This is a genomic window from uncultured Slackia sp. (genome assembly GCF_959608125.1).
Lineage (GTDB): Bacteria > Actinomycetota > Coriobacteriia > Coriobacteriales > Eggerthellaceae > Slackia.
In genome coordinates this window covers 1-43297 of record NZ_CAUHPG010000019.1, presented here as the reverse complement: position 1 = coordinate 43297, position 43297 = coordinate 1, and the positions used below count along the sequence as shown (strand labels likewise).

38 protein-coding genes and 1 tRNA gene are annotated in these 43297 nt (G+C 61.4%); 16 read left to right on the top strand and 23 right to left on the bottom strand.

Features of this window, described 5'->3' with window-relative positions:
- From larC to Q6E04_RS06930, 6 genes are all read right to left on the bottom strand, one after another.
- Positions 1–309, bottom strand: a 309-nt coding sequence (larC, locus tag Q6E04_RS06955) for a nickel insertion protein (RefSeq protein WP_303250066.1), incomplete at its 3' end; no start/stop codon positions are given.
- A 46-nt stretch (positions 310–355) separates the two neighbouring features.
- Positions 356–1132, bottom strand: coding sequence for a nickel pincer cofactor biosynthesis protein LarB (gene larB, locus Q6E04_RS06950; protein ID WP_303250065.1), 777 nt, complete (start codon positions 1130–1132; stop codon positions 356–358).
- Between the two features lie 9 nt (positions 1133–1141).
- Entirely contained in the window at positions 1142–1807 is a 666-nt protein-coding gene (locus tag Q6E04_RS06945; protein WP_303250064.1) for an ExsB family transcriptional regulator, read from the bottom strand.
- Positions 1804–2181 carry a MerR family transcriptional regulator gene (locus tag Q6E04_RS06940; protein WP_303250063.1) on the bottom strand — a complete coding sequence of 126 codons (378 nt, stop codon included), beginning with the start codon at positions 2179–2181 and terminating at the stop codon, positions 1804–1806. Before Q6E04_RS06940 ends, Q6E04_RS06945 begins: the two co-directional genes overlap by 4 nt.
- 210 nt (positions 2182–2391) lie before the next feature.
- Positions 2392–3384, bottom strand: coding sequence for a ferrochelatase (hemH, locus tag Q6E04_RS06935; protein ID WP_303250062.1), 993 nt, complete (start codon positions 3382–3384; stop codon positions 2392–2394).
- Positions 3385–3677: 293 nt separating this feature from the next.
- Positions 3678–5450, bottom strand: coding sequence for an FAD-dependent oxidoreductase (locus Q6E04_RS06930; protein WP_303250061.1), 1773 nt, complete (start codon positions 5448–5450; stop codon positions 3678–3680).
- A gap of 217 nt (positions 5451–5667) precedes the next feature.
- Between Q6E04_RS06930 and Q6E04_RS06925 the strand changes: the two genes are divergently transcribed.
- The 3 genes from Q6E04_RS06925 to Q6E04_RS06915 all read left to right on the top strand — a co-directional run bounded on the left by Q6E04_RS06925 (position 5668) and on the right by Q6E04_RS06915 (position 7853).
- Positions 5668–6051, top strand: coding sequence for a LysR family transcriptional regulator (locus Q6E04_RS06925; RefSeq protein WP_303250060.1), 384 nt, complete (start codon positions 5668–5670; stop codon positions 6049–6051).
- Positions 5973–6575 (top strand): LysR family transcriptional regulator substrate-binding protein, encoded by a 603-nt coding sequence (locus Q6E04_RS06920; RefSeq protein WP_303250059.1) that lies wholly within the window; start codon positions 5973–5975, stop codon positions 6573–6575. The genes Q6E04_RS06925 and Q6E04_RS06920 overlap by 79 nt, the downstream gene beginning before the upstream one ends.
- A gap of 135 nt (positions 6576–6710) precedes the next feature.
- Positions 6711–7853, top strand: a complete 1143-nt coding sequence (locus Q6E04_RS06915; protein WP_303250058.1) for an aldo/keto reductase — start codon at positions 6711–6713, stop codon at positions 7851–7853.
- Between the two features lie 70 nt (positions 7854–7923).
- Here Q6E04_RS06915 and Q6E04_RS06910 read toward each other — a convergent pair whose 3' ends face one another.
- Together Q6E04_RS06910 and Q6E04_RS06905 are read right to left on the bottom strand one after the other, a co-directional pair.
- Positions 7924–8715, bottom strand: coding sequence for a rhomboid family intramembrane serine protease (locus tag Q6E04_RS06910; protein WP_303250057.1), 792 nt, complete (start codon positions 8713–8715; stop codon positions 7924–7926).
- A gap of 90 nt (positions 8716–8805) precedes the next feature.
- A complete protein-coding gene (locus tag Q6E04_RS06905; protein ID WP_303250056.1) occupies positions 8806–10704 on the bottom strand; it encodes a serine/threonine-protein kinase in 1899 nt (632 codons plus the stop codon).
- Between the two features lie 86 nt (positions 10705–10790).
- On the opposite strand from Q6E04_RS06905, the gene Q6E04_RS06900 reads away from it, so the two are divergent.
- From Q6E04_RS06900 to Q6E04_RS06875, 6 genes are all read left to right on the top strand, one after another.
- The gene (locus Q6E04_RS06900) at positions 10791–12215 is read left to right on the top strand and encodes an FhaA domain-containing protein (protein ID WP_303250055.1); all 1425 of its coding nucleotides are present in this window, start codon (positions 10791–10793) and stop codon (positions 12213–12215) included.
- Positions 12216–12224: 9 nt separating this feature from the next.
- Positions 12225–12638, top strand: a complete 414-nt coding sequence (locus Q6E04_RS06895; RefSeq protein ID WP_123198452.1) for an FHA domain-containing protein — start codon at positions 12225–12227, stop codon at positions 12636–12638.
- A 50-nt stretch (positions 12639–12688) separates the two neighbouring features.
- Entirely contained in the window at positions 12689–13882 is a 1194-nt protein-coding gene (locus Q6E04_RS06890; RefSeq protein WP_303250054.1) for a Stp1/IreP family PP2C-type Ser/Thr phosphatase, read from the top strand.
- On the top strand, positions 13879–16698 hold the full coding sequence (locus tag Q6E04_RS06885; protein ID WP_303250053.1) for an FtsW/RodA/SpoVE family cell cycle protein: 2820 nt from the start codon (positions 13879–13881) through the stop codon (positions 16696–16698). Before Q6E04_RS06890 ends, Q6E04_RS06885 begins: the two co-directional genes overlap by 4 nt.
- A gap of 96 nt (positions 16699–16794) precedes the next feature.
- The gene (gene pknB / locus Q6E04_RS06880) at positions 16795–18774 is read left to right on the top strand and encodes a Stk1 family PASTA domain-containing Ser/Thr kinase (protein WP_303250052.1); all 1980 of its coding nucleotides are present in this window, start codon (positions 16795–16797) and stop codon (positions 18772–18774) included.
- 171 nt (positions 18775–18945) lie between these two features.
- Positions 18946–19944 (top strand): DMT family transporter, encoded by a 999-nt coding sequence (locus Q6E04_RS06875; RefSeq protein ID WP_303250051.1) that lies wholly within the window; start codon positions 18946–18948, stop codon positions 19942–19944.
- A gap of 6 nt (positions 19945–19950) precedes the next feature.
- On the opposite strand, the gene folB is transcribed toward Q6E04_RS06875, so the two are convergent.
- The 3 genes from folB to folE all read right to left on the bottom strand — a co-directional run bounded on the left by folB (position 19951) and on the right by folE (position 21548).
- Positions 19951–20319, bottom strand: a complete 369-nt coding sequence (folB, locus tag Q6E04_RS06870; RefSeq protein ID WP_303250050.1) for a dihydroneopterin aldolase — start codon at positions 20317–20319, stop codon at positions 19951–19953.
- A 129-nt stretch (positions 20320–20448) separates the two neighbouring features.
- Positions 20449–20946, bottom strand: coding sequence for an HD domain-containing protein (locus Q6E04_RS06865; protein ID WP_303250049.1), 498 nt, complete (start codon positions 20944–20946; stop codon positions 20449–20451).
- A gap of 47 nt (positions 20947–20993) precedes the next feature.
- A complete protein-coding gene (gene folE, locus Q6E04_RS06860) occupies positions 20994–21548 on the bottom strand; it encodes a GTP cyclohydrolase I FolE (protein ID WP_123198457.1) in 555 nt (184 codons plus the stop codon).
- 500 nt (positions 21549–22048) lie between these two features.
- On the opposite strand from folE, the gene Q6E04_RS06855 reads away from it, so the two are divergent.
- A complete protein-coding gene (locus Q6E04_RS06855; RefSeq protein WP_303250048.1) occupies positions 22049–23278 on the top strand; it encodes a deoxyguanosinetriphosphate triphosphohydrolase family protein in 1230 nt (409 codons plus the stop codon).
- Here Q6E04_RS06855 and Q6E04_RS06850 read toward each other — a convergent pair.
- The 6 genes from Q6E04_RS06850 to Q6E04_RS06825 all read right to left on the bottom strand — a co-directional run bounded on the left by Q6E04_RS06850 (position 23275) and on the right by Q6E04_RS06825 (position 30882).
- Positions 23275–24837 (bottom strand): Na+/H+ antiporter NhaC family protein, encoded by a 1563-nt coding sequence (locus Q6E04_RS06850; protein ID WP_303250047.1) that lies wholly within the window; start codon positions 24835–24837, stop codon positions 23275–23277. The genes Q6E04_RS06855 and Q6E04_RS06850 overlap by 4 nt on opposite strands.
- 340 nt (positions 24838–25177) lie before the next feature.
- Positions 25178–26053 (bottom strand): DmsC/YnfH family molybdoenzyme membrane anchor subunit, encoded by an 876-nt coding sequence (locus Q6E04_RS06845; protein ID WP_303250046.1) that lies wholly within the window; start codon positions 26051–26053, stop codon positions 25178–25180.
- Between the two features lie 100 nt (positions 26054–26153).
- Positions 26154–26783, bottom strand: a complete 630-nt coding sequence (dmsD, locus tag Q6E04_RS06840; RefSeq protein ID WP_303250045.1) for a Tat proofreading chaperone DmsD — start codon at positions 26781–26783, stop codon at positions 26154–26156.
- A gap of 164 nt (positions 26784–26947) precedes the next feature.
- Positions 26948–27805: a DmsC/YnfH family molybdoenzyme membrane anchor subunit gene (locus tag Q6E04_RS06835; protein WP_303250044.1), complete on the bottom strand. Its 858-nt coding sequence runs from the start codon at positions 27803–27805 to the stop codon at positions 26948–26950.
- Position 27806: 1 nt separating this feature from the next.
- Positions 27807–28427 carry a 4Fe-4S dicluster domain-containing protein gene (locus Q6E04_RS06830; protein WP_123198463.1) on the bottom strand — a complete coding sequence of 207 codons (621 nt, stop codon included), beginning with the start codon at positions 28425–28427 and terminating at the stop codon, positions 27807–27809.
- Positions 28428–28458: 31 nt separating this feature from the next.
- A complete protein-coding gene (locus Q6E04_RS06825) occupies positions 28459–30882 on the bottom strand; it encodes a DMSO/selenate family reductase complex A subunit (protein ID WP_303250043.1) in 2424 nt (807 codons plus the stop codon).
- A 238-nt stretch (positions 30883–31120) separates the two neighbouring features.
- On the opposite strand from Q6E04_RS06825, the gene Q6E04_RS06820 reads away from it, so the two are divergent.
- Positions 31121–32656: a LuxR family transcriptional regulator gene (locus Q6E04_RS06820; protein WP_303250042.1), complete on the top strand. Its 1536-nt coding sequence runs from the start codon at positions 31121–31123 to the stop codon at positions 32654–32656.
- 133 nt (positions 32657–32789) lie between these two features.
- Here Q6E04_RS06820 and purE read toward each other — a convergent pair whose 3' ends face one another.
- Together purE and Q6E04_RS06810 are read right to left on the bottom strand one after the other, a co-directional pair.
- Positions 32790–33257, bottom strand: coding sequence for a 5-(carboxyamino)imidazole ribonucleotide mutase (gene purE, locus Q6E04_RS06815; protein ID WP_303250041.1), 468 nt, complete (start codon positions 33255–33257; stop codon positions 32790–32792).
- Positions 33258–33323: 66 nt separating this feature from the next.
- Complete coding sequence (locus tag Q6E04_RS06810; RefSeq protein ID WP_303250040.1) at positions 33324–35234, bottom strand: DUF2207 domain-containing protein; 1911 nt, start codon at positions 35232–35234, stop codon at positions 33324–33326.
- 262 nt (positions 35235–35496) lie between these two features.
- Between Q6E04_RS06810 and Q6E04_RS06805 the strand changes: the two genes are divergently transcribed.
- Positions 35497–35587 (top strand) — tRNA-Ser (locus Q6E04_RS06805).
- Positions 35588–35738: 151 nt separating this feature from the next.
- Here Q6E04_RS06805 and Q6E04_RS06800 read toward each other — a convergent pair.
- The 4 genes from Q6E04_RS06800 to Q6E04_RS06785 form a co-directional block, all read right to left on the bottom strand.
- A complete protein-coding gene (locus Q6E04_RS06800) occupies positions 35739–36287 on the bottom strand; it encodes a LemA family protein (RefSeq protein ID WP_303250039.1) in 549 nt (182 codons plus the stop codon).
- Between the two features lie 93 nt (positions 36288–36380).
- Positions 36381–37364 carry a 4-(cytidine 5'-diphospho)-2-C-methyl-D-erythritol kinase gene (gene ispE, locus Q6E04_RS06795; RefSeq protein WP_303250038.1) on the bottom strand — a complete coding sequence of 328 codons (984 nt, stop codon included), beginning with the start codon at positions 37362–37364 and terminating at the stop codon, positions 36381–36383.
- Positions 37361–37840: a tRNA adenosine(34) deaminase TadA gene (gene tadA / locus Q6E04_RS06790; protein ID WP_368656405.1), complete on the bottom strand. Its 480-nt coding sequence runs from the start codon at positions 37838–37840 to the stop codon at positions 37361–37363. Before tadA ends, ispE begins: the two co-directional genes overlap by 4 nt.
- A gap of 305 nt (positions 37841–38145) precedes the next feature.
- Positions 38146–39291, bottom strand: a complete 1146-nt coding sequence (locus Q6E04_RS06785) for an ABC transporter substrate-binding protein (protein ID WP_303250036.1) — start codon at positions 39289–39291, stop codon at positions 38146–38148.
- Between the two features lie 235 nt (positions 39292–39526).
- Here Q6E04_RS06785 and Q6E04_RS06780 point away from each other — a divergent pair, with 235 nt between their 5' ends.
- The 4 genes from Q6E04_RS06780 (at position 39527) to Q6E04_RS06765 (ending at position 43043) form a co-directional block, all read left to right on the top strand.
- Entirely contained in the window at positions 39527–40627 is a 1101-nt protein-coding gene (locus tag Q6E04_RS06780; RefSeq protein ID WP_303250035.1) for an iron ABC transporter permease, read from the top strand.
- 3 nt (positions 40628–40630) lie between these two features.
- Positions 40631–41476 carry an ABC transporter ATP-binding protein gene (locus Q6E04_RS06775; protein ID WP_303250034.1) on the top strand — a complete coding sequence of 282 codons (846 nt, stop codon included), beginning with the start codon at positions 40631–40633 and terminating at the stop codon, positions 41474–41476.
- A gap of 71 nt (positions 41477–41547) precedes the next feature.
- Positions 41548–42357, top strand: coding sequence for a Rossmann-like domain-containing protein (locus Q6E04_RS06770; protein ID WP_303250033.1), 810 nt, complete (start codon positions 41548–41550; stop codon positions 42355–42357).
- 65 nt (positions 42358–42422) lie between these two features.
- Positions 42423–43043: a hypothetical protein gene (locus Q6E04_RS06765; RefSeq protein WP_303250032.1), complete on the top strand. Its 621-nt coding sequence runs from the start codon at positions 42423–42425 to the stop codon at positions 43041–43043.
- Positions 43044–43297 lie beyond the last annotated feature (254 nt).

The following is a 43297-nucleotide window of genomic DNA, read 5'->3' as shown; positions in this document are numbered from 1 at the left end:
GTCGTGGTCGTGGTCGTGGTCGTGGTCGTGGTCGTGGTCGTGGTCGTGGTCGTGGTCGTGGAAATCGTCGCATGCGCCGTGCAGGTATTCCATATCGTGATCGCGATTCTCATGGGCATCGTCCAACAACACTGCAAAATCGCATGCATCCAGACCCGCCTTCTTCACGCGCGACACACGCGTGGAAAATCCTTCCACGGGCAGGCTCGCCAGCGCCCTATTCAGCACCTCTTCGCGCGCCCCCAGGTCGAGCAGCGCAGCCACCGTCATATCGCCGCTTATTCCCGCCGCGCACTCCAGATACAGCATAGTTCCCACGAACAGACCTCCGTTTCTTCCTTCCCCGCCGCCGCGCCTATGCGCGGATGCGCGCATGATCGATAAGCGCCGCCTGGTACCCGCCGCCGAAGCCGTTGTCGATGTTGACCACCGAAACGCCGCTCGCGCACGAATTGAGCATCGCCAAAAGCGCGGTGACCCCGCCGAACGATGCGCCGTAGCCCACGCTGGTCGGTACCGCTATCACCGGGCACGACGCCATGCCGCCGATAACGCTCGGCAACGCGCCTTCCATTCCGGCCACCGCAACCACGGCCTGGGCGCGAGCAATGTCATCGGCATGGGCCAAAAGCCGATGGATGCCCGCCACGCCCACGTCGTAGAGGCGCATCACGCGACTGCCCAGCATTTCGGCCGTAAGAGCGGCCTCTTCGGCCACGGGCAGGTCGCTCGTTCCCGCCGCCGCCACGACGACGTATCCATTGCCGTCCGGTTCGGGCACGCCGCCCACGACAACCATGCGCGCCTCATCGCGATATGCGAATTGCGCGCGATCTTGCGCGCCGAGCAGCGATTCGACGCGCCCGGCCTTGGCAGCGTCCACCCGCGTGGCCATCACGCGGCCCTGGCCCGCCGAACGCAATGCGGCGATGATCCCTGCGATCTGGTCGGCCGTCTTCCCGGCGCCGTAAACCACCTCCGACACGCCTTGACGCAGGCCGCGCTGCATGTCGGGCTTCGCATATCCCAAATCGAGAAACGGCTCGGTCTGAACGCGCGCCGCCGCCTCCGCCGCATCGACCTTTCCTGCCGCAACCGCCTCGAACAACGCCTCGAGTTCTTTTTTCTCCATTGCCACCCCTTACGCCAGACCCGCCGAACGCGCCGCCTCATCGAGCGCCGCCCTGGTCAAACGGACGCCTGCAGGAACTTTCGTGGCGAAACACGAAAAGCTCGGCTTGTCGGCCGTCGAAACCCCTATGTCCCTCGACGCCGCCCTTACCCGGTCTTTCGTGAACCCCGCCTCGCGCAACGGCGAGACCACGCCCAATTCGGCCAACGCGCGAAACCCGGGACGACGAGCGGGATCGTCGGAGGCATTGGTGCCGTCGAGCAAGATATCGCGGCCGTCGCGGGCCATGGCCTCGAGAACCGTCGAAAAAATAAACCTCTTACAGTGGTAGCAGCGATCGTCGGGATTGGAGCAAACGGCATCTTCCGAAAGAATGTCGGCTTCGATGACCTCGAAATCAACCGATGCCTCTCGCGCCACGCGCCGGGCGTCGGCAAGCTCGAACGACGCCTGGAACGCCGTCATGACCATATACGCCTTCACGTCGAAACCCTCGCGAACAAGGGCCGTCAGCAAGAACGACGAATCGCACCCGCCCGAAAACGCCAGGCCGTAACGCTTCGACGGATCGAGCAGGCGCACCGCATCGCGCCAGTTCGAATCGGCGCCTTCGACGGCTTCTCGAATACGACCCTTTTGCACGCTTGCTGCGTGCAGCGCATCGACGGCCATCATGCGCGCATCCCCTTTTCGGCTTCGAGTATGACGCTTTCATAGTGGGCGATCTTGTAGTCCAGGCGATCGAGTCCCTGCTGCAGATCGGCAATGCGGCCGCGCACCAAGTCACGCTGCTCCTCGAGCAGGGTCTTGCGAGCGGCGGCCGTATGCTCGCCCTCGTCGAAAAGACCCATGTATTCGATCAACGCCTCGATCGACACGCCCGCAGAACGCATGCATTTGAGGAATTCGACCGTCCTGCAGTTCGTTTCGTTGTAATCGCGAACGCCCGACGCATTGCGCGGCACGTGACGCAGCAAGCCGACGCGTTCGTAGTACCGCAACGTATCGGCCGATATGTCGTAACGTTTGCTCACCTCGGCGATTTTCATGGCACACCTTCCGCAAAACCGTTCGAAAAGACCTCGAAGCGCGAACGGACCGCCCGCCGCCTCGAGCATCGCATTGAATCACTTTAAGCGAACTCCAAGTCAAGCGACTGGGAAGAAATGCCGACCGAAGAAAAACCGGGGGACGAAAGCGTCGAAAGCCTTGCGGTGTCCCGACGCAGACCGAAGAGGCCGGACATAGGAATATCGAGGCTAAATCGCCCGCCCTGTCCGAACGGCCAGGGCGGCTATCGCATCCATGCACGCGTCGTCGGCGCCGAGCGCAGGCACATAGGTAAAGCGTGCGCCGTCGAGCCCTGCGGCTTGCGCCGCATCGCGATACGCCTGGGCGGCCTCGATTGCCACTTCGTACGAGGTTTCGATGCAATCAACCGAAAAACCAGGACACACCACGGCCACGTCGCGCACCCCTTCGCCCGCAAGGCGCTCGAGTTCGGGCACCAGCATCGGCCCCTGCCATTTGCGGCTGTCGAAACGCGACTGATACGTCGTCAGCACGTCCATCGGCGACATCCCGAGCGCTTCGCCCAACATACGAGCCGTCTCCTTCGTCGCCTGCACATAGGTGTCCCCATGCCGCGCGAACGATACAGGAACCGAATGAAACGACACTATGAGCTTCGAACCAGGAGTGCGAGCCCACGAACGACGCACCGAACCGGCAAGAGCCGCTATGTAGCCGGGCTCATCCCAGTACTCTTCGACGAATGCCGAGCGCATTCCCGCCGGCGCAACATCGGCCATCCGCCTGTCGAATTCCTCGCGGCATGTTCCCGCGCATGCGCGCGTCTTCTGGGGATAGAGAGGCAGGCCGACGATGGCATCGGCCCCCGCTTCGACCAGCTCGCGAATCCCGTCGCCGATCGATGGATTGCCGTATCGCATGCCGAGACGCACGGCCACGGGTTCTCCCGCGATCGCACTGACGCGAGATTCGACGGCGAAGCATTGCTTATAGGAATCCAGGATGAACGGGCTTCCCTCGGACGTCCAGAACGCACGATACCGCGACGCCGTCCTCTTCGGGCGGTTCGGCAGAATGAACAGGTTCAGAATGGGTTGCCACAGAAAAGCGGGCAGATCGACCACATTGCGGTCCGAAAGGAATTCCTTCAAGTACGGACGGATCGCCTCGGGCGTCGGGGCGTCGGGCGTTCCGGTGTTCATCAATAGTATTCCGAGCATGGTCGCTTTCCCTTCGAACAGGTGCGCCGCGCCATTTCGGCAGCGCCCGACCAACTATAGTATTTCGAACATTGTTCAGGTAAAACGAACGCCGCTCCCGCCCCATTTACGTCAGGGCGCGTAACCCGAACGGGCTATGGGAGGCGCCGAAAAACGGCTGTCGAACGGAACGACCCAGGTCGCACCCGTCCGACAGCCGTCTTCGGGAGGGGAATCTCGTCATCGCGCACAGCCGTCAATGCGGTGCCGCCGCATGCAGCGGCAGCACCGGACGGCTCTAGGGATCGAATCTTTTACGCGTCGAACTTGCCTTGCGCAAGATCGCGGCCAAGCAGGTATCCGAACGTCAGGCAGTTGATACCGTAGCTGTTGCCCGGAATGGCGAAGTTGTAGGTGTTGGCGTACATATCGCCGACCATGGCACCGACGTTGAACAGGCCGGGAATAGGCTTGTCGTTCTCGTCGCACACTTCCATATCGACGCTCGTGCGCAAACCGCCCATAACAGTCATGAACATCGCGTAATTGCGTGCCGCATAGAACGGACCGGCCTCATCGATGCGCACCATGAAATCGGGGTTCTTATAGAAATCTTCGTCGACGCCCTTGTCGCACAGCTCGTTATAGCGAGCGACGACGGCTTTCAGCTTATCAGCATCGAGTCCCAGCTGAGATGCGAGGTCATCGAGCGTATCGGCCTTATAGTACGAGCCGTCTTCAACGCCCGCATCCCACATGGAGACAAGCTCTTCGGGAGTCAGCGAAGGAAGCGTGTAGTCCATTCCAAAGGTGTACCACTCATGTCCTTTATCCAGGATCGCCTGCGGATAATTGGCCGTCCAAATACCCCATGCCTCGTTATTGGGCTGAGAGAGCAGGTGATTGGAGCTATACGGCGACGAAATGTCCTCGCGCTGATAGCGCTCGGTATTGTCGTTGACGTTCAGTCCCATATGGAAACCGCACGGCTCATGGCTACCGCCCCATGCCCCTTGCATCATGGGAGCTGCGGGATAGGCATGCTGCCAGGCAGCACCCGCCCATAGGCCCATTTTCTGACCATCGCCTCCATAGATTCCAGTCAAATTGAAGCTTGTGTTGTAATCGATTTCGCCTTGCTCGTAACCGACAAGAGGCAGCACCTGCGGGCAGTAGGCCGCAAGCATCTCCTTATCGTTAGAGAAGTCTCCCGTCGCCAAAACGACCGCCTTGCGAGCCACGAACTTCACATAGCCATCGCCGTTCATTTTCGAAGCCACGACACCCGTCACGCGACCTTGCGCGCCCTCTTCGCGAATAAGCTGCTCCGCCTTGGTATCGTAAATGATCTCGACGCCGTACTCCTTCGCCTTGGCCTCAAGCGCTTCCACCGCACCCTGCTGGCCAGTGGAGACCATGGTCGAATCGCCTTCGGTGGAAAACGCATGCGCGTAATTGGGGCCCATATCGAACGTGTTATCACGCTCCATGATCACTTCGAGACCCGCCTCGCGCGCGATGTCGATCATCCAGTTCATAGCCTCTTCTGAATGATTGTACCCCTTCATCCATTTGCGCTGGTCGATAGCAAACGAAGCCGCGCGCATCTCATGGTAATAAAACGGAACAGGATCGAACGGCTCGATTCCCAGTTCTTCCATGACCTTGGAATTGCGCGCGTAATTCGATCCGCCGCGCGAAATAGGAGCACTCGCGGCCGAGAACAACGTGACCTTCGCCCCGTTTTCAGCGGCAGAAACAGCCGTCGTGAACCCAGACATACCGCCACCGACCACGATGATGTCGTTCTCGACGGTTTCGACGATTTCATCATCCGGAATAGGCTCGGGAGGCACCATGAACGACCATTTAGGCATGGAATCGGTGAGCTTCAAAACAGCATCGCCGGGATCGACGGCGCCTCCAGTCGACCCGCCGGAAGCGGCGCCGGAATCCTGAGCAGACTTGGGAGAAGAGCAGCCCGCAAGTCCTGCTGCCGCAGCAGCGCCTGCTGCGCCAACAGCTCCGAACTTCAGAAAATCACGACGCGAAAACCCCTTATTCGCAGTATTTTCCATTCCCTTCATTGCAAACCCTCCTTGGAACTTTTCATGCAGGGGCATCCGAAGCCGCCCCGTTTCCTCGAATCATAGAAGCGGCAAGCGCCCTTGACGAGCAGCTTCCCGTTGCCCGGAGCGCAGCAATCCGTTGCGCTCGGCAGGCCGTCCTCCCGCCCCATTGCCGCACCACGTTCTCTGCGCTATAAAACCGTTACACCGTAAACATGCTGCAAGGAGGGGCATCATGGAGATACGGCAACTCGAATACGTCGTAGAAGTGGCTAGGCGCGGAAGCTATACCAAAGCCGCAGACGCCTTATTCGTTTCGCGCCAGGGCCTAAGCAAAGCCATCAAGAATCTCGAATCCGAAATAGGGCAATCTCTTTTCCAGGGAGCAGGAGGACGACTGACGACCACGAACACGGGCGAGGCATTCGTAAGGGCCGCTGCACCGGTGGTTTCGTCTTTCGAAGAGTTTGCTTCACGGTTTTCAAGCCAGAAAAAAGCCAAGAGCAGCAGTCGCTCTCGGTCGCGGTCGCGCATGGCGCCATGCTCTCGCTGCCGCATCACGCCATCGCGCGATTCCAGCGGGCAAACCCCGATATCCTTCTGTCGCTCGAAGAGGTGACCACGGAAACTGCGCTCGACATGGCCGATGAAGGAGAGGCCGACGTGGCCATCGTCGGGTCGGCCCCCTGCTATCTGCAAGATTTCGATACGCTCTTAGTGGTAAAGACGGGGATATATCTCTACGTGCCCAAGGAAAGCCCTTTGGCGAATGAAGATATTCTGCCCTTGAAAAGCCTCGACAAGCAGCCGTTCATCACTACGGGAAAACGAAACCACCTGCACCGTTTTTTCATCGAGCAATGCAGTGCTTCAGGAATCGCTCCGCACATCCTTTTCACTACATCGGACATACCCTTGCTCGTCGAACAGGCCGAAAGGCAGAAAGCGTGTTACTTCGGTTTCCCGCCCTCGATCAAAAAGACGGACAAAGAGGCTCATGTGCTCAGGCCCGTCGACATCGGACACGAAGCATGGTTCGGCACCTATGCAGTCAAAAGAAGGGGCGCACCGCTCTCCGAAGCAGCGAAAGCATTCTGGTCGTACCTTTCGCATGAAGTCTCGCATGATGCGACGACGCTATAAGAAAAGAGCACCTGGCAGACGCCGCTCTGCGGCTATTCATGAATGCCGTCTGGCATAGGCCTGACGCGCGGAGTATGCTTCGACCTGCAGGCAGCCGTGCCGTACATACCGCACGGCGCGACCAAGGAGAGCCGCATGAATTATCGTCGCCTCGGAAAAACCGAACTCATGGTCAGCGAAATCGGCTTCGGCGCCGAATGGATGGAGCGCAAGACGCCCGAGGAGGTGGCTGCCGTCACGCGGCGCTTCTCGCAAGCCGGCGTGAATGTCTTGGACTGCTGGATGCCCGAACCCGAAGTGCGCAGCAATCTAGGCGCCGCCATTGCGAGCGAGCGCGACCGATGGATCATCCAGGGCCACATCGGCTCTACCTGGCAGAACGGACAATACGTCCGTACGCGCGACATGGACCGCGTCAAGCCCGCGTTCGAAGACCTGCTCGAGCGGCTCGGCACCGACCATGTCGAACTCGGCATGATTCACTACGTCGACAGCCTTGCCGAATTCGACGGAATCATGCAGGGCGATTTCATGACCTATGCGAAGGAGCTGCAGGCATCGGGAACGATCGGGCATATCGGACTTTCGACCCACAGTCCCGTCGTGGCACGGGCAGCCGCCACGTCGGGCAGCATCGAGGCCATCATGTTCAGCGTGAATCCCGCCTTCGATATGATGCCCGCCTCGAGCAGCCTGGATGCGCTGCTGGCGTTTTCCGGCGGACGGCTCGAGAACATCGAACCCGAGCGCGCCGAGCTCTACGCGCTATGTGAGCGCGAAGACGTCGGGCTCACAGTGATGAAGGGATACGCAGGCGGCCGCCTGCTTGCGGCGGAAACCTCGCCTTTCGGCGTGGCGCTGACGCCCGTGCAATGCATCCATTACGCCCTGACCAGGCCTGCCGTGGCGAGCATCATGGTCGGCGCCGAAACCGTGGCCCATGTCGACGACGCCTTGGCCTACGAGAAGGCCGACGCCGCGCAGCGCGACTACGCGGCCACGCTCGAAAACGCCTCGCTGAGCTCGCCTTTCGGGCAGTGCACCTACTGCGGCCACTGCGCCCCGTGCGCCGCGAGCATCGACATCGCGCTGGTCAATAAATTCTACGACCTGGCCGTCATGCAGCCCGAAGTTCCCGCATCGGTGCGCGCTCACTACGAAGCGCTCGAAGCCACGGCGCAAAACTGCATCGCCTGCCAGGCTTGCGAACCGCGCTGCCCCTTCGACGTAGATATCGCCGAACGCATGAAGAAAGCGGCGGCCCTGTTCGGCTGCTGATGCGCAAACGCGCGAAGGGCGCCCGACCGAAGCCGAACGCCCTTCTTCGTACGGATGAGACGGTGCTCACCTAGCCCACGAGGCCCTGGCTCACCAGCACCCACCCCAGGAACGCGACCCAGGCGATAGCCACCACGACGCGCACCGGGTTGGGAACCTTCAGACCGTATTCGGGAAGCATGAACATCGCGATCGCGCCGCCGAGGGCGCCGCCCAGATGGCCGCTGATGGAAATGCCCGGCACGAGGAACGAATACGCCACGTTCGCCGCGATAACGCCCCACATGCCCTTGCTGTATTCCGCGAAAAACGTCCTTCCCTCGCGATGCAGCACGCCTAGGAGCGCCGTCGCTACGAACAGGCCGAACACGCTGGTCGACGCACCGGCCGAGATGGCCATGCCGCCCTCGAGATAGATGCCCGCCAGATACGAGACCACGTTGCCGGTGATACCGCCGATGAAATACAGCGCGATGAAGTTGGCCTTGCCGAGCACCTGCTCGAGCAGGGCGCCGACGCTATAAAGCGCCACCATGTTGAAGGCCAGATGCATTAGGTCGAGATGCAGAAACATCGGCGTGATGAAGCGGTACAAATCGCCCGCCGACTGGATGAGCGGCGGATACATGGCCCCCATGTCCACCAACACGCGCGACGAGATATCGAAATGCAGGCCCGATGAAAACGCCTCGACGGCGTAGACGGCCACGTTGATCGCGATCAACAGAAGCGTCACCGCCTGGTATGCGTTGCGCTGGAAAAACGAGCCTTTAGACGCCTTCATCATGCGCTTGAGCTCGGCATCGTCTATGACGCGACGCGACTCGGCGCCGCCTTCGGCCTGGAGATTTTCGTCAACCACGCGTCCATCCTTTCAAGAAAAAGGCCGGGTGCGCCGGCCGCCTGCGTATCGGCCCCATCCTCGCACGAAATGGGGCGCACGCTCGAAAAACTACCGAAAACGCCGATCGTCGTCGTATGCCGACGGCATGACGTCCGTCGAATCAGGCGCGGCATCGAACGCGCGAGAATCGTCCTCGTAAGGCGCGGGACGCGTACGGCGAACCGATGTCCGGCGCGAACGGACGACGGGACGCGCAGGGGCGCCGAGCCAGCCGGCAAGCGCCACGGCGACGACGCCGGCGACCGCCGCCACCGCGACATCCGAAGGGTCGGGCATCCACGAAACAAGGCCGCTTTCAAGGAATGCTCGCGCCATCAGGCCGAATATCAGGATTCCCGCCGCAACGGCCATGCCGGCGGCCGCTGAAAGCCTGCCGCCGCGCGAGCAGAGCAAGGCGCCTGCCGCCGCCGCAGCCAGCCAGGAAAGCGCGATGGTCCATACGGACGGGTCGAGCAGCTGCCCGACGACCGCCTGCAACGACCCTCCCGCGAACGCTCCGCCCACGAACAAACCGCCGCCCGTGAACGCCCCCATGCCGCAATACGTCAACGCGAACGCCGACGCGATGCCGAAAAGCGTCGTGGCGAGCGCGTCGCGAACGCGCAGGCAAAGGCCCGCGATCAAAGGGAGCACGGAAAGCGCTCCCGCCAAAGAAAGCGCAGCGACCGACGAGCCCGCTATCGCTGCCGCCTTGCTCAGGCGGCCGCATACAGCAAACCAGGCCGCGGCCGCGGCCGCGAACAAGGCGGCGGCGACATATGCGCCGCCCGCCGCCATACCCGCTGCCAGCGCGACGAGCGAAAGCGGCGCGCCGACACGCGGGAACGCCGCGCCGATCACCCCGACGGCGATCGACGTGACCCACACGCCGACATCCGTCGAGCCAGGGAACAGCGACGACATGTCGATCTGCGACAAGCCCGCATAGGCCGATACGCCGCAGGCGATCGCCGACCAGATGCCGCCCACCGCCTCGCCGGCTCCCCCGCGCAAACGCTCGGCCAGCCCCGCGCGAACGCGCGCGACGGACGGCATGGCCTCGGTAGCATCTTCGGCCTCTTCTTCCTCGTCGGCACAAGCGTCGCCCACCACTGCGGCCAGCTGCCGTGCTCCGCGGCGGGCGTCGCCCAAATGCGGCATCATGGCGTCCGCGAACAGCGTGACCGACGCGAAGCGGTCCTCGCGATCGATCGCCAACGCGCCGAACACGGCCTCGTCCACCTCTTCTCCCACATCGCCGCGGGCGAGCGAGGGAATGACGATTTCGGCCTCTTCGATAGCGCGTGCGGCACCGTCCAGATCATGCGCCAGAAACGGGTTATCGCCCGTGAGCATCTGGTAGGTAAGGGCTGCAAGAGCCCATTCGTCGGTGCGCACGTCGGGAGCCTCGAGCCTCATCTGCTCGAGCGGCATGTATCCGATGGTGCCGCCCGCGGCCTTGCCGAAGCCCGCTTCATGCGAGAGCTGGGCCAGGCCGAAATCGGCCACCTTCACCTGGCCCTGCCGGTTGATCAACACGTTATCGGGCTTGATGTCCAAATGAAGCACTTGATTGTCGTGCGCAACCTCGATCGCATGCGCAACCGATTCGAACACGCAGGTCAGGATATCGAGCGGCAAGGGCCCGTTCGCCATACGCATGAGCTCGGTCAGCGTGATCCCGTCCATGTACTCCATGATCAGATAGGCCATCGGCCCTTCGATTTCGAAATCGAAGACGCCGACGATATGGGAATCGGAGAGCATGGCCGCCGTGCGCGCCTCCTCGAGGCCCGGTATATCGCGCGGAGTCGAGGGCGACGAAGCCGTGCCGTAGGTATCCAAACGCAGGCATTTGATGGCCACGCGACGCTGGATGCGCGTGTCCCACGCGACCCGCACGGTGCCGTATCCGCCCTTGCCCGCAACGTCGAGCGGACGATATCTGTTCAAGATGAGATTTTGCACGCCATCAAGCCTTTCATTCGCGCGGAAAGCTTATTATATATACCTTGAGCTCACGGATCGTAAACGCAGAAAGGCTTGAGTCGACTATGGGATTTTTCTCTAAGTTCGAGGGCAAGATGGAAGACACCTTCGAAGGTGGCGCCGGCAAGATGCAGAAATCGCCCATCTCCCCCGTTCAGATTATGAAAAAAGCCGAAAAGCAGATGCGCCGCGAAAAGGTGGTCAGCGCAGGCAAGCAATTCGCCCCCACGCTCTACACCGTCCTCGTCAATCCCGACGACGACCAGCGCCTGTTCGGATTCTATCCCACGCTGGCCGGTGAATGCGAGACCCGCCTCGCCTCGAGCGCAGCGGGAGAAGGCCTGTCCATGGACGGCCATCCGCTCGTGCGCTTCATCGTCGACGACGGCCTCAAGCACGGCAAGTTCGACGTCATCGCCGAAGTCGTAAGCGCGCCGATCGTGGCGCAGCTGCGTGCCGAGGAAATGCAGCGCTACGGCATGGGCGGCGCCGTCGGCGCGCCCGCTCCCCAGGCGGCCGCATACAACGACCCCGCGATGGCGCGTACGCAGCAGCCCCAGCAGGCTCCGCAATACCGCCCGCAGCCCCCGATGCCCGGCAACGCATACGGCGCGGCGCCCCAGGGCGATTACGGCCAGCAGATTTTCGGCGCCCCCAACGCAGGCGCCTTCCCCGACGTGCAGGAAAAGCCTGCCGCCAAGCCGCCGCTGCCCTACGTTCCCGAAAACGAAATCGACTACTCGATCGACTACGGCGAGTACACCTTCGACAGCAAGAACTTCGAAGACTACCGCGACAAGGCCCCGCAGGACGAAAGCGAAGAGGCCGCCGAGGCGGCTCAGGCCGATGCGCCCGAAAGCGACGCTCGGCCCCAGCATCTTCCCGAGCATGCGCGCCAGACGTCGCCTGCCGCCGAAGCCGGCGTCGAAGCCGCGGGCATGTACGCGCCCCAGGGCTTCGAGGGCCAGCCGCTGCCGAATCCCGCGTTCCCGCAGGGCTACAATCCGCAGGCGCAGGCATACAACCCCTATGCCGCAGGCTACGCACCGCAACCCTATGCCGGCCAGCCCATGCAGCAGCCCTACCCAGGCGCCGCTCCGATGGGCATGCAGCCGCAGGGCGCTCCGGCATACGGCGCCCCCGCCCATACCGTGGCGTTCACCGCAGGAGCCGCGCAAGCCAACCCCGTCCCCAACGGAGCGGCCGTGCGCGCCCGCCTGATCGATGCCAATTCCAACAGGTCCTACGACCTGGCGACCAATCGCATCCTCGTCGGCCGCGAAACCGGCAACGACATCGTGCTCAACGACCTCAACGTCAGCCGTCAGCACGCCCAGCTGGCCTTCGAGCCGCAGGGCGTCTGGGTGATCACCGACCTCGGTTCCACCAACGGGACCTTCGTCAACGGCATGCCCGTCACCAGGCGCGGCCTGGCCGACGGCGACCGCATCACCCTCGGCATGACCGAGTTCGTGTTCTCGATGCGATAGGAGCTTCGCGTGATAGACGTCATCCTGCTTGTCGGACGCCTTGTCTTCGTGGCGCTTTTGTACCTGTTCCTCTTCGCGATCATGAAAACGGGAATCGGACTGGTCAAAGGCCAGCGTAAAAAAGAGAAAAGCTGGGGCCTGTCGGTCGAGCGCGGACCCAAAGAGCTGCGCGGCGTGAAGATGGCCGTCCGTGGCCCCGTCATCGTGGGCCGCGCTCCCGGCGCCGACATCGTCATCGGAGCAGGATACGTGTCCGCCCGCCATGCTCGCTTCAGCCTCATGGGCGCCAATCTATTCGTCGAAGACCTCGGCTCCACCAACGGAACCGCCGTCAACGGACGCCGCATCACCGAGCCCACCGTGCTCAAAAGCAACGACGTGGTCAACGTCGGCGACGTGGCCATTCGCGTGAGGTTCGAGTAGTGGCCGCCGCGAAGCGCAATGGCGCGCGCGGCCGTCACGCCAAAGGAGCCATGCCCTCATACGGCTCGCGTACCGACGTCGGTCTGGTACGCGACCACAACGAAGACAGCCTCGCCGTCAATCCGCCGCTGTATGCGGTGGCCGACGGCATGGGCGGCCACGCCGCAGGCGAAGTGGCCAGCGAAATCGCCATTCAAACGCTCGTCGCCAATGCGCCCGAGACGCCCGACGGCGACGATCTGGCACGCGCCGTGGTGGCGGCGAACCACGCCGTGATCCGCGCGGCGGCCGAAGGCATCGGCCGCAAGGGCATGGGAACCACCATGACCTGCGCCATGCTTTCGGGCAAACGCCTCGTGGTTGCCCAGGTGGGCGACTCGCGCGCCTACCTTCTGCACGAAGGCGGCCTGCAGCGCATCACGCGCGACCATTCGCTCATGGCCGACCTGATCGAAAGCGGCCAGATCACTGTGGAAGAAGCGCGCGTGCATCCGCAGCGCAGCGTGATCACGCGCGCCCTGGGAAGCGACCCTTCCACGCTGCCCGACATCTACGAAATGAACGTCGCCCCGGGCGACCGTCTGCTGCTGTGCTCCGACGGCCTGTCGGGCATGGTGGACGATTCGCTGCTCGAAAGCACGCTCGAACGCGTGAAAGACCCGCAGCGATGCGCGGCCGCGCTCGTCAACGAGGCCATCACCGCAGGCGGCTACGACAACGTGACCGCCGTCGTGGTGGACGTGCCCTCCAACGCGGAGGCCATCATCAAAAAACAGGCGCGCAAGGGCCGTCTGGGGGCCGTCCTGGCCGCCATCGCCTTCGTGCTCGTGCTGGTCGGCGGCATCGCCGGATCGGCGGCCTACCTCGACCACGCCGCATTCCTCGCAGAAAAAGACGGCGTCGTCGCGGTCTATCGCGGCATGCCCGGCGAAGTAGCCGGATTCACATTCTCGCGATTCGACCATGACACAGGGCTTTCGGCCGACGATCTGGAAGGCTTGCCGGCCAATGTGCGCGACAGGCTCGCCGAAGGCATTCGCGTCGATTCCGTCGAGGACGCAGACGCGCTCGTCGAAACCTGGAAGGAGCAGATCGAGGAATACAAGAAGGACACGGCTCCTGCGAGCGAGAAGCTCACAGACGGCAAGACGGACTCGTCCGACGCTTCGAACACGAGCTCGGCAGATGCCGGCGAAAGCGACGGCGCCGCCGATTCCGACGCCGAGGCGGGTGATGCAGCATGACGCGCCGCAATACCGAGCTTCTGCTGCTCTGCCTGGCGGCCCCGTTCGTGGTGCTGCTGTTCTCCATGGTCCTCGTCAACGAAGGCACCCGACTGACCCTCGAAACGCTCGCCGTTCCCGTGGGTCTTTTCGGCGCCTTCGTCGTCGCCCACGTCGGCGTGAGGCTCCTGGCGAAAAACGCCGACCCCGCCATCCTTCCAGTGGTATTCGCCCTATCGGGCATAGGCATCGCGTTCGTCACACGGCTCGCTCCCGATCTGGCAATGCGCCAGGTCATGTGGCTTTTCCTCGGAATAGCCCTCATGGTGGTCGTGCTGGCCGTGGTGAGAAACCTCGATAAGCTGGCCCAATACAAATACACCTTCATGATCGTAGGCATCGTGCTGCTGCTCATGCCCATGCTTCCCGGCATCGGCCAAGAGGTGCTGGGCAGCCGCATTTGGATCAAAGTCGGCTCGTTCAGCTTCCAGCCGGGCGAAATCGCAAAGGTCTGCATCGTCATTTTCCTTGCGTCGTATCTGGCACAGAACCGTGAGATGCTCTCGGTGTTCACCGTGCGCGTAGGCAGGTTCTATCTGCCCGACGTCGCGACGATCGGCCCGCTGCTCATCATGTGGGGCATCTCCTTCGCCATCGCCGTATTCGAAAAAGACCTCGGCAGCGCGCTGGTCTGCTTCGTGCTGTTCCTGACCATGCTCTACGTGGCCAGCGGCAAGAAGATGTTCCTTGTCGTCGGGTTCGGGCTGGCCGCTTTGGGCTGCGTCATCCTGTACGCCGCCTTCGGCCATATCCAGATTCGCGTGAACACCTGGCTCGACCCGTTCTCCGACGCCATGAACACCGGCTACCAGCTCTGCCAGTCGATCTACTCGCTGGCCGACGGCGGCATGCTCGGCGTCGGCGTAGGCAACGGCCTGGCCGAAAACATCCCGGTCGTCGAATCCGACTTCATCTTCGCCGCCATCGCCGAAGAGACCGGCCTGCTCGGCGGCGCCGGCGTATTGCTTTTGTTCCTGTGCCTGGCCATCCGCGGCTTCGCCACGGCTGCACGCGCGAAGAGCGACGTGAGCTCGTTCGTCGCCGTCGGCGTCACCGTGACCATCGTGCTGCAGGCCTTCATCATCGTGGGCGGCGTCACGCGCCTTATCCCGTTGACCGGCCTCACCCTGCCCTTCATCAGCCAAGGCGGATCGTCGCTTCTGGCCAGCTTCATCGGCATCGGCCTGCTGCTGCGCTGCGGCGACGAAGGAACCGGCATCAACTCCGAGGTCAAAGACGGCACCATGCGCATGCGCGCCATCGGCGCCCACGGCTCCCAGCGAGGCGCGGGCGATACCGGCGTATTGGGTCGCGTCGCCCTGGGCCGACGCCTCACATCCGCCATGGTGGCATTCGCACTGCTGTTCGCGCTGCTCGTGGCCAACCTTACCTATATCATGGTGTTCATGGCGGACGAATATCAGAGCTACCCCGGCAACAACCACACGCTGTATAAGGAATCGCGCACCGAACGCGGCTCGATCAGCACCTACGACGGCGTGGTGCTAGCCGAAAGCATCGAACAGGAAAACGGCACCTACGAGCGCACGTATCCGCAGGGAAGCCTTGCCAGCCACGTGGTGGGATACTACTCGGAGCAATACGGCCTGTCCGGCATCGAGCAGTCCATGAACGACACCCTGAAGGGCCAGGAGAACTTCGCAAGCTGGTCCGACGTGGTGAGCTTCCTCGCCGGCGTCAACACGCCCGGCAACGACGTGACGCTCACGCTGAACTCCAAGATCCAGCGCACGGCCGAACAGGTGCTTGAAGGCTACAAAGGCGCCGTGGTGGCGATCGACCCCGAAACGGGCGCGGTGCTCGCAAGCGCAAGCTCGCCCACCTATTCCAACGCCGACGTCGATGCATTGCTCGAAAACGCGGCGGCTGGAAACGACGCTTCGGGCGGAGCGCTCATCAACCGCGCGACCAACGCCCTGTACGCCCCTGGATCCACGTTCAAGCTGGTCACGCTGACTGCACTGATCGAAAACGGACTGGCCACTGAAAACACGCAGGTCGAAGCGCCCGCGTTTGCCGAAATCGGCAATGCGAAGGTGACCAACGCCAATGACGTGGGATACGGAACCATCACGCTCAAACGCGCGACGGAAGTCTCTTCCAACACCGCGTTCGGCGCGCTCGGGGCCGACAAGGTCGGCGCCGATCTGCTGGTCGAGACGGCCGACAAGTTCGGCTTCAACCAGACGGTCGATGGCCTCGACCTGCCGCTCTACACCAGCCTGATGCCGGACCCTGCCGAAATGACCACGTGGGAAACGGCGTGGGCGGCATGCGGACAGCCTGTCGGCCAGCATGAAAGCCCCGCGGGTCCGCAGGCCACCGTCATGCAGATGGCCATGGTGGCATCGGCCATCGCCAACGACGGCGTGCTGGAAACCCCGCATTTCGTTGAGGGCATCTACAATGCCAAGGGCGAGCGCAGCTTCACCGCCTCGCCGAAGGCCTACGGCACCGTCATGAGCAAGCAGACCGCCGAAAGCATCACCGACATGATGCTCGGCGTCGTACAGAACGGCACCGGCCGCGACGCGTCGATCAAGGGGGTCGACGTGGCAGGCAAGACGGGCACCGCCGAGACCAATAAGGAATACAACGACAGCTGGTTCGTGGGCTTCGCGCCGGCGGACAACCCCCGCGTCGTGGTAGCCGTATTGATCGAGGAGGGCGTCCACGGTTCCGACGAGTCGGGTGCGGCGAGCGCACGTGCAAAAAGCGTGATTCAGACCGCGCTCGAGGTGCAAGGTCTGCTGTAGGTGAGGTACGATGACGGTTTAACCGATCGTTCGACGCTTCACGCGCAGCTGTAACGAATACGAAGCAACGAGAGACTGATATAGAGGGAGAGCATCGTGATAGGACGGGTGTTCAACGGACGGTACAAAATCACCGAACGCATAGGCATCGGCGGCATGGCCGAGGTGTACAAGGCGCAAGACCAGGTTCTCGGCCGCACCGTAGCCGTGAAGGTCATGCTGCCCCAATACGCCGCCGACTCCGAATTCACCGCCCGCTTCAAGCAGGAAGCGGCTTCGGCGGCCAACCTGCAGAGCCCCTACATCGTGAACGTCTACGACTGGGGCCAGGATGAGGGCACGTACTTCATCGTCATGGAATACGTGCGCGGAACCGACCTCAAAAGCGCCATCCAACAACGCGGCGCCATCAACCAGCGCAAGGTCGCCGAAATCGGCAGCCAGGTCTGCCAGGCGCTTTCCGTCGCCCACGGCCAGGACATCATGCACCGCGACATCAAGCCGCAAAACATCATGGTGCAGCCCGACGGCAACGTGAAGGTCATGGACTTCGGCATCGCCCGCGCGAAAAACAGCGTGAAGGCGAAGACCTCCAGCGTGCTGGGCACCGCCCACTACATTTCTCCCGAGCAGGCCCAGGGCAAAGAGCTCGACGGCGGAAGCGACATCTACTCGCTCGGCTGCGTGCTCTACGAGGCGGCCACCGGCCAGCTTCCCTTCGACGGCCCCGACGCCGTCAGCGTGGCCATGCGCCAGGTCAACGAGGCGCCGCTGCCGCCGAGCCAAGTCAAGCCCGACATCAGCCCCGACCTCGAGGCCATCATCATGAAGGCCATGGAGAAAAATTCCTACAACCGCTTCCAGACCGCACGCGAGATGAAGCATGCGCTCGACGACTTCCTCATGGGTCGCCCGGTCACGGGCGTCGCAGGCGCCATGTCTTCGGCTCCCACCGCCGTCATGGGCGGCGTTCCTCCGATGACCATCGGCGAACCGGGCGGCACGGCCGTCATGCCGGTCGTCAATCCGTCGAACTCCGGCCCCATGCAGGCGACGTCTTTCCGCATGGACGACGATTCGAAGAAGAAGTCGAACAAGAAGACTATCGGCATCGTGGTCGGCCTGATCGCGGGCATCATCGCCATTGCGGCGATCGCCATGGCGCTGGTCGGCGGAGGCGGCGAAGCCAAGGTTCCCGACGTCATGGGCCAAACGAAAGAATCGGCCGTCAAGGCCATCGAGGCGGCGGGCTATGTGGTCGGCGACGTCACGGAGGAATTCAACGCCGACACCGTCGCAGGACGCGTCTGCGGCCAGGACCCCGGCGCCAACACGGCGCTCGAAAAGGGGCAGAAGGTGAACCTGGTCATTTCGAAGGGCGTCGAGAACGGCTCGATTCCCGACCTGAAGGGCATGACGGCCGAACAGGCGGAGAAGTCGCTCAAGGATGCCGGCTACACGCCGCAATATGCGGGCAACGAAGCGTCCGATGCCGACAAGGATACGGTCTGCAAGCAGAGCCCCGATGCGGGAACGCAAGCCGACAAGGGCACCACGGTGAAGTACTGGATCTCTACCGGCCCCGAAGACATCGAAGTTCCCAACGTCGTGGGCAGCGATCAGGCCAGCGCCAAGAGCACGCTGGAGAAGGCGGGCTTCACTGTCAACGTGTCCACCGGCGAATACAGCGACAAGTACGCCGAGGGACAGGTCATGAGCCAGAACCCCAACGGCGGCAAGCTCGCCAAGGGCGAAACGGTCACCATCACGGTATCCAAGGGCGAAGACCCTGCCAGCAAGGCGATCGACATCCCCAGCGTCGTCGGAATGACCTCCTCCGATGCGCAAAGCACCATCGCCAACCTCGACCTGAGATACAACGTCATCGAGGCGTCGAGCGACCAGCCCAAGGGAACCGTCATCAAGCAGTCCCCCACGAGCGGTCAGGCCAAGAAGGGCGACACGATCACCATCACGGTGTCGAGCGGCCCCGCATCGAACCCAAGCGATAACGGCCAGGGCAACGGAAATTCCGGCAACGGCAGCGGCGGCGGCAACGAAGAAAAAGACGACTAGCGAAGAAGGCCTCGGGCGCGACCCGAGGCCTTCTTGCGTTCCGGACGCGATAGCGGCGCCGATGCAGCTCCTTGCGGCTCGCGCCGATGACGGGCGACCGCAGTTCCGCCCACCGCCGCGACCGCCTTCGACCCCATAGACGAACGCGGCCGCGTCGGATACGATAGCGCCATGAGCGAACTCAGGACGACACCCCCGGCTTCCGGCCGTTCTCGCCATCGCGCAGGACGCATGGCCCTGCCGCCATGGTCGTACAAGGCCATGCTCGTGCTCGCCGCCGCCATCTGGGGGCTTGGCACCGTAGTCGTCAAGGATACCGTGAACGCGCTGCCGCCCTTATGGCTCGTGGGCATCCGGTTCTTCTTCTCGGGAGTCATCCTGTTCGCCGTCTGTTTCAACACCATACGCACGCATATCGACCGCGAAAGCCTGATCGCCGGCGTGTTTCTCGGTATTTTCCTAGTGGCGTCCTACGCCTGCAACACGGCAGGCCTCACCGACACCACCGCGGCGAAAAGCTCGTTCCTCACAAGCATCTACTGCGCGTTCGTTCCATTTTTCGCCTGGGCCGTTTCACGCATCCGGCCCACACGCTACAACATGGCCGCCGTCGTGCTTTGCGTGGCGGGCGTCGGCTTCGTCTCGTTCTCGGAAGGGTTCGAAACGATGTCGCTGGGATTCGGCGAAATCATCACTATCGTATCCGCTGCGTTTCTTGCTCTGCATATCGCGTTCACGGCAAAACTCTCCGACGGGCGCGATGCCTTAACGCTCACGGTGGTCCAGTTCATGGTGGCGGGAATCATCGGATGCGCCGCCGGATTCTTCATCGAGGGCATGCCCGACTGGAGCGTCCTCGGCGAACCAGGCGTTTTCGGGAACGTGGCATACATCGTCGTCTTCGCATCGTGCCTGGCTCTTTCGCTGCAAAACGTCGGCGTAGCGCACGTGGCGCCCGCACCCGCGGCGCTCTTCCTTGCCACCGAAAGCGTGTTCGGCGTGATCTTCTCGGTCGCCTTCCTCGGCGAAACCGTCACCGCTTTGATGACAGTCGGATTCGTCCTCATAGGCGCAGGCATCGTGGTTAGCGAGGCACTGCCCGTCAAAAAGCAACGCATCGACGCCAACGAAGTGGCCAGAGAAGAGCTGCGCGTCTCCGAAGAAGGCTAGGCGGCGTTATCGCATGGCACGAGAGCGATCGACTGCGATGCCCGCGTAATCGAGCGGGAGACCGATCGGCGCCCACGGCTTCTTGATCGTCAGCTCCACGCGCTCGAGCGTGGGAAAAGCGGCGAACAGCTCGTCGACGATGCCCTGGGCAAGGCGTTCCAGCAGCTTATGGGTGGTACTGCGCGCGTAGACATCGATCAGACGACACGCCGCCCCGTAATCGATCGAATCCTCGAGCGCGTCGCTCTTCCCCGCATCGCGCAGGTCGGCATGCAGCACGGCCGATATGACGAAACGCTGGCCGAGCACGTTTTCTTCGGGAAACACGCCGTGGTTCGCGTGGACCTGCAGATTCTCGATAATGATCCTATCCATGGCATTCCCCTTTTCCGCACCCGCGCAATGCGAGCACACAGGAGCCGCGTCACGCGATGCGGCCCGATTCGAATACGAAGACGCCGCCGACGCGAACGACGGCGGCGTATGGAAAGCGCGGATGCGCGGCTACACGCCCACGCCAGCATTCATTTTTTCAACAGACCACGAACAGCCTTCGCGCGCGGGACATTCGTAGCAGGCACGCGACGCCTTATCGGCTTCGCACAGCAAGGCGCCGAGCGCAGGGGCCTCGGGCGACGGCCGACGATGCTCGCGCACGGCCCGCACGATCGCATCCTGCTCCTCGGACGAAAAATCACCCGTGTCGGCCAGAATGCCCCGCGCAATCTCGGCGCCGAGCGCGTCGTGCGGAGCGCCCGTTTCATATTGCTTCCCCTTGCCCACATCGTGCAAAAGAGCCGCCGCATACACGATTTCGCGCGAAAAGCCCAGACCGCGTTCGAGATTCAGAATATAGGCCACGCGCGCCACATCCAGCAGATGCGCCATGCCGTGGCGGCAGAACTCGCGATCGGCCTCAAGCTCGGAAAGGCGGGACAGGCGCTTGCGGTATTCCGGATGCAAACGGATGCGTTCGATGACGGGCATCGCAGGAAAACCCACGATCGGCTCCTTTCAAGCAAAACGGCGCAGACGCGCCGCGGCGCGAATTAACGAACCATGCGGAAGAAATCGTCGACCAGGCGCTCATCCTGGGCGAACAGGCCGCGCTTAGCCAACGTGACCGTCTGGCTGCCGGGCTTGCGCACGCCGCGCATGGACATGCACATATGCTCGGCCTGCACCATGACGATCGCGCCCTTAGCGTGCAAGTCGTCCATAAGAGCGTCGGCCACCTGGGCCGTCAGGCGCTCTTGCAGCTGCAGGCGTCGCGCGAACACCTCGACGGTGCGCGCGAGCTTGGAAAGGCCCGTGACCTCGCCGTCGGGGATGTAGGCGACATGCGCCGTGCCGAAAAACGGCAGCAGATGATGCTCGCACAGCGAATAGAAACGAATATCGCGCTCGACGACCATCTCGCTGCCGTCGACATGAAACGTCGTGCTCAGATGTTCGGCGGCGTTCTCGTCATAACCGCCGCACACTTCTTCGTACATGCGAGCCACACGCGCGGGCGTCTCGACCAGACCTTCGCGCGAAGGGTCTTCGCCGATAGCCTCGAGCAGCATGGCAACGGCCTGCTGCGCTTTCTGGTGATCGACCATTGAAACCGTACCTCGTCTTTATCTTGCGGGCCGCAACGCGGCCGGGAATAGTAAGGGGTTCATTATAGGCCACCTGCACTGACGCCGCAGGCCAATATGGAATGCTTCGCCCGGCCGCCACAGTTGCGGCGCTCGAAACCGACCCTAATCAAGCAAAAAAGAAAGAGCCGCGTCATCAGGCGCGACTCTCAGGGAGAATGCCCTGAGAGCTCGTCAGACAGCAAGAGAGAGGAGAAGCCGCTCGCGATCTTCTTCAAGGCGATTGCGTTACTGTACTACTACCGCACACTAAAGTGAAGGGGTGCAAAGCCCCGATATGCCGCGTTTTTCGCATAGTCGCGCGCATTCATGCGAACGGCCGCGGCTGACGGCGCGCATGGTCAGATGAGCGGCGCCCCCATGCCTCTTTCGCGCAGGGAGGCGCAGGCGGGCGACGCACCCCTTATACTGACGGAATGACCGACCGGCCCTCTCCGCCGTGACCGAAGGAGGCGGAACCTGTGACGTACCGCAATTTCAGCAAAGACTTCATCGAGCAGTTCGAAGCCGACCGCGCCGCGGGGCGCACCAATCCGTATCGCACCGACGACGCAGACGCCGTCAGGCGCAACCCCGCCCGCGACATGTCGCCACGGCTGCATCGACCGCCCTTCGTGCGCGATATCGACAAGATTCTCAACGTGGCGCCCTACAACCGCTACGCAGGCAAGACCCAGGTGTTCAGCTTCGTACGCAACGACGACATCAGCCGCCGCGGACTTCACGTGCAACTCGTCGCGCGCACGGCCCGCACGATCGCGCGGATGCTCGGCCTGAACGAAGACCTGACCGAGGCCATCGCGCTCGGCCACGACCTGGGACACACCCCTTTCGGCCATGCGGGAGAACGCATTCTGAACAACCTGTACCACGCCGACACGGGGCGTTTCTTCAACCACAACGTGCATTCCGTGCGCGTGCTCGACACGCTCTACGCACGCAACGTCACGCTGCAGACGCTCGACGGCATCCTGTGCCACAACGGGGAAAGCAGCCAGCAGGAATTCCTGCGCGACGAGACGCACGATTTCGAAACGTTCGACGAACTGGCGGAGGCATGCTCGATCGACCAGAGCGTCATAGCGACGCTGCGGCCGTCCACGCTCGAGGGCTGCGTCGTGCGTATTTCCGATATGATCGCCTACGTGGGCAAAGACCGCCAAGATGCCGTGGGCGTCGGCTCGCTCGCCGACGACGGAGTGTTTTCCGACGGCGCGGTCGGAACGCAGAACGCCGAAATCATCAACAACCTGACCGTCGACATCGTCGAGCACAGCTACATGCGCGACCGCATCGCCATGAGCGAAGAGGCCTTCTGCAGTCTGAAAACGGCAAAGGCGGAAAACTACGAGCGCATCTACCTGGCCGACGAGCAAGGCGACGTCTACAAGGAACAGATCGAGCCCATGTTCGCCGAACTCTACGAGACCATCCTCGCCGACCTGGCGGCAGGCGACGAAAACGCGCCCGTCTACAAGCACTTCATCGAGAAGATCGAAGGCCAGCGCCGCCTCTACGACGAAAGCGCGCCCTACCGCGATGAAGAGCCGCATCGCATCGCGGTGGACTACCTGGCCGGCATGACCGACGAATACTTCCTGGCGGCGCATCGCTTCATGTGCCCGCACAGCACGCACGACGTGGAATTCCGCGATTACTTCCACGACATGCGGTGCAGCGCCGACGCCTAGCGCGCGGCGGACGTCTCTTTCGCCATGTCGCGCTTGGCGAGCACCGTGAACGTCGTGACGGAAAGCACGATAGTGAGCGCCAGGCCGGCCCAGGGCGTATGCAGGTAACCCGTCAGCAGGTACGCGATCAGACCCGCCACGAACACGATGGTCGCGTAGGGCGTCTGCGTGGACACGTGGTCGAGCAGATCGCACTTCGCGCTCGTCGACGACAGGATGGTGGTATCGGATATCGGAGAGATATGGTCGCCGTACACCGAGCCGCCCAGCGTAGCGCCGACCGCTACCAAGAACAGCGGGTCAGACGGATCGAAAACGCCCGACACGATAGGCAGGACTAGCGCGATGGTGCCCCAGCTCGTGCCCATAGAAAAGCCGATGAACGACGAGACGGCGAAGATAATCGCAGGCAGCAGCTCCATGCCGACGCCAAGGCCATTCAGCATATCGCTGACGAAGGGGCCCGTACCGATCATATAACGGCACACACCGCCCAGCGACCAGGCCAAAACCAGGATCATGATGGCGGAAACCATAGACTTCAAGCCCTCGGACATGCCGTCCATGTAGCCCGAAAGCGTAGTCAGGCCGCGCGGCAGATACATGGCCGCGGCGACGACCAAGGCGACGGCGGCGCCGATGCACAGGCCCGCGATCGGATCGGCTCCGACAGCCGTGGCGAAATCGACGCCCTCGAAAAACCCGCCGCGATACAGCATACCGACCACGGAGAATACGATCAACGTGGCGATGGGGATGACCAAATCGAGCACGGTGCCTTTGTCAGACACGCGCATGCCGTCGAATTCAACCTGTTCAGGAGCATCTTCGACGGTCTCTTTATGCGGATGCGGATCGAGCAGGCCGGCGTTTCGGGCACGGCGCTCGGCTACGAGCATGGGGCCGAAGTCCATGTTCGACGCGCAGACGTAGAACACGAACACGATCGTGGCCAGGGCGTAGAAGTTGTACGGGATGGACTCGACGAACGTGCTGAAGCCGTTTTCGCCCAGGTAGCCGCCCACGGCCACCGCCCAGCTCGACACCGGGGCGATGATGCACACAGGAGCTGCCGAGGAGTCGATGATCCACGCCAACTTCTCGTGGCTCACGCGGAAACGGTCGGTCACGGGGCGCATCACGGCGCCCACCGTCATGCAGTTGAAGTAGTCGTCGATGAATACCATCAGGCCGAGCAGCGCGGTGAGAATCTTGGCCAAACGCGCGTTCTTCACGTGGCTCGTCACCCATTCGCCGTATGCGCGCGACCCGCCGGCAAGAGCGACCAGCACCACCAGCGCGCCGAGCAGCGCCAAAAACAGCAACAACGACGAATTCGCTGAAATCTGCGCCGCCATCATCTGCGGCACCATCGTGAACGCCTGGATCAGCTGGTCGATGCCAGAACCCGTTCCGACGAACGTATAGATAACCATGCCGACGAAAATGCCGATCGTCAGCGAGGAGTACACTTCTTTCGTGATCAGCGCGAGCGCGAGCGCCAGAAGAGGCGGCACGATAGACCATGCGCCTGCATCGATCGACCCGAATGCTTCCATCGGTTTCCCCTCGTTGTGTTTATTCACGAACTTGCAAGTATACCCCCGAGGGGCGAAACCTCAAAAACAAGCAGTATGCGTCCACAAAAACAAGAGCGGTCTTGCAAACGGCGTATGAAGTTTCACGAACGGCCGGCGACGACCAAAAGCCGCGCTTCCACGATAAGAGCGGAGGCCCTTAAGGCTGGCGGCACGAGAATCGACACCGACGCCGGCAACCGTCGGGCGCTGCATGCAGCGACGAAGACAAGCATGCGCAGCCTCATTAGCGGCGCCGAGCGCCAAGCCGCCACCATCCCTTACGCCGATGCCAGAACCTCGCTTGCAACACCACAAGAAATCAAATACCCATGCCATAGGTCATATGCATCATATAAAAACCGAACCGCACAACGAAAAGACCCGCAAAAAACAAGACGCAACAAGCACCGAGCTTCGATGCGCTCGGCAGCTTGCCTCCGCGCATCGCGGCAGCAACAAATAGCACGGCAGCAATTCCCGCCATGCCGTATAGAACCACCATCGCGGGGTACCACGGCACCAAGCTCGCCGCGGTCCCATATCCGTTCCAAATATTGAAAAGATCGACACTTTGCGCCGCCAAGACCGATAGGTTCGCGGCCAAAGCAGCAAACGAAACAGCCAGCAATACCTTGCTCGCAAGCCTATGCAAACAGACAGCGCGAGCGACACGCAGCGAAGCCATACCGAGCAGCGGCCCTCCCGCAAACGCCGAAAGCCACACATTCGCGGGAACGAACGGAGTGCTCCACGTGACTATAGTAGGGGCGTCATAGGCACGGGCAATAGCCCCCACGCACACCGCTCCAGTCACGATGATGAAAACACACCAGGCCTTTTGGGCGGTCACATACTGCTTCTCAGTAAAGCAAAATAGCCAGTACAATCCGCACGAGGCCAGAAAAAGCACGGCCGCAAACACTTCGTTCGACAATGGAGACCGCCCCACCCCGAGAAACACATACAACGCGTTCGCGGGACTCCCGAGATGCGTAGCAGACGCCACCAATCCCACCATAGTAATGACCAGAGGAACGCACAAGCCACGGTTGATGCGAATCCTTTCGGCGGCGCCGAGGGGAGAGAACACTAAAACTCCCGCCATTATCGCGCAGGCCACAATGCCCGAAGGGGCCAACGTAGTAAACAAAACAAGCGTTATCTCCCCTAACGCCGTTTCGAATCCAAGCGGCATACCCACCTCCCGTCTTCATGCCATCGACGCTGAATCGCACGTCGAAAACGAAGCTTTAGCATATAAAAAGAACGCGCCAGAGCGCGCTCTTAAAATAACACTAGCGATAAAAACGCGGCTCGACAGGATGCAGGTCCATAGCCTCCCCCAGGCCCTCAAGCGTCAACTTGGCCAATCCCGCAATCCCGCGATAGAACGGATGGCAGGAAGCCTTCTCGAGCTGGTCAAGCATATGGGAAGACCAAGGCAAAAGATGTTCTTGAAGAAACTCGCCCATCAGCCCGGGCCTGTTACCAGCAAGCCACGCAGCCAAAAGCAACATGAGTCCGATATGGTCTTCGGGAGTCTTCTCGTCACCCAAACGAGCAATGCCCGAAGAACGCATCCACGAGCGTAAGGCGAGCGTCGCCTCCCCAAATACCACGCACTCTCGATCGGTGTAGACCGAACCCCACGGCGGCGCGGGCATGGGGCCGGGCCCCACAAACAAGCGGCGATACTCCCATACAAGGGCGTCTTCCACACCCCGCGCCGATCCTTCACGCATAAGCGACAAGCAATCGCGCGCCTTGTCGCGGCTCACAAACGGCCACTCTCTCGCAACAACGGCCTCATCAATGCCCGCATAGGCAGCAAAGGCGACATCCATTCCATCGGCGCTCGGATCGGTTACAAAAAACGGACCCAAAGCCCCGCATGCAATTGCGGCTTCGCCATATCTATCGAACATAAGCGTCCTTTCCCTGAAGCAGACGGCGCGCTACGCAAAACGCAAAAACCGCCTGCGCAAGCTCGCGAAAAGAAATGCAAGAAACCGGGGCGCAACGTCGTCGCATCGAAATCAAGCAGGGCGCGCGGCCATAAGCCGCTCGCCCTGCCAGCCTATTTCGGCTCTTACAAACCTATGGACATCTGCATAGCGTAAAAGGCGAAACGCACCAAAAACGTACCGACAAGCGCAACAGCCGAGCCGACGGCGGCCGGAGCCAAAGTCCTCTTACCAAAGCAGACCACACCCAAGCACGCAACAGCGACGACCCCGCAAAGACCCGCGCCACACAGATACGGCACGACAGGCTCAGCCAACGTGGCACCCGCAACAGCGGGGCTCCACAGCTCTCCCAACATGTCAACATGACCGACAAGAGCAACGGCAGCTGCGACAAAACCCGAAAAACCGAGAATGAACGCGAGAGATTTCACCATATGCGCAGCACGGCCATCGATGGCGCCGGCCAACGCAAGAACGAAAAGGCCGATAAGCGTACCGCCGAAAAGAGCCATGCCCAACATCTCAAGAGGGACGAGAGGGGAATTCCACGAAGGAATAGTGGGCATCATATAGGCCAAACCTGTAAACACCACGAAAATCAAAGCGAGCACCGCAACGACCAAGGAAAAAGGCTTGCGAACCGACAGAGAGAGCTTGCCGAACATTCCGAGAAGAACATAGACAGCCATGGCCGCAAAGAACACCATGCCAACCGCAATTTCATTGGAAAGAGGAGAGTGCCCGATGCCCATGAAAACACTCGGAGCATGAAGGGGCGAAGCGAGGTGGAAGAAAGAGGCGACAAAGCCGGCTGCCACTGCTCCAGCAGGAATCAGCGACAAACGGTCGATAGCTTTAAGCTGCCCGACCTCCAACTTGAGGGAACAAACAGCAATGGCCAGCACGACGAAAGCGCCTGCGCCCAACGGTGCCAGCGTCGTGAAGATCGCCAAAGGCAGTTCATTCAAAGCGGTTTCCATATTAGAGCACCTCCAAGGGATTCACGATTTTACCCGCACGGCTATCGGAAGGCTGGGCATCAGCACACGCCTTTACAAACAAATTCGGATAAGTAAGCGACGCATCGGGCAAAGGCGCAATGCTCGCGCGCTCCCCGAGCTTGCCCATCTCCTCAACGGGACCAAACGCCAGAGCACGCGCAGGGCACGCCTCCACGCAAACGGGAGACTCTCCCGCAGAAAGGCGTTCGGCGCATCCATCGCACTTAACCGAATGGCCCTTCTCACGATCGACCTTCGGCGAGTTATACGGACACGCCATGTGGCAATATCCGCAACCGATGCACTTCCCCTCGTCCACGCTCACAAGACCGCTCTGGTCGTCCTTATGCATTGCGCCCGTAGGGCAGACTTGCATGCATGCGGGGCTGTCGCAATGATTGCAAGAAATGGAAACCGGGTAGCTGAAGCATGTGGTCCTGATGCATCCATCGGCATCGCGAACAGTTTCGCCGCCGGCGCATTCGTAGACCTTGCGATACGCCGAATCGGCATCGAGATCTTTGTAGTCCTTGCAAGCGAACTCGCAGGTCTTACAGCCAGTGCAGCGCGTCGCGTCGAAATGAAACGCATACTGAGTCATATCTCATTCCTCTCTTCGTCACACGGCCCGCTTATGCGGAAACCTTCTCGACCTGACAAATATTGGTGTGCTGCGGGTTGCCCTTAGACAGAGGAGACGGACGCTGGGTAGTCAGCGTGTTGATGCTGCCTCCCCTATCAACCCGTTCGGGATCGCTGTACATATCGGCCATATGCCAGGCTCCCTGAGACACCGCCACGGTTCCAGGAACAACGCGCGACGTAACTTTCGCCAAAAGCTCGATGATGCCGAACTGGTTTTTAACGCGAATCGTATCGCCCTGCTCAATGCCGCGCTCCTGCGCATCCAGGGGATTGATCCAAGCCTCCTGAGGGTTGACTTCCTTGAGGTCCTCGATGAAGCCCCAAGAAGAGTGAATACGACCGCGGTAGTGGAAGCCCGTCAAAACCAGAGGGAACTCATCGGTAGTCGACTCAACGCCGTACCATTCGGGGATATACACGGGAAGAGGAGGAAGGGTGCTCATCCCCTTCAAAGTATCGCCATCCTGAAGCTCCCAGCCCTCGGTAAACTGCAGCAGCTTTTCCGAAAAGATTTCGATTTTTCCCGAAGGAGTATCGAGAGCGTTGGCAACGGGGTCGGCACGAAACTTCTCCATCGAAATGAAAGGTGCCTTTTTCTCGACATAAACACCTTGCTCAACGGCTTCTTCCCAGGTCGGGAGAGCGGGATTCTTCTCGCGAGTGCCTTCGTAAATTTCGCGAATCCACTCTTCCTCGGTTTTGCCCTCGGTGAATTCTTCTTTCACGCCCAGCTTCTCGGCCATCATAGAGGCCATCTCGTAAGCGGTCTTGCGCTCGAACTTCGGAGACGTGCACGGCTGACCGGTAATCATGTAGCCATGGTCTGAACCGGTCGCGATCTGCGAAACCTGCTCGAAACGGAACAAGTCAGGCAAGATAATGTCGCAATACTTCAGCGAGTCGCACATCACGGTATCAATGCCCAGAATAAACTCGCACTTGCTCTCATCGGCCAGAATATCGTGGGCCTTGTTAATATCGGAATGCTGATTGGTCAAGCAATTGCCTGCATAATTGATCATGTACTTAATGCCGACTTCAAGCTTATCTCCCCCCTTAACGCCGGCGTTTTTCGCCGTCATTTCGGGGCCATGGTCGATAGCGTCGGTAAACAAGAAACACGGAATGCTCTTCTTCACGGGGTTCTCGCCCGCAGACAGCTTGCCCAGAGAACACGATTGGATGGCCTCGCGTGTGCCGTTGCTGGTTCCAGGAAGGCCGATTTGGCCGACAAGACACGGCAATGCCATGATGGCCCAGGCAGTCCATTCGCCGTTGGAACGACGTTGAGGACCCCATCCCTGATTGACATACAGAGGCTTAGTAGTGCCGATTTCGCGAGCGATCTTCTCAATAGTCTCTGCGGGAATGCCCGTGATTTTCGACGCCCACGAAGGGGTCTTTTCAACCATGTCATAACCGAAGCCCATGATGTAGTCGTAGTAAGACATATTCATGCCTTTGTACGCCTCCGGCATGGTCTCTTCGTCATAGCCCACGCAATAGGTATGCAGGAAGTCGAGATCGACCATGTCATTCTCGATAAGGTAGTGCGCAACGCCGGCAACAAACGCAGCATCGGTGCCGGGATTGATCGGCAGCCACGTCTCAGAATGCCCCATGACCGAATCGTTCATGCGGGGATCGATGATATAGATTTTCGCATTGGTTTTTTCGCGCAAGCGAACCCAGTCGTAATGCGTGGTCAAACCACCCTGACGGGTCTCCGTGGGGCTCGAACCGAAAATCAAGATAAGCTCGGCATCTTCTGCAGCGCTGAGCGTAGAACCGCCCGCCTGCTTATTGCCATACATATACGGAGTGATGCAAGAAATTTGAGCCGTAGAGTAGCTATTGTAGAAATTCAAATAGCCGCCCACAAGATTGAGCATTCGGTTAAACGGACGAGAAGTAGAGGCCGAGACGCCCGTAGCATACGGAACGAAAACCGCCTCGTTTCCGTACGTGCCAATGACCTCCTTCAGCTTCGATGCGGCCGTGTCGATCGCCTCATCCCAACTAATGCGCTCGAATTTTCCTTCGCCGCGCTTGCCGACGCGCTTCATGGGATAGCTCAGGCGATCAGGGTGAGCAAGCCAACGACGATAAGTGCGGCCGCGCAGACATGCGCGCGGCTGAAGGTCATCGAAACCGGCGTCTTTGCTCGTAAAGGTATCGACCCAAACGACCTCGTCATCCTTCACGTGAAAACGAAGAGAACAACGCCCAGGACAATTGATGGCACAATGGCCCCAGGTCGTCGTCTCCTGCCCGTCGGCGAAAGCGACAGGCGCAGTGCCGAACATGGCATCGGCGCTTGCAGCGCCGCCGGCGGCCGCAGCCAGAGCGCCAAGAGCGCCTGTCGTCTTCAGGAACGAACGACGACTCACGGCATGCGTGTTCGTGGACATGTTTCCCCCTTTTTTTGAAATACCCATACATAGACCGTCGCGGGCGATCCGCAATAGCAACGGTCGAAAAGACCCCCGAAGTATGCGCCCGAAAGGCGCCATGCCGTGTCACATACAACGTGTCATTTAACGTTTTGCATTCGAGAAATGTCACATATTTCAGTAAAACGCGCATATTGAAGCGCGCCGCACGATAGACTTGCCAAAATCACAGAAGCGGCGAGGGGGTCCATGGGGAATGCAAAAAAAATACGCACGATACACGCCCAACACACGTAGCCTTGGATATGCGCTTTTTCTAGCCGTAAACGCGACGGCCGTATGGGGCGGCGTTTTCCCATTCCTTCCCATGGCAATTCAAACAAGCTCGTTCACCGCAGCATTTTTCCTTGCGCAATCGCTTGTTTTCGCAGCAAGCTATTTCGCAAGCACTCTAGGCGTGTGCTTTTTCCCCGGACCAGCGCGCAGATTTCTCGTCTGGGCAGCAGGGCTTCCCTATCTTTTGGGATGGTGCGCACTCATCGCGGCCGTATATCTACAAGCGAGCGCACTGAAGCTCGCAATCGCGGGAGGGGCTCTTATAGGTTTCGGATCGGCAGGTTTCTATATGGCATGGCAACGCCTCTTCGCCTCGCAAAAGCCAGCCGTCGGCAATAGGGATCTCATTCTGGGAACCGTATTCGCTCCGATAATTTATTTCGCCCTTTATCTCATTCCCCCAGCGGTGACGGTCTTTCTCATCCCGTCGGTTTTCATGCCGCTATTCGCCCTCTCCATCCTGATAGCAAGTCGCAACACCGACCTGTCACAGCCCATGTTCGAAAATCTTCCAAGACAGCATGCGGGCTCGTATCTGCAGACCTTGAAGGATTATTGGAGAAGCGCCTTCTGCATAGGTGCATTTGCGCTTTCGTGCGGCGTCATTCGAGCGATCGCCATCGAAAGCCCCGAGGTTGGAGCGACCGTCAATATGCTGTCCATGGCAAGCATGCTTGTTGTAGGAGTCGCCTTCACAGCAACATGGCAGAAAAAATCGCTGCAACTTAATATCTCATCGGCTTTTCGCGTCGTATTCCCATTCGTCATAAGCGCTTTCGTCCTCCTGCCGATTCTCGGCAAAAACTACATCGCCCCATTCGCGGGAGTCCTTTATGCCCTCTACGACTGCGCAGTCGTCCTCATGATGATCCAATGCGCTCAAGCATCGCGCGAGCGCAGCGTTAATCCTGTTTTCATCTATGGCTTCTTCGGCGGTATCGTCTACATGCTCCACGACGCCGGATATATCATGGGCATTTTCGTCGGAGACCTGAATGCCTTCGGATCGCAATCACTCACATCGATTGCGCTCTTGTCGATATATCTATTAGCTTTGGTGTATTTCGTCGGACAAGGAGGATTCAAGCAGGCGCTGTCGCCCAATAGAGCTCGCGCCGAGCGTATCGAACTGATTCCCACAGCCGCCGCCCCCGCAAAACGCAACAGACCGAGCGCCAGCGCGGAAGCGGAAAGCACCGGGAAGAGGCCGTTAGTCGATCGCATCTCCAAGCAATGCATACTGGTAAAGAAACATTACAAGCTCTCCGACCGCGAAGCGGAAGTGATGGAGCTGATAGCGCGCGGGAGCACGGTTGCGCGCATTGCCGAAACCCTTACGGTTTCGGAAAACACCATCAGAACGCACAGTAAACGCATCTATGCGAAACTTGACATCCATCGCAAACAAGAACTCGTCGACCTGGTCAACTCGTTCGACCCCCGTGCCTTAAGGTAGGACATCGCAAAGCCGCTCGCGGCGGCCCGCCTCGCTGTATGTACAAAGGAAGGCCGCCGAAGCGCAAACGCTCCAGCGGCCTAAATACTTAATATGAGGACCGTCGCCTCGGTCGGAGGCCCGACCCGATGCGCTATTCGGCCATGGCTGCCTTGAAGTCCTTGATCTTCTGGCGAGCGGTCTCGCAGCCCGTGCCGAGCATCTGAACGGCCAGCACCGCGGCGTTTTTCGCGCCGTTGATCGCCACGCAGGCCACGGGCACGCCGGAGGGCATCTGCACCATGGAAAGCAGCGAATCCAGACCGCCGAGGTCGCTCGTCTTCATGGGGACCGTAATCACAGGCAGCGGGGTGTAAGCAGCCACGACGCCGCCCAGATGCGCCGCCTTGCCGGCGGCGGCCACGATGACGCGGATGCCGCGCTCCTCGGCCGACTCGGCCCACTCGTGCACCTCGAGCGGCTTACGATGGGCGGACGCCACTTTCACCTCGTAGGGAACGCCGAACTCGTCGAGCTGCTTCATGCAGGGCTCCATGGCGGGCATATCGCTTTCGCTGCCCATGATGATGCCGACGACGGGTTTCTTGTGATCGCAAGACATGAACTCTCTCCTATCGCACGTTATCCGGCGCCGCGGCGCCGCTTCATTCCGAAGGCAGTATACCGCCTACCTCGCGCCGCCGCCTCCGCCGCCGAAGCCGCCTCCGGAAAATCCTCCGCCTCCGGAGAAGCCGCCGCCGAAGCCGCCGCCGCTCGAGAAATCGCCCGAAGCCGCGCTCATGGCCGCCTTCGCCACATCGACCGTATTCGACTGCATGGCCGTAAAGGCATCGAGCGGGCTGTTCATCGCCGACGCGCCGAAGCCCGTCCCGTAGTAGTGGGGCATCATCCAGTAATACACGGGCAGGAAATCGTCGTCTTCGACGATCTGAGGCATGCGCATACGCAGAGCCTTGATCGCTTCGTCGGCGACGCCCAGCACATAGGCGTACACCATCATCTCGCCCCACACCTTCACGTCGGTGGGAAGACGCTCGTCAAGCGCGCTGAAATCCTTCAGCCAGCGGCGCAGCGCCTCGCACTTGGCATGCAGTTCGACAGCGCGCTCGCTTCGGCGCGACATCACGGCACCCACGATGAACAGCACCGCGATAGTGGGTGCGGCCGCAATCAGCGGGATGAAATTATCGAAGAAGACCACTCCGCAGATTCCCGCGACGACGCCCAGGGCTCCCAGGGCGAACATGGCACCCTGGTAGCGTGCGCCCTTGGCCTCGAAGAAGTCCTGCTTGTTGGTTTCGGCGGAAACCACGCCCTGCCAGCCGTTCAACAGGCCCATGAACGCCTCGGGGTGCTCGGAACCGTACTGGCTGACCGTGCCGAACCACAAAGCGTCAGAGCCCTGCGCGACCTTCTCGAACAAAAGATCCATGGCGCGGCCGTCGATCGGACTGTCCGCCACCTTCTCCTCCCAACCAGGGAGGCGCGTGATGTAGTAATCGTTGACCGTCTCGGTGCGCGATCCCGACGGACGCTCGTAGCTACCGGCGTCCAGGCGGATGGCGCCGATGCTGGACAGATGCATGAGCGTCGCCTGCAAGTCGTTCTTGCTCTGGGAATTCCAGCGCCACAGGCGGCCGATCACGGCGGGATGGATGCCCTTTTCGGGCACATCGCGCCAATACTGCTCGTTGAATTTGGGCTTGTATTCCTTGCCGTGGCGGAAGAACATCACAAGAGCCCAGACGATCACTGCAAGAGAAACGGCCAGACAGGCCACGATAAGCGCCAGGGAGCGGATGCGCTCGGCGTTGGCCTGATTGGCCAGGCGCTCCTCGTCCTGAAGCACTGCGTCGAGACGCTCGCCCGTATGCACGGCGGGAGACGAAGACGAGACGGCGCTCATCCACGCGCGGGGAAACACCGCATGCACCTCGGCGTAGCCGCCCGCCTTCACCGAAGGCACCGTCATGGAGATGACGCCGGCGCCATCGAAGGAAAGCGTGCCGTCGAGCGGGCCGTGGCCCCAGACGCGCAGGGCGTCGTCGGTACGAGCGTCGGCTCCCGCAGGCACCGGTACATGCACCGATGCCACCACGTGGTCGCTGTCGACGCTCCATCCGTGGCCGACGTACTGCCAATACAGCTCGGCCACATCGTCATAGATCTGCACGAAATTGGAGATGGAGTACGTCAGGGTCACATCGATGCGCGCATCCGCCATGGGAGCGAACACGTACACGGTCTTGCGATCGACGTCGACCGAAAACGCAGGCTCGGCGGGACCGCCCGACTCGCGCCACGTGCGCTGGAATTCTACCTCGGGAAGCGAGACGGCTTGACCGCCTTCAGGCGCCAAGCTAATCGAAGAGACCGTAAGCTCGCATTCGTTCGAGGGCATGGAGTCGAAGCTCCACCACACCGCCGAAAACGTTCCGTCGAAATCGAACGTGCGCGTTTCAGTGACAGAAAGTGTGGCGTCCTGGCCCGCGACGGCGTTTATTTCGACGCTCGGGCAGGTGTAGCTTTTCGCATACGCCGTGAGAGGCGTTATGCATGCTACGGCCAGAACCGCCACGATCGCCGCGATCGCCAGAATGAGCGAATGAGAAGAAAACGCGCCCGAGAAGGCGCGCGAGTACGATTCATTCGGGGTCGCATTTTCACAAATGCGCAGTTCGGACACGCAAACGGCACCAGATGCACCGCAGGCGGACGCGCAATCGAGCGAGGGCCCGACAGGGCCCGATGAAAGACGTTGTGAATTTGTCGTAGTCGAGACCATCGACACTCCTTGCTTTTATGCAGCCGTAACGCTATTATGCAGCCTACACCTTTACGGAGAGCTGACCGAGAGGCCGAAGGTGCTCGCCTGCTAAGTGAGTATACCCCAAAAGGGTATCTGGGGTTCGAATCCCCAGCTCTCCGCCAGAAGGAATGCCACAGGCTCGGATTCGTCCGAGCCTGTTTTCGTTTATACGCGCTTCGGCTGCAACATCCATCAAAAAAGGCTTAATACGCAAAAAGGCGGCCCTTAAAGACCGCCTTCGTCTGTAAGATTTTTTTTGCCGAAATAACGTGCTTAGAATTTCACATCGGGAACGACATGCGCGTCGGCCGACGCGTCGAAGCTTTCGCGCTCTTTGAACCCGAACAGCCCCGCAAACAGCACAGCCGGAAACGACTGGATGGCCGTGTTGTATTTCATAACCGTATCGTTATAGCTCTGGCGCATATAGCTGATCTTGTCTTCCGTCGAAGAGAGCTCAGCCTGGAGCTGCTGGAAGTTGGCGTTCGCCTTCAGGTCGGGATATGCCTCGGACACGGCGAACAGACCCCTCAGCGAACCCGTCAGCGCATTGTCTGCGGCCATCTTGTCATGGGCGTTCGACGCATTCGCCACGGCGGAGCGCGCGGCGGTCACGCCCTCGAGCGTCTTGGACTCGTGCGATGCGTAGCCCTTCACCGTTTCGACCAGATTCGGAATCAAATCGAGGCGGCGCTGCATCTGAACATCGATCTGCGACCAGGCGTTATCCACCCTGTTGCGCATCTTCACCAGGTTGTTGTACATCACGATCGCCGCAACGACGAGCGCCGCGATGACAAGGGCGATTACCAAAAAGACCATGGGTCCCTCTTTCCTCAGCGTGCGGGAGCCTCCGTGCTCCTTGAAGCGATTATATCGGCTCCACGGCACGGACGCTTTTCTGAAAACGCGCCGTTACCAGCTTTTATGCACGGCGCCGACATTCGTGCGCGCCGCACCAGGAACGCGTCCCTCGACGATACGCGCGCCCGCCGACGTGAACGAACAGCTACGCGCCCACCAGCCGCGCTGCTTCGCCGCCGACACGACGGCGTAAGCCGCGTTCATCGACTCGCACACGCAAAACGTGGCCGAACCGCTTCCCGAAAGAAGCACGCAAGGCTCGCCCGTGCTCGCATCGCGCGCCACGCCGACCTGCTGCCGCAGCCAGTCCTTCACCTCAACCAGCTCCGGCATCACCGTTTCGGACGCGGCGGCAAGGTTGTTGTACAGCTGCACATCCTGAGCGCGCTCAGCCGAAACGCCCTGCGCCCGCAGGTCCGCCTGGCCCGCGTTCTCGTCGAACGCACGGTAGGCCGCCGCCGTCGAAACGCCGCTGTCGGGGCGCACCAGCACCACGGGGGCGTTCATGGGCGCAAGGTCGCGCTCGAACACGTCGCCGCGGCCGCCGAGCTGCGCGCAGCCGCCGCGCAGGAAAAACGGCACGTCGGCGCCGATCTTCGATGCAACGGCGAAAACGCGCTCGCCATCAGGGTCGATGCCGAACACGCGGCACGCCGCCAAAAGCGCAGCCGCCGCGTTCGACGATCCGCCGCCCAGGCCCGCCGCGTGCGGAATGTGCTTGTCGATATGCACGGTGAAACGATAGCCCGCATCGGACAGGCCGAATTCGTCGGCAAGCGCCACCATGGCCTTATAGGCGATGTTGTCTTCGGACGCGATGGACAGCTCGTCCACGCCGCCATGGGTCGTGCAGCGCACGTCGACGGCAATCGGAGCATCTTCCGTCTCGCGCTCGCATCGAACCGTCACCGTGTCGTGCAGCGTGAGCGCATGCATCACCGAATAGGCGTCGTGGTAACCGTCGGCGCGTTTCGCCCCGATGGACAAATGCAGGTTCACCTTCGCCGGCGAAAAGACCGTCAAAGTCTGGTTCATCGATTCCTCTCTTTCAGCTGCCGTTCGCCGCGGCGTTCAGCGAAGAAGTCTTTCAGCAGGGCGACGCATTCGTCCTCGAGCACGCCCGGCGTCACCTCGAACGTATGGTTGAGACGCTCGTCGGCGTGCACGCGATAAAGCGACCCCAGCGCACCGGCCTTGTCATCGGCCGCGCCGTAGACGCATCGCCCGATACGCGCCTGATGCATAAGGCCCGCGCACATGATGCACGGCTCGAGCGTCACATACACCGTGCAATCGGGCAGACGCCATCGCTCGAGCTCGCGCGACGCCTGCACCACGGCGCTGAATTCCGCATGGCCCGAAGGGTCGCAATCGGCCTCGCGATGGTTGCACGCCTCGGCGATCGCCTCGTTTTGGCACACCACCACGGCGCCGATAGGCACCTCGCCCGCGGCGGCCGCACGACGCGCCTGCTCGATGGCCAGACGCATGAAATGCTCGTCTTGCTCTATCAGCTCGTCTCTGCCCAGCGGAAACCCCGTAGAAGACATCGGATACCATGGCTCGACCATCTGAGAAAACGCTCCTTTTCATCGGGCATGGGCACGCAAGGACGCCCCGCGACGGGCAAGCCGAGGCCCGTCGCCCCGAAACGCCGCTTCTCATATATGACGTCTTTCATTATAAAAGACGGCCGAAAACAGCTCGCTTCGTCACCGAAAACGCACCGCGGCGCGCGGCGAACAAGGCCCCATACGAAGAAGGACGCCCGGGCAATGCCGCAGGCGTCCTTTCGTAAGGGGGACTCGGTTGGGGGCTATCCCTGATAGCTGTTGCCAAGAAGCTCGATCACCTGGTCGTCCGTCAGGTCGCGGTGATAGAACATGCTGTAGAAGTTCTTGGTCTCCTCGACGATGTCGATGTCATAGGCCTCGGGATACAGCAGGTTGGTCAGCCACTGCAGGCCGATGAAGCGGTTCACCGCAGGCGGGCGGTCGAGCCAAGAGAACGGGGTCTGGCACATGGCGTACACGCGACCGTCCTGGACCGCCTTCACCGTAGCCCAGTTTGGATCCGTGCGGATGAGCTCGTCAGAGCCGCCCTCGAAGCGCTGGGCGTCCCATGCGATGATGACGTCGGGATTCCATGCGAGCACCTGTTCGAGAGAAACGGGGGTCTTGCCCTTGCCGCCCTCGGCCTCGAGGTCTTCGGCGACGTTCTTGGCGCCGGCGAGCTTGAACACCAGAGCGTGCGAAGAAGAGGTGGGCTCGGTCTGCAGGCCTTCGGGACCCTCGGCGTAGTACAGGCTGATGCGCTCGTCCTCGGGGACGGTGGCCACGGCAGCGGCGACATCGGAAGCGACCTTGGTGCAGTAGTCGGCCATCTTCTTAGCCTCGTCCTGCTTGCCGAGGATCCGGCCCAGCATCTCGTAGCAGTGGGCGGTCTTGTCGAAGGTGCCGTCGATCACAACCACGGGAATGCCCGTCTGGCTCTGAAGCGCGTCGGCGTCGGAAGCGTCCTTATCGCCTGGCTCGACCGTGGTCACCGAAAAGACGACCTGCACGCCTGCGGCCATGATAGCCTCGGGATTGAGGTCCTTGCCGCCGGCGAGGGTGCCCAGATTCGGCAGGCCGACGATGTCGGCAGGCAGATTGGCGAGCTCCTGCTCGGTGAAGTCCATCGTGGTACCGGCGCACAGCTCAGGCGCCAGCGTGAAGCAGAAGATCTGGCCGGCGGGGCTGGTGTAGTAGATCTTCTCGAGCTGCTCGGCCGCGGGCAGCGTCACCGTACGGCCCGCGTCGTCGGTCACCGTCTGCTCGGTTGCGGCGGACTGTTCGGCGGCCTGAGGCCCCGCCTCCGGAGCGGCCTGGTCTTCTCCCGACGCGCAGCCGAACAAGGCCGCGGAAAACGCCAGGCAGCCGACGAGCGCGAAAGCCGCCGCTCCCTTCATCGGTTTCTTCATTCCATTCCCCTTCCTTGCAAGCCCGCACGAAATGCGGACCTGTCCCATTCGCCCGGCAATCGTCCTATTCCATAGGCGATATTATTCACAGGCGAGAATAATTGAATCGAGTGTAACGGTCCCGCTTCGTTTCGTCCAGCCTTTTATGCTCTTGTAGAAATATTCTTTTTCACGAATAATATAAACGCACCAAAAGGGGGAATGAGCGGCCTCGCCGCTCGGCAAGGAGCATCGCGTGAACCATCGAACGGAACGCCTGGAGAACTGCGCCCAGCGCATTGCGGCGGAAGGGCCTTCTTCCGTCGATGACGAACTTGCGGAGCAAAAACTCGGCAAACCGCTTTCTCCTTGGGCGAAGGCAGGCATCCTCACCGCCCTCATCGTCATCATCGTCGCGTCGTTTTCGGTGGGCAAATATCCCATTCCTCCGAGCGAGCTTATCCCGACCATCTTCAATAGCATCTTCAACCCCGAGGCCGTCGATCCGCAGACGCAAACCGCGCTGCTCAACATCCGTCTGCCGCGCATCCTCGTGGTCGTGATGGTAGGCGCCGCGCTCGCGGCCGCAGGCGCGGCATACCAGGGAATGTTTCGCAACCCGCTGGTCTCGCCCGACTTGTTGGGCGCTTCGGCGGGCGCAAGCCTGGGCGCATGCCTGGCGCTCGTGCTCGACATGCCCTCGACCATGGTCCAGGTCTTCGCCTTCGTGGGCGGCATGGTGGCCGTCGGCTGCGTCGTATGGCTCAATCGCGTGATCAGATACGACGAACTGCTTGGGCTCGTCCTGGGCGGCATCCTGATATCGACCCTGTTCCAATCAGGCGTTTCCCTGCTTAAATTCCTAGCCGATTCCAACGATAAGCTCCCCGAAATCACGTTCTGGCTCATGGGCGGATTCTCCCGCGTCGACCAAAACGATCTGTTCGCCATCATCATCCCCATGGCAGCCGGATTCGGCGTGCTCATGCTCGAGCGATGGAAGCTCAATGCGCTGAGTTTCGGCGAAGAAGAGGCCCGCAGCCTCGGCATCAACGTCTCGCGCGTCCGCCTTATCGTCATCTTCGCATCGACCCTGATCGTATCCGTCTCGGTGGCCGTCTCGGGCGTCGTCGGCTGGGTCGGCCTGGTCATCCCGCACCTCGCGCGCGCCATCGTCGGGCCGAACTACCGCGCCCTGATCCCCGCGTCGATGTTCATCGGCGCCAGCTATCTGCTGCTCGTCGACGACCTGTGCCGCATGCTGCTCAGCCTTGAGATTCCCATCGGCATCCTCACCGCCATCATCGGCGTTCCGTTCTTCATCGTGATCTTCAAGCACAACATGAAGGGGTGGTAACCCATGCCGCTCGATTCGAACACGACGGCCTCTGCCGCAGGTTGCGAAAACGGCATCGCCACGAAAGCCGACGAGCCGCTTCTCGACGTGCGTGACCTGACCTGCGGCTACCACCGCAAGGTGATCGTGAACGACGCGTCATTCACGCTCGACCGCGGCCAGTTCGCCTGCATCATCGGCACGAACGGATGCGGCAAGACCACGCTGCTCAAAACGGTCCTCGGCCTGCTTCCCCCCATGGGCGGAAGCGCGCTCATCCACGGGAAGAACGTCGCATCGCTCAGCGACGCCGAACGCGCCCGCCACATCGCCTATATCCCCCAGGCCCACACGCCGCCGTTTCCCTTTTCGGTGGCCGACGTCGTCCTCATGGGGCGCACGCCCCATATCGGGCGCTTCTCGGGCCTTTCGCATAACGACAAGCGGGTCGCATGGGACGCGCTCTGCATGCTGGGCATCGAACAGCTGGCCGAGCGCACCTACACGAAGCTTTCGGGCGGCCAGCAGCAGCTCGTGCTTATCGCGCGCGCCTTGGCACAGCAGCCCGAGCTCATCGTCATGGACGAGCCCACGGCAAGCCTCGACTTCGGCAACCAGCAGATCGTGCTTTCGCGCATGAAGGAGCTATCGAACCGCGGCGCCACCGTACTCATGGTGACCCACGACCCTGGCCACGCCGTGTACTGCGCCGACACGGTCATCGTCATGAAAGACGGCAGCGTTTCCTGCATGGGAACGCCTAACGAAATCATCACCAAGCCGCGCATGGAGGCGATCTACCAGACGCCGATCCACGTTTCCGACGTGGACGTGGACGGATCGCCGCGGCGCGTCTGCATTCCGCTTTAACGGCTTTACGGACAACCGGCCCTCGGCCGAAACGACAAGGAGCCCCGCGCCCCTCAGGAAGGAACGAACCAATGGAAAACACGACGAGCACCAACCCGTGGGAACTCTACGACAGGCTCATCGACGGCGTGCCCGAAGGCATCGCCGTGCGCGATTACAGCCTCGGCCTGCATTGGACCTATCTCGATGCCGAATGCGGATGCGGCGTCGCCTGGACCATGAAGGGCGGCCAGGTCGGCTCGCGCAAGCGCCCCGACCTGCGCGGCCACGACCTGAAAAGCGTCGCGCGCCTCGCGAAAAGCTGGAACTTCGAAGAGGCGACCCTCGGCGTCGCCGCATTGAACGCTTGGTATTCGCGCAAGGAGCTGCTCGACCCCTTGGGCGCCGTCTACGAAGAGCCCAAGCTCTTGGCGCGCGACGAGCGCAAGCGCGAAGCCTTCGGCGAATTCACGCCGCGTATGAAAGACGGCAAGGTCACCGTCATCGGCCACTTCCCCCATGTGTACGAGCTCGCCGAACGCTGCGACGAGCTGACGGTCCTCGAGCGTTCCTGCAGCGAAGGCGACCTGCCCGACCCCGCGTGCGAGTATGTGCTGCCTTCTCAGGACGTCGTTTTCATCACCGGCACCACGACGACCAATAAGACCCTGCCTCGCCTTCTGGAGCTGTCTCACAACTCCCTGTGCATCCTGACGGGTCCGAGCGTGGTGGCTTCTCCGATCCTGTTCGACTACCACGCCGACGTGCTGGCGGGAAGCGTCGTCAACGACCCCGAGAAGACCTCGTTCGCCGTTCGCAGCGGCCAGGGAAGGCTGTTCGGCGAAGCGGTGCAAATGATGCGCGTGGTCAAGCCGGGCCTCGAACTGAACCTGCAGGACTAGCCGAGCGCGCCGCGAAGACTCGATTCGCAAGCGACGTCGCCGTAGGCGACAAGGAAGGAACTTCGATGCTTCTGATACTGACGGGCAACGTGCAGATCGGAAAAACCCGCTGGCTTCAAAGGGCCGTCCGCGCGCTCGAGGCGGCAGGCATAGGCTGCTGCGGCGTGCTCGCGCCCGGCGTCTGGGTAAAGCACGACGACGGTTCGCTGGAAAAGACCGGCATTGACAACCTTCTGTTGCCAGGGCACGACATCGTGCCCTTCGCACGGCGAACGGACTTGGCCGAACAAGACGGGAACTACGTCGCGGAAAGCCAGGCAGGACGGGCGCGACTGCGGTGGCATATATCGGACGACGCCATCGCCCGCGTCAATGAGCACTTTCGCGCGTTGGAAGACGGCACCTTCCGTCTCGACGCGGCGAAGAACGTTCTTTTCGTCGACGAGCTCGGGCAGCTCGAGCTGCTACGCGGCGAAGGGCTTACCGAGGCCATGAACATGCTCGAGCATGGCCCGCGCGGCGTATACGAACACGCCATCGTCATCGCGGGCGACAAGTTCGGACTCCCCGACCGCACCGAAGAGCTTTTCGGCGATATCTGGGGAGGATGTACGCGCATCGCCCCTGACGACGACGCCTGGCAGACCTGGATAGAGCCGCTCCTCGACACCGCAGAAAACCGCTGATGCATACGCCCCGCCTCTGCTAGAGAGACGGGGCGTTTTCGTGGCCGGCGCAGCATGACGCCCTGACCGCGTTGTCTTCACGGCGTCTGCGGCACGGTAAATGCAACGCACCGGACCTCGCATAGAGCGACCGCCTGATGCGATGTCCAAAAACAAAAACCCGTCCTGCCACGAAAAGCAGAACGGGTTTCTCTATACAAAAAAGGAGGGGGTCCCGAAGGACCCCCTCCCTGGCGCGAAGCGCCCCGCGCGAG

Coding starts and splice junctions, on each gene's coding strand:
- hemH (WP_303250062.1), bottom strand. CDS start 3,384: ATGCTCGGAATACTATTGATGAACACCGGAACGCCCGACGCCCCGACG.
- Q6E04_RS06770 (WP_303250033.1), top strand. CDS start 41,548: ATGGAAAACACGACGAGCACCAACCCGTGGGAACTCTACGACAGGCTC.
- folE (WP_123198457.1), bottom strand. CDS start 21,548: ATGGTCGATCACCAGAAAGCGCAGCAGGCCGTTGCCATGCTGCTCGAG.
- Q6E04_RS06890 (WP_303250054.1), top strand. CDS start 12,689: ATGCCCTCATACGGCTCGCGTACCGACGTCGGTCTGGTACGCGACCAC.
- dmsD (WP_303250045.1), bottom strand. CDS start 26,783: ATGTTCGATAGATATGGCGAAGCCGCAATTGCATGCGGGGCTTTGGGT.
- Q6E04_RS06915 (WP_303250058.1), top strand. CDS start 6,711: ATGAATTATCGTCGCCTCGGAAAAACCGAACTCATGGTCAGCGAAATC.
- Q6E04_RS06835 (WP_303250044.1), bottom strand. CDS start 27,805: ATGGAAACCGCTTTGAATGAACTGCCTTTGGCGATCTTCACGACGCTG.
- Q6E04_RS06845 (WP_303250046.1), bottom strand. CDS start 26,053: ATGCCGCTTGGATTCGAAACGGCGTTAGGGGAGATAACGCTTGTTTTG.
- Q6E04_RS06900 (WP_303250055.1), top strand. CDS start 10,791: ATGGGATTTTTCTCTAAGTTCGAGGGCAAGATGGAAGACACCTTCGAA.
- Q6E04_RS06945 (WP_303250064.1), bottom strand. CDS start 1,807: ATGATGGCCGTCGATGCGCTGCACGCAGCAAGCGTGCAAAAGGGTCGT.
- Q6E04_RS06920 (WP_303250059.1), top strand. CDS start 5,973: ATGCTCTCGCTGCCGCATCACGCCATCGCGCGATTCCAGCGGGCAAAC.
- Q6E04_RS06940 (WP_303250063.1), bottom strand. CDS start 2,181: ATGAAAATCGCCGAGGTGAGCAAACGTTACGACATATCGGCCGATACG.
- Q6E04_RS06925 (WP_303250060.1), top strand. CDS start 5,668: ATGGAGATACGGCAACTCGAATACGTCGTAGAAGTGGCTAGGCGCGGA.
- folB (WP_303250050.1), bottom strand. CDS start 20,319: ATGGATAGGATCATTATCGAGAATCTGCAGGTCCACGCGAACCACGGC.
- ispE (WP_303250038.1), bottom strand. CDS start 37,364: ATGAACCAGACTTTGACGGTCTTTTCGCCGGCGAAGGTGAACCTGCAT.
- larB (WP_303250065.1), bottom strand. CDS start 1,132: ATGGAGAAAAAAGAACTCGAGGCGTTGTTCGAGGCGGTTGCGGCAGGA.
- Q6E04_RS06885 (WP_303250053.1), top strand. CDS start 13,879: ATGACGCGCCGCAATACCGAGCTTCTGCTGCTCTGCCTGGCGGCCCCG.
- Q6E04_RS06825 (WP_303250043.1), bottom strand. CDS start 30,882: ATGTCCACGAACACGCATGCCGTGAGTCGTCGTTCGTTCCTGAAGACG.
- Q6E04_RS06820 (WP_303250042.1), top strand. CDS start 31,121: ATGCAAAAAAAATACGCACGATACACGCCCAACACACGTAGCCTTGGA.
- Q6E04_RS06930 (WP_303250061.1), bottom strand. CDS start 5,450: ATGAAGGGAATGGAAAATACTGCGAATAAGGGGTTTTCGCGTCGTGAT.
- Q6E04_RS06875 (WP_303250051.1), top strand. CDS start 18,946: ATGAGCGAACTCAGGACGACACCCCCGGCTTCCGGCCGTTCTCGCCAT.
- Q6E04_RS06775 (WP_303250034.1), top strand. CDS start 40,631: ATGCCGCTCGATTCGAACACGACGGCCTCTGCCGCAGGTTGCGAAAAC.
- Q6E04_RS06850 (WP_303250047.1), bottom strand. CDS start 24,837: ATGGAAGCATTCGGGTCGATCGATGCAGGCGCATGGTCTATCGTGCCG.
- Q6E04_RS06785 (WP_303250036.1), bottom strand. CDS start 39,291: ATGAAGAAACCGATGAAGGGAGCGGCGGCTTTCGCGCTCGTCGGCTGC.
- Q6E04_RS06765 (WP_303250032.1), top strand. CDS start 42,423: ATGCTTCTGATACTGACGGGCAACGTGCAGATCGGAAAAACCCGCTGG.
- purE (WP_303250041.1), bottom strand. CDS start 33,257: ATGTCTTGCGATCACAAGAAACCCGTCGTCGGCATCATCATGGGCAGC.
- Q6E04_RS06800 (WP_303250039.1), bottom strand. CDS start 36,287: ATGGTCTTTTTGGTAATCGCCCTTGTCATCGCGGCGCTCGTCGTTGCG.
- Q6E04_RS06830 (WP_123198463.1), bottom strand. CDS start 28,427: ATGACTCAGTATGCGTTTCATTTCGACGCGACGCGCTGCACTGGCTGT.